The sequence below is a fragment of the Arthrobacter roseus genome, assembly GCF_016907875.1.
In the GTDB taxonomy this organism is placed as follows: domain Bacteria; phylum Actinomycetota; class Actinomycetes; order Actinomycetales; family Micrococcaceae; genus Arthrobacter_J; species Arthrobacter_J roseus.
The window spans coordinates 790711-846546 of sequence record NZ_JAFBCU010000001.1; the positions used below are offsets into that span (position 1 = coordinate 790711).

58 protein-coding genes and 3 tRNA genes (2 of these 61 cut by a window edge) are annotated in these 55836 nt (G+C 61.6%); 42 read left to right on the forward strand and 19 right to left on the reverse strand.

Going from position 1 to position 55836, the window contains the following annotated elements; translation table 11 throughout:
- Positions 1-1016, reverse strand: the 5' portion of a protein-coding gene (locus JOE65_RS04140; RefSeq protein ID WP_205162047.1) for a dihydrolipoyl dehydrogenase family protein. The gene continues 394 nt to the left of window position 1, outside the view; only the first 1016 of its 1410 coding nucleotides appear in the window; its start codon is at positions 1014-1016; its stop codon lies beyond the left edge, outside the window.
- Positions 1017-1083: 67 nt separating this feature from the next.
- On the opposite strand from JOE65_RS04140, the gene JOE65_RS04145 reads away from it, so the two are divergent.
- Together JOE65_RS04145 and JOE65_RS04150 are read left to right on the forward strand one after the other, a co-directional pair.
- Entirely contained in the window at positions 1084-1623 is a 540-nt protein-coding gene (locus tag JOE65_RS04145) for a SixA phosphatase family protein (protein WP_205162048.1), read from the forward strand.
- Between the two features lie 11 nt (positions 1624-1634).
- Complete coding sequence (locus JOE65_RS04150; protein WP_205162049.1) at positions 1635-1823, forward strand: hypothetical protein; 189 nt, start codon at positions 1635-1637, stop codon at positions 1821-1823.
- A gap of 78 nt (positions 1824-1901) precedes the next feature.
- Here the strand turns inward: JOE65_RS04150 and JOE65_RS04155 are convergent.
- Positions 1902-1974, reverse strand: a tRNA-Arg gene (locus tag JOE65_RS04155).
- A 346-nt stretch (positions 1975-2320) separates the two neighbouring features.
- Here JOE65_RS04155 and JOE65_RS04160 point away from each other — a divergent pair.
- A complete protein-coding gene (locus JOE65_RS04160; RefSeq protein ID WP_239536862.1) occupies positions 2321-4117 on the forward strand; it encodes a phosphoenolpyruvate carboxykinase (GTP) in 1797 nt (598 codons plus the stop codon).
- A gap of 105 nt (positions 4118-4222) precedes the next feature.
- On the opposite strand, the gene JOE65_RS04165 is transcribed toward JOE65_RS04160, so the two are convergent.
- From JOE65_RS04165 to JOE65_RS04180, 4 genes are all read right to left on the reverse strand, one after another.
- Positions 4223-5386 carry a globin domain-containing protein gene (locus JOE65_RS04165; RefSeq protein WP_205162051.1) on the reverse strand — a complete coding sequence of 388 codons (1164 nt, stop codon included), beginning with the start codon at positions 5384-5386 and terminating at the stop codon, positions 4223-4225.
- Between the two features lie 89 nt (positions 5387-5475).
- Entirely contained in the window at positions 5476-5925 is a 450-nt protein-coding gene (locus JOE65_RS04170) for an RrF2 family transcriptional regulator (protein WP_205162052.1), read from the reverse strand.
- Between the two features lie 20 nt (positions 5926-5945).
- Positions 5946-6386: a hypothetical protein gene (locus JOE65_RS04175; RefSeq protein WP_205162053.1), complete on the reverse strand. Its 441-nt coding sequence runs from the start codon at positions 6384-6386 to the stop codon at positions 5946-5948.
- On the reverse strand, positions 6383-7822 hold the full coding sequence (locus JOE65_RS04180) for a phosphomannomutase/phosphoglucomutase (RefSeq protein ID WP_338021543.1): 1440 nt from the start codon (positions 7820-7822) through the stop codon (positions 6383-6385). Before JOE65_RS04180 ends, JOE65_RS04175 begins: the two co-directional genes overlap by 4 nt.
- A gap of 109 nt (positions 7823-7931) precedes the next feature.
- On the opposite strand from JOE65_RS04180, the gene JOE65_RS04185 reads away from it, so the two are divergent.
- On the forward strand, positions 7932-10052 hold the full coding sequence (locus JOE65_RS04185; RefSeq protein WP_205162055.1) for a RecQ family ATP-dependent DNA helicase: 2121 nt from the start codon (positions 7932-7934) through the stop codon (positions 10050-10052).
- Here JOE65_RS04185 and JOE65_RS04190 read toward each other — a convergent pair.
- Together JOE65_RS04190 and JOE65_RS04195 are read right to left on the reverse strand one after the other, a co-directional pair.
- The gene (locus JOE65_RS04190) at positions 10049-11077 is read right to left on the reverse strand and encodes an aldo/keto reductase (protein ID WP_205162056.1); all 1029 of its coding nucleotides are present in this window, start codon (positions 11075-11077) and stop codon (positions 10049-10051) included. The genes JOE65_RS04185 and JOE65_RS04190 overlap by 4 nt on opposite strands.
- 27 nt (positions 11078-11104) lie before the next feature.
- Positions 11105-11590, reverse strand: coding sequence for a DUF2975 domain-containing protein (locus JOE65_RS04195; protein ID WP_205162057.1), 486 nt, complete (start codon positions 11588-11590; stop codon positions 11105-11107).
- 105 nt (positions 11591-11695) lie between these two features.
- Here JOE65_RS04195 and JOE65_RS04200 point away from each other — a divergent pair, with 105 nt between their 5' ends.
- Positions 11696-12280 carry a hypothetical protein gene (locus tag JOE65_RS04200; RefSeq protein WP_205162058.1) on the forward strand — a complete coding sequence of 195 codons (585 nt, stop codon included), beginning with the start codon at positions 11696-11698 and terminating at the stop codon, positions 12278-12280.
- Positions 12281-12361: 81 nt separating this feature from the next.
- On the opposite strand, the gene JOE65_RS04205 is transcribed toward JOE65_RS04200, so the two are convergent.
- Both JOE65_RS04205 and JOE65_RS04210 read right to left on the reverse strand, forming a co-directional pair.
- Positions 12362-12449 (reverse strand) — tRNA-Ser (locus tag JOE65_RS04205).
- 79 nt (positions 12450-12528) lie between these two features.
- Complete coding sequence (locus JOE65_RS04210) at positions 12529-14601, reverse strand: prolyl oligopeptidase family serine peptidase (protein WP_205162059.1); 2073 nt, start codon at positions 14599-14601, stop codon at positions 12529-12531.
- A gap of 76 nt (positions 14602-14677) precedes the next feature.
- Here JOE65_RS04210 and JOE65_RS04215 point away from each other — a divergent pair, with 76 nt between their 5' ends.
- Positions 14678-16666, forward strand: a complete 1989-nt coding sequence (locus tag JOE65_RS04215) for an FAD/NAD(P)-binding protein (protein WP_205162060.1) — start codon at positions 14678-14680, stop codon at positions 16664-16666.
- Between the two features lie 18 nt (positions 16667-16684).
- Here JOE65_RS04215 and JOE65_RS04220 read toward each other — a convergent pair whose 3' ends face one another.
- From JOE65_RS04220 to JOE65_RS04230, 3 genes are all read right to left on the reverse strand, one after another.
- Entirely contained in the window at positions 16685-21181 is a 4497-nt protein-coding gene (locus tag JOE65_RS04220; protein WP_205162061.1) for an ExeM/NucH family extracellular endonuclease, read from the reverse strand.
- Positions 21182-21437: 256 nt separating this feature from the next.
- A complete protein-coding gene (locus JOE65_RS04225; RefSeq protein WP_205162062.1) occupies positions 21438-21917 on the reverse strand; it encodes a septum formation family protein in 480 nt (159 codons plus the stop codon).
- Positions 21918-22127: 210 nt separating this feature from the next.
- A tRNA-Ser gene (locus JOE65_RS04230) sits at positions 22128-22215 on the reverse strand.
- Between the two features lie 62 nt (positions 22216-22277).
- On the opposite strand from JOE65_RS04230, the gene JOE65_RS04235 reads away from it, so the two are divergent.
- The 4 genes from JOE65_RS04235 to JOE65_RS04250 all read left to right on the forward strand — a co-directional run bounded on the left by JOE65_RS04235 (position 22278) and on the right by JOE65_RS04250 (position 27423).
- The gene (locus tag JOE65_RS04235; RefSeq protein WP_205162063.1) at positions 22278-23249 is read left to right on the forward strand and encodes an NAD(P)H-quinone oxidoreductase; all 972 of its coding nucleotides are present in this window, start codon (positions 22278-22280) and stop codon (positions 23247-23249) included.
- Between the two features lie 96 nt (positions 23250-23345).
- Complete coding sequence (locus JOE65_RS04240; RefSeq protein WP_205162064.1) at positions 23346-23969, forward strand: helix-turn-helix transcriptional regulator; 624 nt, start codon at positions 23346-23348, stop codon at positions 23967-23969.
- Complete coding sequence (locus JOE65_RS04245; RefSeq protein ID WP_205162065.1) at positions 23966-24688, forward strand: ABC transporter ATP-binding protein; 723 nt, start codon at positions 23966-23968, stop codon at positions 24686-24688. The genes JOE65_RS04240 and JOE65_RS04245 overlap by 4 nt, the downstream gene beginning before the upstream one ends.
- Before the next feature lie 2 nt (positions 24689-24690).
- Positions 24691-27423, forward strand: coding sequence for an ABC transporter permease (locus tag JOE65_RS04250; RefSeq protein WP_205162066.1), 2733 nt, complete (start codon positions 24691-24693; stop codon positions 27421-27423).
- 16 nt (positions 27424-27439) lie between these two features.
- Here JOE65_RS04250 and JOE65_RS04255 read toward each other — a convergent pair whose 3' ends face one another.
- Both JOE65_RS04255 and JOE65_RS15060 read right to left on the reverse strand, forming a co-directional pair.
- Positions 27440-28177 (reverse strand): ABC transporter permease, encoded by a 738-nt coding sequence (locus JOE65_RS04255; RefSeq protein WP_205162067.1) that lies wholly within the window; start codon positions 28175-28177, stop codon positions 27440-27442.
- Entirely contained in the window at positions 28174-28701 is a 528-nt protein-coding gene (locus tag JOE65_RS15060) for an ATP-binding cassette domain-containing protein (RefSeq protein WP_476693097.1), read from the reverse strand. Before JOE65_RS15060 ends, JOE65_RS04255 begins: the two co-directional genes overlap by 4 nt.
- Between JOE65_RS15060 and JOE65_RS04265 the strand changes: the two genes are divergently transcribed.
- The 5 genes from JOE65_RS04265 (at position 28672) to JOE65_RS04285 (ending at position 31756) form a co-directional block, all read left to right on the forward strand.
- Positions 28672-29271, forward strand: coding sequence for a response regulator transcription factor (locus JOE65_RS04265; RefSeq protein ID WP_476693098.1), 600 nt, complete (start codon positions 28672-28674; stop codon positions 29269-29271). The genes JOE65_RS15060 and JOE65_RS04265 overlap by 30 nt on opposite strands.
- Positions 29272-29313: 42 nt before the next feature.
- Positions 29314-29580, forward strand: coding sequence for a hypothetical protein (locus JOE65_RS04270; RefSeq protein ID WP_205162069.1), 267 nt, complete (start codon positions 29314-29316; stop codon positions 29578-29580).
- Positions 29577-30350 (forward strand): hypothetical protein, encoded by a 774-nt coding sequence (locus tag JOE65_RS04275; protein WP_239536615.1) that lies wholly within the window; start codon positions 29577-29579, stop codon positions 30348-30350. The genes JOE65_RS04270 and JOE65_RS04275 overlap by 4 nt, the downstream gene beginning before the upstream one ends.
- 32 nt (positions 30351-30382) lie before the next feature.
- Positions 30383-30832, forward strand: coding sequence for a hypothetical protein (locus JOE65_RS04280; protein WP_205162070.1), 450 nt, complete (start codon positions 30383-30385; stop codon positions 30830-30832).
- An 84-nt stretch (positions 30833-30916) separates the two neighbouring features.
- A complete protein-coding gene (locus JOE65_RS04285; protein ID WP_205162071.1) occupies positions 30917-31756 on the forward strand; it encodes an aldo/keto reductase in 840 nt (279 codons plus the stop codon).
- Between the two features lie 110 nt (positions 31757-31866).
- Here JOE65_RS04285 and fliW read toward each other — a convergent pair whose 3' ends face one another.
- From fliW to JOE65_RS04305, 4 genes are read right to left on the reverse strand one after another with little or no spacing between them, the layout of a single operon-like run.
- Positions 31867-32253, reverse strand: a complete 387-nt coding sequence (gene fliW, locus JOE65_RS04290; RefSeq protein WP_205162072.1) for a flagellar assembly protein FliW — start codon at positions 32251-32253, stop codon at positions 31867-31869.
- Positions 32250-33134, reverse strand: coding sequence for a flagellin N-terminal helical domain-containing protein (locus JOE65_RS04295; protein WP_205162073.1), 885 nt, complete (start codon positions 33132-33134; stop codon positions 32250-32252). Before JOE65_RS04295 ends, fliW begins: the two co-directional genes overlap by 4 nt.
- 3 nt (positions 33135-33137) lie before the next feature.
- Positions 33138-34547, reverse strand: a complete 1410-nt coding sequence (gene flgK / locus JOE65_RS04300) for a flagellar hook-associated protein FlgK (RefSeq protein WP_205162074.1) — start codon at positions 34545-34547, stop codon at positions 33138-33140.
- 10 nt (positions 34548-34557) lie between these two features.
- Positions 34558-35043, reverse strand: a complete 486-nt coding sequence (locus JOE65_RS04305; protein WP_205162075.1) for a flagellar protein FlgN — start codon at positions 35041-35043, stop codon at positions 34558-34560.
- 217 nt (positions 35044-35260) lie between these two features.
- Here JOE65_RS04305 and JOE65_RS04310 point away from each other — a divergent pair, with 217 nt between their 5' ends.
- From JOE65_RS04310 to JOE65_RS04440, 27 genes are all read left to right on the forward strand, one after another.
- On the forward strand, positions 35261-36076 hold the full coding sequence (locus JOE65_RS04310; protein ID WP_205162076.1) for a sigma-70 family RNA polymerase sigma factor: 816 nt from the start codon (positions 35261-35263) through the stop codon (positions 36074-36076).
- Between the two features lie 286 nt (positions 36077-36362).
- On the forward strand, positions 36363-37268 hold the full coding sequence (locus tag JOE65_RS04315; protein ID WP_205162077.1) for a flagellin N-terminal helical domain-containing protein: 906 nt from the start codon (positions 36363-36365) through the stop codon (positions 37266-37268).
- 136 nt (positions 37269-37404) lie between these two features.
- Entirely contained in the window at positions 37405-38793 is a 1389-nt protein-coding gene (fliD, locus tag JOE65_RS04320; RefSeq protein ID WP_205162078.1) for a flagellar filament capping protein FliD, read from the forward strand.
- A 2-nt stretch (positions 38794-38795) separates the two neighbouring features.
- The gene (gene fliS / locus JOE65_RS04325) at positions 38796-39224 is read left to right on the forward strand and encodes a flagellar export chaperone FliS (protein WP_205162079.1); all 429 of its coding nucleotides are present in this window, start codon (positions 38796-38798) and stop codon (positions 39222-39224) included.
- Positions 39217-39528, forward strand: a complete 312-nt coding sequence (locus JOE65_RS04330) for a hypothetical protein (protein ID WP_205162080.1) — start codon at positions 39217-39219, stop codon at positions 39526-39528. The genes fliS and JOE65_RS04330 overlap by 8 nt, the downstream gene beginning before the upstream one ends.
- 134 nt (positions 39529-39662) lie before the next feature.
- Positions 39663-40007 (forward strand): flagellar basal body protein, encoded by a 345-nt coding sequence (locus JOE65_RS04335; RefSeq protein ID WP_205162081.1) that lies wholly within the window; start codon positions 39663-39665, stop codon positions 40005-40007.
- Positions 40007-40399, forward strand: a complete 393-nt coding sequence (locus JOE65_RS04340) for a flagellar basal body rod protein FlgC (protein WP_205162082.1) — start codon at positions 40007-40009, stop codon at positions 40397-40399. The genes JOE65_RS04335 and JOE65_RS04340 overlap by 1 nt, the downstream gene beginning before the upstream one ends.
- 5 nt (positions 40400-40404) lie before the next feature.
- Positions 40405-40728 (forward strand): flagellar hook-basal body complex protein FliE, encoded by a 324-nt coding sequence (gene fliE, locus JOE65_RS04345; RefSeq protein ID WP_205164013.1) that lies wholly within the window; start codon positions 40405-40407, stop codon positions 40726-40728.
- Complete coding sequence (gene fliF / locus JOE65_RS04350; protein WP_205162083.1) at positions 40728-42353, forward strand: flagellar basal-body MS-ring/collar protein FliF; 1626 nt, start codon at positions 40728-40730, stop codon at positions 42351-42353. Before fliE ends, fliF begins: the two co-directional genes overlap by 1 nt.
- Positions 42350-43417, forward strand: a complete 1068-nt coding sequence (gene fliG, locus JOE65_RS04355) for a flagellar motor switch protein FliG (protein WP_239536616.1) — start codon at positions 42350-42352, stop codon at positions 43415-43417. Before fliF ends, fliG begins: the two co-directional genes overlap by 4 nt.
- A complete protein-coding gene (locus JOE65_RS04360) occupies positions 43407-44012 on the forward strand; it encodes a FliH/SctL family protein (protein WP_205162084.1) in 606 nt (201 codons plus the stop codon). Before fliG ends, JOE65_RS04360 begins: the two co-directional genes overlap by 11 nt.
- The gene (locus JOE65_RS04365; RefSeq protein WP_205162085.1) at positions 44009-45343 is read left to right on the forward strand and encodes a FliI/YscN family ATPase; all 1335 of its coding nucleotides are present in this window, start codon (positions 44009-44011) and stop codon (positions 45341-45343) included. Before JOE65_RS04360 ends, JOE65_RS04365 begins: the two co-directional genes overlap by 4 nt.
- Positions 45340-45774: a flagellar export protein FliJ gene (locus JOE65_RS04370; protein WP_205162086.1), complete on the forward strand. Its 435-nt coding sequence runs from the start codon at positions 45340-45342 to the stop codon at positions 45772-45774. Before JOE65_RS04365 ends, JOE65_RS04370 begins: the two co-directional genes overlap by 4 nt.
- On the forward strand, positions 45771-46496 hold the full coding sequence (locus tag JOE65_RS04375) for a C40 family peptidase (protein ID WP_205162087.1): 726 nt from the start codon (positions 45771-45773) through the stop codon (positions 46494-46496). Before JOE65_RS04370 ends, JOE65_RS04375 begins: the two co-directional genes overlap by 4 nt.
- Positions 46493-47980 carry a flagellar hook-length control protein FliK gene (locus tag JOE65_RS15435; protein ID WP_205162088.1) on the forward strand — a complete coding sequence of 496 codons (1488 nt, stop codon included), beginning with the start codon at positions 46493-46495 and terminating at the stop codon, positions 47978-47980. Before JOE65_RS04375 ends, JOE65_RS15435 begins: the two co-directional genes overlap by 4 nt.
- Positions 47981-48012: 32 nt before the next feature.
- Entirely contained in the window at positions 48013-48450 is a 438-nt protein-coding gene (locus JOE65_RS04385) for a flagellar hook assembly protein FlgD (RefSeq protein ID WP_205162089.1), read from the forward strand.
- Between the two features lie 48 nt (positions 48451-48498).
- Positions 48499-49671, forward strand: coding sequence for a flagellar hook protein FlgE (locus tag JOE65_RS04390; protein ID WP_205162090.1), 1173 nt, complete (start codon positions 48499-48501; stop codon positions 49669-49671).
- 194 nt (positions 49672-49865) lie between these two features.
- Positions 49866-50162, forward strand: a complete 297-nt coding sequence (locus JOE65_RS04395; protein ID WP_205162091.1) for a flagellar FlbD family protein — start codon at positions 49866-49868, stop codon at positions 50160-50162.
- On the forward strand, positions 50162-50968 hold the full coding sequence (locus JOE65_RS04400; RefSeq protein WP_205162092.1) for a motility protein A: 807 nt from the start codon (positions 50162-50164) through the stop codon (positions 50966-50968). The genes JOE65_RS04395 and JOE65_RS04400 overlap by 1 nt, the downstream gene beginning before the upstream one ends.
- Positions 50965-51831: an OmpA/MotB family protein gene (locus JOE65_RS04405; protein WP_205162093.1), complete on the forward strand. Its 867-nt coding sequence runs from the start codon at positions 50965-50967 to the stop codon at positions 51829-51831. Before JOE65_RS04400 ends, JOE65_RS04405 begins: the two co-directional genes overlap by 4 nt.
- Positions 51832-51863: 32 nt before the next feature.
- Positions 51864-52763, forward strand: a complete 900-nt coding sequence (locus JOE65_RS04410; protein WP_338021544.1) for a flagellar motor switch protein FliM — start codon at positions 51864-51866, stop codon at positions 52761-52763.
- Positions 52760-53458: a flagellar motor switch protein FliN gene (gene fliN / locus JOE65_RS04415; RefSeq protein ID WP_205162094.1), complete on the forward strand. Its 699-nt coding sequence runs from the start codon at positions 52760-52762 to the stop codon at positions 53456-53458. Before JOE65_RS04410 ends, fliN begins: the two co-directional genes overlap by 4 nt.
- Positions 53459-53953: a FliO/MopB family protein gene (locus JOE65_RS04420; RefSeq protein WP_205162095.1), complete on the forward strand. Its 495-nt coding sequence runs from the start codon at positions 53459-53461 to the stop codon at positions 53951-53953. It begins immediately after the preceding gene.
- Entirely contained in the window at positions 53950-54801 is an 852-nt protein-coding gene (fliP, locus tag JOE65_RS04425; RefSeq protein ID WP_205162096.1) for a flagellar type III secretion system pore protein FliP, read from the forward strand. The genes JOE65_RS04420 and fliP overlap by 4 nt, the downstream gene beginning before the upstream one ends.
- On the forward strand, positions 54801-55076 hold the full coding sequence (gene fliQ, locus JOE65_RS04430; protein ID WP_205162097.1) for a flagellar biosynthesis protein FliQ: 276 nt from the start codon (positions 54801-54803) through the stop codon (positions 55074-55076). The genes fliP and fliQ overlap by 1 nt, the downstream gene beginning before the upstream one ends.
- Before the next feature lies 1 nt (position 55077).
- Positions 55078-55827: a flagellar biosynthetic protein FliR gene (locus JOE65_RS04435; RefSeq protein ID WP_205162098.1), complete on the forward strand. Its 750-nt coding sequence runs from the start codon at positions 55078-55080 to the stop codon at positions 55825-55827.
- A protein-coding gene (locus JOE65_RS04440; protein ID WP_205162099.1) for an EscU/YscU/HrcU family type III secretion system export apparatus switch protein crosses the window boundary here: on the forward strand, positions 55827-55836 show its beginning. Its footprint extends 1091 nt past the window's final position; 10 of the gene's 1101 nt are visible here — the first part of the coding sequence; it begins with the start codon at positions 55827-55829; its stop codon lies beyond the right edge, outside the window. Before JOE65_RS04435 ends, JOE65_RS04440 begins: the two co-directional genes overlap by 1 nt.

Here is a 55836-nt window from a genome sequence, read left to right on the forward strand (position 1 = left end):
CTGTCTCCCACCTTTCCGTTGACTCGTCCGGCGATGGCGTCTGCTGTGGCGCGCGCTTCGTACTTCCCCTGATGGGTCAGTAGGACCTTGCCGGCTGCGTCCCCAACCGCGTAGAGCCAGTCATTCACGCGCCCGGTGTCATCGGGATCGAGGTTCTTGATGTCCAGCCCCAGCTCTTCCAGACCGAGGTCTGCCAGCGCAGGATGCCGGCCGGTAGAGACGAGGAGCTTCTCGACTTTCAGGGTGGAGCCGTCCGGCATGGTCAGCTCGACGCCGTCGTCGGTCGCTGAAACGCCGGAGGCTTCCGTCTGTAGCAGAAGATCGACTCCGTCCTGCTCCAATGCTTTGGCCACGAGCCGGCGGGCAGGTTCCGGGTAGGTTTCCAGCAGATCTCCGCGAACCAACATGGTCACCTGAGAGCCCAGCCGCGCGAACGCCTGCGCCAACTCAGTACCCGCAACCCCTCCGCCGATCACGGCAAGACTCTGGGGAACCTCCTGCGCGCTGGTGGCCTCCCGCGTACCCCAGTACTCCACGGAATCCAGCCCCTTGATAGGTGGCTGGGTAGGGGTAGAACCGGTTGCAAGTACGACGGCGACCCGTGCCGTGAGCGTGGATGTCCCGCCGTCGTCGTGCCTGACTTCTACCGTGCGGGGCGCACTCAAACGCGCTTTTCCGCGCATGAGCTGGATTCCGGCGTCGGCCACCCACTTCTCCTGCGAAGAATCATCCCAGTTGGAAGTGAAAGAATTGCGGCGCTCCAGGACAGCGTTAGCGTCTAGCCCTCCGGCGACCGCTTCCCTCGATCCTGCAACCGACCGAGCCGCTTTCAGGGCAGTGCCCGGGCGAAGCAGTGCTTTCGACGGCATGCACGCCCAATAGGAGCACTCGCCGCCGATGAGCGCGGACTCCACGAGGGTGGCGCTCAAGCCGGCCTCGACCACGCGCCCGGCAACATTTTCACCGACAGCACCGGCACCGATCACAATGACATCTGTTGCTTCGTTTTCAGTCATGGTCCGAGCCTGACACTCGACAGCTCGTGTGACAAGTGTTGAGGCTGACGTTCACTAGACTCAAAGGATGAGCAATCACCACGTCAAACGCCTCATGCTGCTGCGGCATGCCACAGCTTCCTGGCCACTCGACGTCGGCGAGCACAACCGTCCACTCACGGGGCAGGGCCATCGGGAAGCGCCCTGGGCGGGTCACTGGATGGTGGATCATCACGCCGAACCCGACTTCATTCTCTGCTCTTCGGCTCTACGGGCGCGGCAAACGTGCACGTGGGTGTGCCAGGAGTTGCAGGACAAAGCTCCCACAGCAAAATTGGAGCGAGGTCTCTACTTGGCGTCCAGTGTCGACATGCTCACGCTGATCAACCATGTCCCGGAAACTGTCACGAGCCTCCTGGTTATCGGCCACATGCCCGGCATCCAGGAGTTGGCCATGCGGTTGGCCTCTAAATCATCAGACGAAGAGTCCGTCATGGAACTCGCCACAGAGTACAAACCGGCCGGGCTGACCGTGCTGACGCATTCGGGTACGTGGGCGGAACTCGACGGGCGGGATGCCGACGTCACACATTTCGTGTCCGCCCAAGAGCGCGATCCTGCCGCTTGAGGAGGGGACCAGTGGAACCGGTGCCGCAACCGCGACACCGGCCCCGCCGTGCTGGCATGAGCCAGTCCGCGGACGGAACGGGGTCCGGAGCGCCAGGCTCCACGGGCAAGTACGGGGGTGTGATCGACGAACAGAACGATCATCCTCATCCGCGACTCCCGCGGCTGGGCGCCGCCAAAATCGATCCAATGCGTGAATAGATAATAAGCCACGCATCGCGGATCTGGGAGCATAGTTTAAACAAGAAACCCCGTCACCGAGTGGTGACGGGGTCAATGTGCGCCCGACAGGATTCGAACCTACAACCTTCTGATCCGTAGTCAGATGCTCTATCCGTTGAGCTACGGGCGCATTATGAAGTCTGGCGAACCAAGCTTCTTGTGGCCGATTGGCCGTAGATAACACTAGCCGGTTTGAGATGTCATTGCTAATTCGCATCAGGCTGTTCTGAAAAAATCTAGACCGGTCTAGGTGACCTTAATCACACCGCACGGATCAGAAACTCCTGAAACTCCACGGAAAGACGCGATTCACCTGCTTTAACGTGTCGTGCAGTTGTGACCCTACCGGCAAACGGAAGGTGAACGGGCCATAGCATCGAAATCACACCTGTCACCCTACGAAGGGAAATTCCATGGCCAATCAGCCGAGCCAGCTAATCCGCGATGATGCTGCACAGTCTGCCGTCGAAACGCGGATGGAAGCACCTACGACGCATGCTGCGCTGTTGTCTTGGGTGAAAGAGGTTGCTGAGCTGGTTAAGCCTGATCGTATCTATTGGGTGGACGGGTCCGTGGAAGAGAATACGCTGCTGACCGACGAGCTCGTCGAAGCAGGCACGCTGACCCGGTTGGACCCGAAGAAGTTCCCCAATTCGTTCGCAGCATTTTCAGACCCCAAGGATGTTGCCCGGGTAGAAGAGCAGACGTTCATCTGCTCAGAGGAAGAGCGGGACTCCGGTTTCACCAACAACTGGATGGAACCGGCCCAGATGAAAGAGAAGCTCACTGGCCTATTTGACGGCGCCATGCGTGGTCGAACCATGTACGTCATTCCGTTTGTGATGGGCCACCTGGACGCAGAGGATCCCAAGTTCGGCGTTGAGATCACAGACAGCGGCTACGTGGTGGCCTCCATGCGCATCATGGCCAATATTGGCGCCGACGTCCTCCGGAAAATGGAAGAGAACAACGCGTTCTTCGTTCCAGCGCTGCATTCTGTAGGTGCACCGCTTGAAGAAGGACAGAAGGATATCGCGTGGCCCTGTAACGAGGAAAAGTGGATTGTTCACTTCCCCGAGGAACGTTCCATCTGGTCCTACGGGTCCGGTTACGGCGGTAACGCTCTACTGGGCAAGAAGTGCTTTGCTCTGCGCATCGCTTCTGCCATGGCCCGGGACGAGGGATGGCTCGCTGAGCACATGCTCATCCTGAAGCTCACGTCGCCGGAGAATAAGGACTACTACGTTTCGGCAGCATTCCCTTCTGCCTGTGGCAAGACCAACCTCGCCCTGCTTGATCCCACCGTCGAGGGATGGAAGGCCGAGATGCTCGGCGACGACATCACCTGGATGCGGTTCGGCAAAGAAGGCGAACTACGCGCTACCAACCCAGAAGCTGGCCTGTTTGGCGTAGCTCCCGGAACCGGTTGGAGCACCAACCCCAACGCCATGCGTGGCATCGAAAAGGGCAACTCCATCTTCACCAACGTGGCGCTGACGGACGACGGCGGCGTGTGGTGGGAGGGAATGACTGACGAAGCTCCTGCCCACCTGACAGATTGGCGGGGTAACGATTGGACCCCTGAGTCCGGACGCTCCGCGGCCCATCCCAACTCGCGTTTCTGCACGCCGATCGATCAGATCGACATGCTGGCCGAGGAATACTTTTCACCCGAAGGCGTCGAACTGTCCGCGATTCTGTTCGGCGGACGCCGCAAGACCACCATCCCCCTGGTAACGCAGGCCCGCGACTGGACCAGCGGCATCTTCATGGGTTCCACGCTTTCCTCCGAGACCACCGCCGCAGCATCCGGCGCTGTCGGCGTGGTGCGTCGCGACCCCATGGCCATGCTGCCGTTCATCGGATACGACGCCGGCGACTACCTGAAGCACTGGATCACGCTCAGCTCCAAGGCCAATCAGGAGCGTCTGCCAAAGATCTTCCTGGTGAACTGGTTCCGCCGCAATGCCGACAACAGTTTCGCCTGGCCCGGGTTCAGCGAGAATTCACGCGTCCTGAAGTGGGTTGTTCAGCGCATCGAAGGCACCGCAGACGCCGTCGAAACACCCATTGGTCTGGTGCCAACCGGCGATTCCATCGACCTGTCGGGTCTGGATATGACGCCAGAGCAGGTAGATCATGCTGTTCGGGTGGACCCCGATGAGTGGAAGGACGAGCTGCAGGGCATGGAGCAGTGGTACGAGCGATTTGGTGATTCCCTCCCGGCGGAGCTCACCGCTCAGCTTGCCCAGTTGAAGCAGCGCCTGGGCTAGGCCCTCACAGGCAAATACGTGGCGCAGGTGCAGATACGTGGTTTCGAAACCACGCACCTGCACCTGCGCCACGTATTTAGTGGGCGGAGGCCAGGGCGGGAACGGCTACGAGAAGAGCCACATGTCCGGTCCAAAGACCTCGTACTGAATCCTGTCTGCGGGGATCCCCGCCTTCAGAGCCTGAGAGCGCATGCTCTTCATGAACGGCAGCGGGCCGCAGAGGTGCAAGGACGCATCCTGCGGAATATCAAGCCCCTCAAGGGTCATGAATCCCTTGTGGAATCCCTCCAACTCCTGCTCGTACCAGACGTGAAGATCCGCATTGGGCAGCTCGCTGACATGCGAGGTCATCTCCTGGCCGAGCGCCCACATGTCCGGTGTGGACTCGGCATGCAGAACGAGGACCTCTCGCTCGGAGTGGTTAGTGGCCAGCTCGTGCAGCAGAGATGCCGCGGGCGTGCAGCCTATGCCTGCTGATGCCAGAATGATCGGCCCATCGTTATCACCCAGGGTCACCTCGCCGTAGGGGTTGGAAAGTTCGACGACGGTCCCCACCTGCAGCTGATGGACGATGGGGGATACTTCGCCGCCGTCGTCCAGCTTCGTGGTGATAGTCCGGGAGGTTGTGCTGGCGGCGTTGTGGCTCAGCGAGTACTGCCGAACCTGCAGGAGGCCGTCCTTGACGGGCACCCGAAGACTCACGTATTGGCCGGCGCGACCAGGCGTCGCTGGAGTGTCATCGGCCGGTTCCAGCACTAGGGTGACAGCACCGGAGCCTGCGGGACGCTTTTCGGTAATCCGCCACTGAGCCCACGGTTTGTCATTCGCCTGAGCGGCGTAGAGCCCCTTCTCGATTTTGATGAGCGCGTGGGCCATGAGCCAGTAGACCTCCGTCCAAGCGTCGGCAATCTCGGTGGTCAAGGTGTCGCCCAGGTCTTCAGCGATGGCATCGAAGAGGTGCTTGTAGACAATCGGATACTGGTCCGGGACGATCCCCAACGACGTATGCTTGTTTGCGATACGGACCAGCACTGCTTCGGGATACGAGTCAGGGTTTTCTGCCAGCCAGGCTGCGAAGGCGACGATGCTTCCGGCAAGGGCTGATTGCTGCTTTCCGTTGCGCTGGTTGGAGCGGCTGAAGAGGCCGTTCATGAGTTCGGGATGGGCTTCAAAGAGGCGACGGTAGAAGTGCGGGGTGATGCCATCCATGCGTTCGGATATGACGGGAAGGGTTGCTTTGATGACCGGCAGAGACTGAGACGAGAGCATTGCGTGAGGCGCCTTTCGTTTTAGTTGCATTTAACGTGCAACATTTATAACTTAAGTTCTACACGACGTAGAAAACGGGTGCAACTCGGCTAAAGACCCGGTCGAAGGCCAATCGATTCAAAGACCGGCTTCATCTGCTCCTCATGGGGTAGGTCCGCTAGCACAATGCTGTCCAGGGAGGCATAGAAGGCTTCTCGGGCACTGTTGAGCGCGTGACGAAGTCGACAGTTATTGCTGAGCGGACACGCTACTTCTAGCGACTCACAATCCGCCATATCGATGCGTGTATCGAGCTCGCGAAGGAGCCACCCAACGCTGATATTCCTACCCACAGGGCTGAGCTGCACGCCCCCATTGCGACCGCGGTACACGTTGACCACGCCGAGGTCTCGAAGCCTCAGAACGGCCTTGCTGACGTGGTTATACGGGGTGTGCACGCCCGCGGAAATTTCCCGAGTGGTGAATTGCGCACCCGGGGGAGTGGAGGCAATCAACATCACCATTCGCAGACAAAGATCGGCGAATGAGTTGATGCGCATGCATCTAGCTTACGGCGTCGTCACTGCCCCCACACGGTAATGTCCGCAGACTCCCAGATCGGGTCCTTGTAGGACCACTGGCCACCTTCTTCGCCGTAGGGCTGGATCGCGGCGATGGCGACGGACGTGGAATGCTCGGCAACCACGTAAATGGCATCAGAGTTCTCGTCCGGCAGATGAATATCCGAGACAACCGCTGCGGCCCTGTTTTCATTGCGCTGCTGCTTGAGCGCCTCGTAAAGATCCTCGATCATAGAATCGGCGTCGAGATCTTTGCCGTCGTCCTCCGGCGAAACGGCAACCATGCGCACTTCACCGGTGTTATCGACAATCAGAGCCGTGGGCAGGAACGCACCGTGTGTCTCCAGCTGGTCCTGTGCCATGCCCAGCGCGGTCCCCAACAGCTTGTTGAGATCCTCCTGCACCATGGCATCCTGCGTTGCGTCTTCTTCAGTGCTCATGCGTTCTCCTTGGCGGTCTCGCGTACAAGTTCAAGGACGCGATCGCGAATTTTCTCCATGGTGGCCTCGGTCTCGGCTTCGGCGTTCAACCGCAGGAACGGCTCCGTGTTGGAAGCCCGCAGATTGAACCACCATGCTCCGCTGTCTGCGGTGAAGGTGACACCGTCCAGCTCGTCCACGCTCACGCCGTCGACCGTGAATTCAGTGCGGACGCGCTCGATAGCTGCGGGAACATCCTCCACCCGGGAATTGACCTCGCCTGAGGCAAAGTACGGCTCGTACTCGCGGGCCAGATCTGACAGCGGCAGATCCTGCTCAGCCAACGCGGCAAGGACGTGCATAGCGGCAAGCATGCCGGTGTCAGCGTTGTAGAAGTCACGGAAGTAGTAGTGCGCGGAGTGCTCCCCGCCAAACACTGCGCCTTCACTGGCCATCAAGTCCTTGATGAATGAATGGCCCACGCGGGTGCGCACCGGGCGGCCGCCGTCGTGCTTCACTAACTCAGGCACTGCGCGTGAGGTGATCAGGTTGTGGATGATCGCGGGCGTTTCTTCCGGGGCGTGGTTGGTCGAACCAGCCTGTGCACGCCGGATCTCCCGCCGAGCAACCATGGCCGTGATGGCGGACGGGCTGACGGGCTGGCCCTTTTCATCGATGACGAAGCAGCGGTCTGCATCGCCGTCGAACGCCACCCCGATGTCGGCGCCATGCTCGACGACGGCAGCCTGCAGGTCACGTAGATTCTCCGGCTCCAGCGGGTTCGCAGGATGATTTGGGAACGAGCCATCGAGTTCAAAGAACAGCGGCACGATCTCGAGCGGCAGTGCCGGGAGGATCTTGTCGCCCAGGACGGCCGGCGTTGTCATGCCCGCCATACCGTTACCGGCGTCGACCACAACCTTCAGTGGGCGGGATCCTGTGAGGTCAACAAGGGATCGCAGGTACTGCGCGTAGTCGCGCAGTACGTCGCGGACGCTGATCGAGCCGGTTTTGTCGACTGACGGGATGACGCCCTCGGCCAGATAGTGCTCTGCCCGCGCCTGGATTTCTTTGAGCCCAGTTTCTGAAGAAATGGGGATGGCGCCGGCCTTGGCCATTTTGATCCCGTTGTACTGCGCTGGATTGTGGCTGGCCGTGAAGGTGACGCCAGCCATGTTAAAGGAACCGCAGGCGTAGTAGAGCTCGTCGGTAGAGATCAGATCCAACAGCACTACGTCTGCGCCGCGTGCGGTCACGCCAGCTGCGAAGGCCTTGCTGAACTCGGGTGAAGACGGACGCATATCGCCGCCCACCAAAACGGTCTGCCCCGATAGATCGAGGACGTCCACGAACGCGGCGCCCGTGGCCTCAACGGTTTCGCGCGTGATGGTTTCGCCGACGACGCCGCGAACGTCGTAGGCCTTGAAGGACTCGGAGAGATCGACTGTGCTGTTCACGCAGTCGAGTCTAGCCGGACGGCACGATGACACGCTGGTCCACCAGAGTTTTCCACAACGGGCTCTTTCGGCGCCGGGAATGTCGGAGCCGGCTGGAATACTGTGGGGCATGGCTGACACGGAAACCACAACTCTTCATACCGAGGCAACTGCCATCCTGCGCGCGCTCGTGGGGCGGGAAGATGCGCAGTTTCACGAGGGGCAGTTTGAGGCAATCCAGGCACTGGTGGAAGGTGGACGCCGTGCGCTGGTGGTGCAACGGACCGGTTGGGGAAAGTCTGCCGTCTACTTTGTCGCTAGCCTGTTGCTGCGTGCCCGAGGGGCTGGGCCAACACTCATAGTGTCGCCACTCTTGGCGCTCATGCGGGACCAGGTCTCTGCCGCAGAGCGGGCCGGCGTCAGAGCCAGCGCCATTAACTCCGCAAACCAGCTCCAGTGGCAGGAAATCTCTGCGGCACTGGAAGAAGACACCGTGGACGTTCTGCTGGTCTCACCAGAGAGGCTCAACAACCCGGGCTTCCGCGATCAGCACCTGCCGGAACTGATGCGCCGCTCAGGGCTACTCGTCATTGACGAAGCACATTGCATATCGGACTGGGGCCACGATTTCCGTCCGGACTACCGCAGAATCAGAGACCTCGTAACGCAGCTGCCACCCAAGGTGCCTGTTTTGGCCACCACAGCCACCGCCAACTCCCGCGTTGTCGATGACGTCGAGGAACAGCTGGGGGCTGGCGGAGAGGACGTCTTCACCATCCGTGGCCCTCTGGCCAGAAAGTCTCTGCGGCTTGGTGTGCTGCGTCTGCCCAGCCCCAAGAGCCGCCTGGCCTGGCTGCTCACACACATGAATGATCTTCCCGGCAGCGGAATCATCTACACTCTGACGGTGTCTGCCGCGGAGGATACTGCCAGGCTCCTGCGGGAGGCAGGTCACACGGTCCGCGCCTATACCGGCAGAACCGATCCCGCAGACCGTGAACAGCTGGAAGCAGCGCTGAAAGCGAACGAGGTCAAGGCGCTCGTGGCCACCTCAGCTCTCGGCATGGGGTTCGACAAACCGGACCTCGGTTTTGTGGTGCACCTGGGGGCGCCGTCGTCGCCCGTGGCGTATTACCAGCAGGTGGGCCGCGCAGGTCGTGGCACCCCCAACGCAGACGTACTGCTGCTGCCAGGGACAGAAGACAAAGACATTTGGGAGTATTTTGCGACGGCGTCCATGCCCGCTGCGGCGCCGGCCGAGGCCGTCCTGGAGGCCCTGTCCAACGGACAGACACTGTCCTCACCAGCGCTGGAATCCCTGGTCAACCTCAAGCGCTCGCCGATGGAATTGCTCCTGAAAGTTCTTGCCGTGGATGGTGCGGTGCAACGGGTGCAGGGTGGATGGCAAGGCACTGGTAAACCCTGGTCCTACGACCGCGATCGCTACGAACGCATTGCCCGGGCTCGCGTCGCTGAGCAGAACCTGATGCTGGATTACGAGACCACGTCCATGTGCCGCATGGAGTTTCTCGCCAGAACACTAGATGACCAGGATGCCAGCCCCTGCGGACGCTGCGACAACTGTGCGGGCCCTTGGTACTCGGACGTCGTTGCCCGCGATGCCTCAGAAAGCGCCAGCCAGTCCCTTGGTCGTGCCGGAGTGGAGATTGAACCGCGTGGCATGTGGCCCTCGGGCATGGACAAGCTCGGCGTCGCCGTCAAGGGAAAGATCAAACCTGATGTGTCCATGTCCGCCGGGCGCGCCCTTGCACGCCTGACCGATCTCGGCTGGGGCGGCCGGCTCCGCGAAGTTTTCGCAGCCGGCGCAGTCGATGCCGCAGTGGATCCAGCACTGATGAAGGGCTGCGTTCAGGTCTTGGTCCAATGGGGGTGGGAGGAGCGGCCAGTGGCCGTGGTGTCCGTCCCGTCCAGAGGCAGGCCCTTAATGGTCGAATCGCTGGCGCGCGGGCTCTCAGAGATCGGCAGGATCCCCTATCTTGGTGCCCTCAGGCTTGTCGACAGCGGTCCAACCGGCGCCCCCGGTGGAAACAGTGCTTTTCGCCTAGCTTCTGTGTGGGACAGATTCCAAGTTCCTCCCGAGGGCGCAACCTGGTTCAGCGAAAACCCGGGACCGGTCCTCTTGGTCGATGACCAAGCGGACAGCCGGTGGACACTGACCGTGGCCGCGAAGTCGCTGCGTGAAGCCGGGGGGACCTCCGTCCTACCGTTTACGCTCGCGCTGAAGGCCTAGTTGATCGCTCTGTCGCGCTGATCCAGGGCAGGTGGCCCATAGGGATACTCGGTTTGTCCGGGAGCGCTGATCGTTGAGAGCCGCTCGAGCTGCTCCTGCGTGAGGATCAGAGCCGCTGCGCCCAGATTTGCTTCCAACTGGTCAACGGTGCGGGCGCCCAGAATCACCGATGTCACTGCAGGCTGCTGGGAAAGCCAGGCAAGCGCCACTTGCGAAACGGTGGCCTCCAGCTCAGTGGCAATGGACCCCAGCTCGTCCAGAACCTGCCACGTGCGGGCGTCGCTGTTCCGGCTCTGCCACGAGGACTGACCCGCGGCGGAACGCCCGGCGAACCGCGAGTCCTCGCCGGGTTCGGCGTCGCGCGTGTACTTCCCAGTCAGCCAGCCGCCTGCCAAGGGGGACCATGGCAGCAGGCCGATGCCGGCATCGAGCGCTGCCGGAACAATTTCGCTTTCCGTTTCCCTGACCAACAAGCTGTATTGCGGCTGCAAGGTGACCGGTGCGGGCCAGCCGTTGAGCCTGCACTCATACACCGCCTTAGTCAGCTGCCAGCCGGTGAAATTCGAGAACCCGTAGTACGAAATTTTGCCTTGTGCGACGGCGTCGGACAGGTAGCCCAGTGTCTCGGTCAATGGTGTGAGCGGATCCCAGGAATGGCACTGATACAGATCAATATGCTCCACGTTCAGTCGTGCCAACGACTCATCAAGGGAACGCTGCAGGAACCGCCGGGACAACCCTCTGCTGTTCACGTCCGCGCGAGCACCCGTGCCAAACCGAGCTTTCGTGGCAAGGACAATCTCATCAGCCACATCCTGACGTGACGCCAGCCAGCGGCCAACGATCTCCTCGGAAAGACCCGTGGTGTAGATGTCGGCGGTGTCGATGAAGTTCCCGCCCGCCGCCACATAGGCGTCCATCATGGCGAACGACGTTTGCTCATCCGCATCACCGCCGAAAGTCATGGTGCCGAGGGCATACTGTGAAACAGCCGTGCCACTGTGGCCCAGAAGACGCATTTCCATGCTGGCCTCCACGTGTTGTAGGGAACTTCAGCCTAGACTCAACGGCGCTTGCATTGCTGGCGTTGCTGGAATCGGCTTGTTATAGGCCATGAAGCCCAAGAGACATGCTGCAGTGAGCGCAGTGATGAGCTCGCCGCCGATCAATGCCAAGATGACGCTCGGGGCCGTGTAGGTCAGGATGCTCAGCGCAACAAAGGCGAAGGCGGCGAGCGCCGTGAACGCGATGAGGAAACCGGCTGCCCAGCGCAGCCACGTGAAAGCGTCCGCATCAATCATCCGGGTGTGGCTGGACAGGGCAACGAGTCGCCACCCCGCGACGAGCACGGCCTGCAGACAGAGGATGGAGACAACGCTCCAGATGATCGAGGGAACGGCCAAGGGTTCAAACTCGGGGAACGTGGCCACCGTGTTGTCCACGGTGGCGGGGACAACCCACACCTGTACATACAGGGAGAGCAGCAACAGAACGAGAATTGCTGCACGAAGCGCTAACGAGGTTCTTCGGTGCATCATCGCCTCCTACGGCTGACCAGCGTGATCTTGACGAGTACATCATGTAATGGGTGGCAATTCTAGAGTCCGCTACTCTGCAAACCGCAGACGAATTAGACTGGGACTGTGGACACTCTGATTGGTATATTTGTCGGTATTTCAGTTGCTGCGCTTCTTGCGGTGATGCTGATCCTTTTTGGGATCCGGATGAGGCGGAAGCTGATGGCTGCCGGAGAAAACATCACTGTGGAAACCGCGCACCAAGCGGCAACGGGCCTGGATGAAGCCGCCCACCGCGGTATCTATGCCAGCCTTGCGCAGGGAAACCAGGTTCAAGCCGTCGCCCGCTACCGGCAGGCAAAGAAAGCCGGACCCATCGAGGGTGTGCGAGCGGTCGCTGCCCTGGAACGATTCCCCCAGGAATTCCAGGGGCCGCGCCAGCCTGGTCTGGCTGCGACGTCGTCCGTTACGGAAACCCCGTCCGAGCCCGTGGAGGTCCAAGCTGCCGAGATGGAGCCCGCTGACGAAGACGACGCCGCTATCCTGGACATGGACACGTTGCCCAGCCAGGTCCGTGACCAGCTCGATGCGGCCGTACGAGACAGTGATGTCCAGTCTGCAGCCCAGATTCTTAGCCAGCAGTTTGCGCTCTCAGAGACCACCGCAGACACTATTGCGCGTGCCGTCGTCGAGGACCGTCGCGACCACTAGCCCCAACCGTAGCCGGCCGAAGGCAGCCGTAGACACGAAAGAGCCCCGCCGACCGATAGGTCAGCGGGGCTCTTCTTCGCGCGGAGACGGGGGGATTTGAACCCCCGGTAGGCTTGTGACCCACACTTCATTAGCAGTGAAGCCCATTCGGCCGCTCTGGCACGTCTCCTAGCTTGCTGGTACCGATCTTCCGGTAACTAGCTGCTCAAGACTATCCGAGGAGACCGCCGAAGATCAAAACGCGCTGCTTATGTGGTCGGCGTCAAGAATTTCCACAGGAATTCATGGGACATCGCGTGCATGCGTGCCGCCTGGCGGTTGTCCGATGCGCCCGCATGACCGCCCTCGAGTGCCTCGTGAAACCACACGTTGTCGACGCCGAACCGCTTCATTCTGGCGGCCATTTTGCGCGCCTGAACCGGGCCCACCCGGTCATCACTGGTTGCCGTCCAGATCAACGATGCAGGATAGTCCTTCCCTTCTTTGAGCAGGTGGTAAGGGCTGAACGTCTGCACGTAGTCCCACTCCTCCGGTTTGTCCGGGTCCCCGTATTCGGCAATCCACGAATACCCTGCGGAGAGCTTTGAATACCGTTGCATGTCCAGCAGCGGGACACCGCAGGACACTGCGCCGAAAAGGTGAGGATACGTGGTGATCATGTTGCCGGTCAGCAGCCCGCCGTTGGATCGCCCGGTGCAGCCGAGCCGGTCCCGCTGAGTCACTCCGCGTTCCACCAGATCCATCGCGATCGCGGCGAAGTCCTCGTAGGCCCGGTGGCGCTTCTCATGCAGGGCCGCGCGGTGCCAGGACGGGCCGTATTCGCCGCCGCCACGGATGTTCGCCAGTACAAAGACGCCGTGGCGGGTTTCGCCGTCGTCGTCCGTGAAGGACCGCTCCAGCCATCCCCGGCCAATGACCCCGCTGTACGTCGGCGTCAGCGCCTGTTGGAACCCGCCGTAACCGGAGAGAAGTGTGGGGTTGCCGCCGTCGTACTTCATTGCCTTCGGCGCCACCTGGAAATACGGAACCTTCGTTCCATCCGCGGACGTCGCGAAATGTTGGCTGACCTCATAGCTGCTTTCGTCAAAGTACGACGGCGACGCCTTGACCTGGGCGGGCGAGCCACCGATGGTGCCGCGGCTGAGGGTCGAGGGCGTGAGGAACCCGGTGGCGATAAGCCAATAGTCATTTCCTGACTCGCTATCCTCATCATCCACCGCGTAAGCGTCCACCGAGTGCAGCGGTGGGCAGGCATCGAGCTCGGCGGTGCTCCAGTTCTCCGCCGGGTTGAGAACCCGGATCTCAGAGGCGACGTCGCGCAGCAGGTTCAGCAGGAGGTAGTCGCGGGTCCAGCTCCACGACTGCAGGGAGGTGTGATCATCCGGCTCGAAAATTGTTCGCAGTGCGCGCTCACCGGCCATGAACGCGTCAATGTCGGCGACGAGCAGGGATCCTGGCAAGTACGTTGCGCCCTCGTGTTCCCACGGTTGTTGCGGGCGGAACGTTGCCCACTGGCGGTGCAGCTCAACAGTGACATGCGTGGGTACCTCGATCGGCTGCCACTGGCCGGCGATGCGCAGGAACGTGATCCGGTTGTAGAAGTCAATGATGTCCACGGCAAGATCCCGCTCAAAACCCGGTGTCAGATCGCGGGCGGCAACAGCCATCATGTGGTCCTCAGAAATCTCGAAGAACGGCTCGGCGTCCTTGAGCTGCTGGCCCCGACGAAGAATTCGGGAGAACCGCGGGTAGGAAGAGGACGTCATGGATCCCTCACCAAAATCAGTGCCCACGTATAACGTGTCCGGTCCGGCCCAACTGATCCGGTTCTTCGCGCTCGGAATGTCGAAGCCGCCCTCAACGAACCGACGTTCAACGACGTCGTACTCTCGACAGCGGTTTGCGTCACCGCCGTCCGGAGACAGACTGATCAGGGCGTGCCGGTGGGGTTCGCCGTCGGTCGGGCGGAGGAAAGCCGCGCCAGCCCAGACCCATTCTGTGCCCTCGACGCGGGCAAGTTCGTCGATATCGAGCAGGACCTCCCACTGCGGATCCTCAGCGCGATAACTGTCCCACGTGGTCCGTCGCCATACTCCACGGGGATGCTCGGCGTCGCGCCAGAAGTTGTAATAGTGGCTGCCGCGCTTGGCGGCCATGGGGATCCGGTCCGTTGAGTCCAGCACCTCAAGGATGCGAGCCTCATGCTGATCGAATGTGGGGGAGAGGAGCATGTCCTCGGTGATGGTGTTCTCCTGCCGCACCCAATCCAGCTGCCGCTCGCCGTAGATGTCTTCTAGCCACTGAAACTCGTCGTTTTCCATGTAGTTATCCTAGGCAATGAGAGTGATGGATTTCACGCGGAACGGTGGTGAGTCGGTGAGCCTATACGCTGGAACCATGGATCGGAGGCGAAATTTGCGGGTGGCACTAGTGGGTGCGGGGCCGCGTGGCACCTCCGTCCTGGAACGTCTGATGACACTCTGGGAAGGCCTCCCTGACGCCGAAAGACCGTCACTGACCATCCACATCATCGACCCGTACAAGCCCGGAGCCGGCCATGTGTGGCGCCCTGAACAGTCGCGCTTTTTCCTCATGAACACACCGGCACTGTTTCCCACCGTCGTCCCCGTGGGGCGGACGGCGAGCCATCTAACGCCTGGCCCCATCACAGTGTCCTTTGATGACTGGCGGAAGCTGATGCTCCGCGAACCCGAGGGAAACCTGTCCGACGGCGACCACGGAGAGCTCGCGTCCCTCAGCTCCAGCGCGTTTCCCAGCAGGGCCATCTACGGCCGCTACCTGGAGTGGGTTTACCACCGTCTGATAGAACGGTGCGGTGTTGGTTTTTCGGTGGAGTACCACGAAACGGAAGCCCGCCACGTGGAACCTATTGGACCTGGTTACCGTGTGCACCTCTCCAATGAAGGCGTCCTGGATGTGGACGACGTCGTCTTGGCCCTGGGTCACTTGCCCTCCCGGCTCAACCCGGAACAGGAAAAATTAGGCGACGGCGCCGCCCGCGCCGGATTACAGTACTGGCCGCCGAACGTGCCAGCCGACGTCGACTGGAGGCGCTTGCCCGCCCGCAAGAACGTGTTGGTGCGCGGCCTTGGACTGAACTTTTTCGACATCATGATCCAACTGACCGAGGGACGCGGTGGTCGATTCGTGGCTTCCGGCCAACCCGCGGGGCGGGCATTGACGTACGAGCCGTCGGGGAACGAACCGGTGGTGATTGCGGCATCGAGGCGTGGGACACCGTATCGGGCCAAATCTGATCTCAGCACTTACATTCCGCACAGCGTCACCCTGCGCTATTGCACCTTTGAGCGGGCTGGTCAGTTCTTGGCCAGCGGCATCCATCCCGGGTTTGATCGCGACATCTGGCCGCTGCTGCACCGGGACGCGCTATGGGCCTACTACAGCACGCTGGCCCGAGTTCGTGAACTTCCTGCGGGTTTTCTGTCGTCGTTGGAAACTGCGCTCGACGTCGTCGAAGTCAGCTGGCAGCGGCGGGTAGAAGACGTGCTGACTGAGTTTGTCCCGAGCGATGACCACCTGGATCTGGAAGCGCTGGCGTACCCGTTCAAAGGCAGAAACTTTACGTCTCCGGATGAGTTCAACCAAGCCGTCCTCAAGTATCTGGAAGATGACGCCGCTGGTTCAGCCGCCGGCGAGGACGATCCTTTGAAGATGGCCATTGGCGCCATGAACGCCGGCAGATCCGTCATCAAGTCGACCGTGGCGGACGGCGGTCTGGCTGAAGCGTCGTGGCTCGCTGAGCTGTGCGGCTGGTTTGAGCCTCTCGTCGAGGGGGTCGCGAGTGGACCGCCGGCTCTGCGGATTGAACAGCTTGCCGCGCTGGTGCGTGCCGGCGTCGTTCAGTTTGTCGGTCCGGCTCCACGGTTCGAGGTGGATCTGGACGATGAGCAGTTCGTTGCGGAGTCTCCCTGGGTTGCAGGCAGCCAGCATTCCGCACGCTACGTTGTGGACGCGATGATGCCAGCCAACCGGGTGGAGCAGAACATTTCCGAGCTCTTGAGGCGCCTGCAGGAAGACGGGTTGGTGCGCCCGCGGATCATGATGTCCGACGTCGACGGCGTCCCCGTTGTCACTGCCGGTCTGGATGTGACGCCGCCGCCGTACCGGCCCATCAAAGGCACCGGTGAACCAGCCCGACACCTGTATGTGATCGGCCTGCAGCTCTCCTCCGCTCAGTGGGGAACAGCTATCGCGGCTGAAGCGGGCGCTCCCGCTCATGCCGGATCGCGGACACTGCGAGACGCCGATGACATTGCCGCCGCTATCCTCGGTCTTAACCCCGCGAGGTCACCCCTTGCCGGCCAGGTCACCCCTCACAGGGGTGATCTAGCGGCGAAAGGGTGACCTCGCGGACGGCGGTGGCTACCGCTGCTGGCTGAGACAGATCTTGTACTGCACCATACCTATGGCGTAGCCGACCCAACCCCAGAAGTCCCACCAGGCGGTTGGCCGCAGCGGTTTCACACATTCCACGACGTTGCCGGGCTCAACCGTGACCGGCAGCGTGACCGTGGTGTCGGTCGGCTCGGCAACGAGCACGATCGCACCACTGCCGCTGGCGTTACCCGGAACCGTGACCGCAACGGTGGCATCGCCCTCGGTGACAGGAACTGCGCCCAAGGACGTTGCCGTACCAGCGTCATTGACAAAGCTGACGGCCAGCTCGGTGTTCGCCGGGCTGCCGAGCGAAGTCAGGTTCAGGTTGGCGACATCGAACGTCACCTCTTGGCCTGCGGTCACCGTTGACGGCGCGCCCTTGACCACAACACCTTGACGGGCGAAATCAGGGGAGAGCGGGCTGTTGGACTGGATGTAAGAAATCCAGGCGTCCCGGTCCACCAGCCCTGAATCGCGGGTATCAGTTCCTTCGGCGAAGACGGAGAAATTATCGCCGCCCTGCGCCAGGAAGCTGAACGTCCCCACCCGGTAGCCGCGGTTCATTTCAAGCGGCTCACCGTTGATGATCACGGACTGGACTCGTTCTCCCCTGGGTAGCTCCGGGTTGTAGGAGTATGTGACGTTATCGGAGAGTCCGAGCGCCAGGAACGCACGCGAACTTCCCTCAGGCTGCCATTGCTGTTCGAGCATGGTTTCGATCTGCGCACCCGTGAGCGTGGTGGTCCACAGGTTATTCAGAAACGGCAGTACCGCGTTGGCTTCGGCGTAGGTGATGATCCCGTCTTCGCCGTAGTACAACTCGTTGCGCAGACCACCGGGGTTGACGACGCCGATCTCTGCGCCGCCGCGTTCGGCTGATCCCAGCGATGACAACAGGGAATCCGCGACGACGTTACCCAGCGTGGACTCGGAGGTGCGGTCATCGCGCTCACCGTTGACGAACGCGGTGGTGATGTCCGCCGTGACGGAACCAACCTTCTGGTTGCCCACTTCGGCAGCCTTGGCCAGAGCCGCATCCACAATGGTTTTGACTTCGGCGACGGCCGGGTACTGCTGCACCAAAGTTGCGGGGTCCGCAGTGGTGCGGGCAACGTTGCGGGCAGTGTAGGACTCAACTTCGTCGGTGGACTCGTTGTATTCGAGGGTGATCTGTCCGATGTGCTCACCGTAGGATCCGGTTTGCACTATGGGGCGCGTCTCACCATCTACACCGGGGACTGGGGCGTCCCAGGCGTAGCGTTGGTGCGTGTGCCCGGTGTAGATGGCATCGACCAGTGGCGTGGTGTTGTTGACGATCTCGGCGAATGCTCCGCCCTCGGCCACCTTGTCCTCGATAGTGGTGGCGTCAGCTACGCCGGAGGCTCCTTCGTGGTATTCGGCGATGATGACGTCGGCGGTGCCGGCGGTGTCCAGTTCCTGAGCAACCCGGTTCACTGCTTCAACGGGGTTGCCGAACTCCAGATTGGCAATGCCACCTGGGGTCACCAGCGTGGGAGTTTGCTCGGTGACGACGCCGATGACAGCGACGTCGACTCCGGCGATATCCAGCAACTCATATTCCGGCAGTACCGGGTCCGTGGTTCCCTTCGCGTAAACGTTTGCGCCCAGGTAGGAGAAGTCAGAACTGGGCTGAACGCGGTCGCGCAGGTCTGCCCAGCCGCCGTCGAACTCGTGGTTGCCCACTGCCGAGGCCCGAAGGTCAAGAGCGTTCAGTACGTCGATGGTTGGTTTGTCCTGCTGGACTGATGAGGCGAACAGTGACGCCCCGATGTTGTCTCCCGCCGAGAGGAACAGCGATTGTCCGTCGGGGGCATCATCCTTGAGCATCTCTACGGTCCCGGCGAAGTTCACCGTGTTCGAGTCAATCCTTCCGTGGAAGTCGTTGATGTTCAGGAGGTTGAGTTTGGTGGTGTCCGCCCCCGTGGTGGAGGAGTTGAATCCAACAAGCACGGGGTCGTGGTCGCTGGCACGGAAGACGTCCGGTTCGTAGAAGTTCACCGCGTTGACATTGAAGCGGCTGTATTCCAGTGCCACGGACTCCACCGAGTTGATGTTCCAGACATCGGTGTCGGTCACGCCCGAATCAGCTGCGGCCGAAGCGAAGATGTGGTCAAGTGAGCCCACCTGGCCGGAGAATACGTAGGAATGCTTTCCTGACTTGGCTCCCTGGTTGATGTAGCCCGCTGCTTCGAGGGCCTTGATCGGGTCCTCGGCGGAGTACGAGTTGAAGTCACCGGTCAGGAACACTTTTTCTGTTCCGGCATCAGCCTTCAGCTGGTCCGCGAAGGCTACGAGAGCCTCGGCCTGAGCTGTGCGGGCTGCGTTCCATGCACCCTGCCCGTCGCCCTGATCGGTGTTCGGGCCGCTGTCCGGTGCGGAGCCCTTGGACTTGAAGTGGTTGACGATCGCGATGAACGCTTCGGCATCCGGAGCGCCCACGGCTTTGAACGTCTGTGCATGCGGCTTCCGCGCATTTGAGAATGCCGTGTTGTCATCGAGGATTACGGATTCGCCCACCAGCTCAACATCGGCTGTCCGGTAAATGAATGCGGTGCGGATGACGTCTTCGTTCGCCAGGGCCGGAAGGTCCTCAGGTGAGCGGACGTAGTCCCATGTGCCCGGAGCGTCAGCGTTGAGTGCTTCGGTAAGGGCGGCCAGTGCTGCGTCGCGGTCCTTGCCAAACTTGGCCGAGTTCTCAATTTCTTCGAGTGAGACAACGTCTGCGCCCAATGAGTTGATGGCTGCGACGATCTTGTCCTGCTGTCGTTGGAGATTTTCCGCGTTGGCGGCACCTCGGGCAAGGCATCCGCTCCGAACTGAAATCGGGTTCCCGTCGCGGTCCGTGTAGTACGAGCAGCCGCTGAGCTGGTCACCGGTGGTGGTGAAGTAGTTCAGCACGTTGAACGACGCGATCTGCAGTTCACCGCCCACAGATTCCGGTGCAGCGGGACGCTGCGCTTCGAAGGCTGCGGGCTGAACGGTTGCGGCGTTGTCCGCGGAGAGGTGGTTCAGCGGCTGAAACTTCCAGTCCCCGTGGCTGAAGCTGAGGACCACATCCGTGGTGAAGGTGACGGCGCCGTTGACCCGGACATGTTCGTCCTTGGTCAGGTACGGCAGCGGCTGGTCCTGGTTCTCGGCCTTCAAGAAGTCTGTGCTGGCGCCGTCGTCGAGCCCTACCTGGCGGGCTTTGTTGCTGGTAGCCACGGCCTCGTTCTCTGGCGTGCCGGGAGCGGCGACGTCGGTGGGCTGGCGCAGTGGCTTCGTTCCGGCAGCCAGGGTGAGTTCGCCATACTGGTTCAGTGAGTAGTTGTCGCTAACCGTGAAGTCGCCGGTTGGTGCCCAGAGCATTCCCTCGAACGTCTCACGAATCTGGTCCGTACTCGGCCAGCCAACGGTCAGAGCTTTCACGGCCACGGCGGGTTCCTCCAGGACTTTCAGACCCTCGGCCTGCACCGTGATCTGCGTCTGATCATAGAATTCACCGGCGATACCCGTGACCTGGACGTGGTCTCCGATCGAGACGCTGCCCACAGTGGTCGGCGAGTAGACAAAGACGGCGTTGGAAGCCTCGTGTGACTCCGGTTCACCACCGGTTCCGGGTGTTTGGATGTAGTAACCATCGAGTCCGCCCGTGGCATAGGATGCGGTGACGACACCGGTGGTCGTGACCGCCTTGCCAGCCAGCGGTGAGGCATCCTCTGTTCCCTGGATGGTTGCGATACTGACGGGGTCAGACGGCACAGGAGGATCTGTTGGCGTGGGCGTGGGCGTTGGCGTCGGTGTTGGTTCCCCAGTCCCGTCGTCGGCCGTTTCGCCTGCGGCATTGGTGGGAGTGACGGATTCGCTGAGTGTGAAATCGGCGGAATTGTCATTGGTGTCTGCACCGGCGTCGCGGTTCATCGACAGCGGGTTCGTGGTTCCGCCGGGGCCCTCAGCAGGAGCGGTTTCGAACGTGTTGGAGGATCCGTAACCCAACAGATCCGTGACATTCGCGGCGTCGGTGACCGAGCCGGTGGGCAGCTGTGAGAGTGCCTGGCTTCCATCGGAGAGAACCAGTGCCCCTTGGGTTCCGCTGGTGTTCAGGTTTCCGACGACGTCGGCTTCCGGAAGTGCTGCGCCGGTCTCACCATTGCTGCTGCCGGAAACCAGGAAATAGCCGTTGGCCGGGATGCTGCCGGACAACTCGGCAACGCCAGAAGGCGCGTCGACTCCCGTGGCAGAACGGTACTGCAGCGACCATCCATCCAAAGACACGGCAGCGTCTGAGGTATTGAAAAGTTCCACGAATTTGGTATTGAAGGGGGCATTGGCGCTTCCGCCGTTGACGTAGGCCTCATTGATGACAACGGCGGAGCCCACGGCTGCCTGGTCCGCCTGTGCTGGTAGTGCTGCGAGCGGTGTGGCGATCAGCGCCGCTCCCAAAGCGGCCCCCACCCCGCTTCTCCATGACTGGTGCGTCATTTCCGTTTCTCCTTGACCTGGCCGTATCCGGCCGCGAGTGATGCGCGACGCCGAGTGGACGTCCCTGCTGTGGCGGTTGAACGAACGGTATGTCCCGTCACTGACATTTTGGTTCCATGCGAGCCAAGCAGGCATGGGTAAACATCAGGGTTACCACAGGTAAATAGCTGGACCGGCGCCCCAAATTATTTTGCCTAAATGAGCGCGGGAATGAGCCCGAAACCTTGACTCTGCAACGCTTCGGGAGTCTAATGTGCTATCGGTCGGCGCTTTTGAAGGTTCCGGTGGAGGGCTTGTTACCCGGCACTGTCACGAGGCAAAGAACTGTCCGGTTATCTGCTTCGGACCAGTCGGCGGCCTGTGGATAAAAGAACTGTAGCGGCAGCTCGGAGTCACTGTAAGAAATTCCCACGAACTTCTCGAAGGCTGGCCGGCAGAATGCGTCCGCTTGGGTCTCTGCCTTCTCAACACCGGGGTATTCGCCGTCGAGCATCTTCGTGCTGGCAAAGACTTCAAATTCGTGTGGTTTCTCGCAGGGCATGAGCGTGACTTCCGTGCCGCCGTCGTCCGTGAAGCAGTCGCCGTCGCGCAGTTCCGGGACTGAGGCATCCACTGTCTCGGCGACACTGCCGTCTTCGTTCCGCTCGGGACCGGAGTTCAGCAGTCCGCAGCCGCCCAAGAGTAGGCTGACGGTCAGCAGCGAACCGAGCCCTGCAGCACGCGCCCACGTAGTCATGATTCCCCTAGCATCCAGCTAGCTTACCGAAGCAGGCTCCTCGCCCAACGCGTCCCCTTCCGACACGTCCGCAGAAATTGTTGGAATGGGGCGGAAATGGGCGGCATTCCAACAATAAGTGCGGACGCGTTGGGGGTTCGGCCGCGGGGACCGGGGCCGGTCGATTAAAGCAGTGTGCTCCGGACCGAAATCCGGAGCACACTGTTTACGCGGAAGGTAAGAGATTCGAACTCTTGGTACGGGGTTACCGCACACTGGTTTTCAAGACCAGCTCCATCGGCCGCTCGGACAACCTTCCTCCCTGATAGTTTGTCACGGAGAATCAGTTGCTCACAAATCTATGCGTGCCTGGAGGGAATCATGAGAGCGGTAGTGATCACGGACGATGGCGGTCCTGAGGTTCTGGAGGTCCGTGACGTTGCGGAGCCTGTACCTGCGGAGGGCGAGGTACTCATTGATGTAGCGGCGGCCGGGCTGAATCGGGCGGATGTGCAGCAGCGGCGGGGTGTGTATCCACCGCCTCCCGGCGCATCGGAGTATCTGGGCCTTGAGGTGTCTGGCCGCATTGCGGATCCAGGGAATTCCACCTTCGCGGTGGGCGATGAAGTGGTGGCGCTGCTCTCAGGCGGTGGTTACGCGGAGCGCGTGGCGGTGCCAGCAGGGCAGGTTCTTCCAGTGCCCGACGGCGTGTCTCTGATAGATGCGGCATCGCTGCCCGAAGTTGCGGCGACCGTGTATTCGAATCTGTTCATGGCGGCCCGGCTCCTCGAGGGGGAGACGGTGCTGATTCACGGGGGTGCTGGTGGAATCGGGACGATGGCGATTCAGTTGGCTCGCGCGCTGGGTGTGCGCGTCGTGGCGACGGCGGGTTCGGCGTCGAAGGTTCAGCTGGTGCGTTCCCTCGGTGCCGAGGGGATCAACTATCGCGATGAGGATTTCGTAGAGAGTGTACGCGACCTGACCGATGGTCGTGGGCCAGACGTGATTCTCGACGTCGTTGGCGCCAAGTACCTGGAACGGAACGTCACGGCGCTCGCGACCAATGGGCGGCTGGTGATTATCGGTCTGCAGGGCGGTGCGAAGGCCGAGCTGAACCTGGGCGCACTCATGGGCAAGAGGGCTGCGGTGATGGGCACCACGCTGCGTTCCCGTCCTGTGGAGGAGAAGTCCGCGATTATGGCCGCCGTCGGGAAGACTGTCTGGCCATTGATTGAATCCGGCGAGGTGAAAACCCAGGTGGACCGGGTGTTTGCACTCGCAGACGCAGCGGCAGCGCACGAGTACTTCGACTCGGGCGAGCACACCGGCAAAGTGTTGCTGACACTGCGCTAGCGACACGCGCCGCGAACAGTGCGCGCCCGCACCCCCCAAACACATACTCGGTATGCAATACTTTCTCTAACAAATACTCAGTATATAGGGGGATTCGTGTCCATTCGTCACAGCCTGTTGGCGCTTCTACAGGAGCAGCCGCGGTATGGCTATCAGCTACGCGCCGAGTTCGAGCAGCGGACTGGCTCCACGTGGCCACTGAACATCGGGCAGGTTTACACCACCCTGGACCGGCTTGAACGCGACTCGATGGTCATCCGCGACGGCGACGACGGCGAAGGACACGTCATGTACCGGCTCACGGACACCGGCGGCGAGGAAGTCGGAAACTGGTTCTCCCACCCTGTTGCTATGGCAAACCCGCCCCGCAACGAACTCGCCATCAAACTGGCGCTCGCGGTCACCCTGCCGAGTGTGGACGTAGGTGGCGTTATTCAGGCGCAGCGGGTCTCGTCGATGCGTTCGCTGCAGGACTACACGAAAGCCAAACGCGACACGTCAACGCACAACCGCCCGGAGGACACTGCCTGGCTGCTGGTACTTGACTCGCTCATCTTCAGCACAGAAGCCGAGATCCGCTGGCTCGACCACTGCGAATCACGGATGCTCCAGCTCAGCATCACCCGTGAGGCGCGTTCTGGTAGCACAGCACTCAGCGCCGAACACGCCGACAACGTTCAGCAGCACCCGACGTCGCACACCATCGGGGGAGGAAAATGAGTCAGGTACTTCAGCTGGCAGGAGTGAACCGCACCTATGGGGAAGGAGCGACGTCGATTGCTGCCCTCCGCAACGTCAACCTCACCATCGAGGCGGGCGAGTTCGTTGCCGTCATGGGGCCCTCCGGTTCTGGAAAGTCGTCCCTCCTGGCGCTTGCCGGTGGGCTGGATACGCCGACGTCGGGCGAAATCTTCGTTGAAGGCACGCCCCTGAGCACGCTGAGGCTGAACGAGCTGGCCAGGCTCCGGCGTCGGGCCATTGGTTACGTGTTCCAGGACTTCAACCTGGTGCCAACATTGACCGCTGCGGAGAACGTTTCTCTGCCGCGTGAGCTCGACGGCGTTCCCCTGCGGAAAGCGCAGCGGCAGGCGAAGGAAGCACTGCGCATTGTGGGAATCGAGGCGCTCGCCGATCGGTTCATGGACGAGATGTCCGGCGGTCAGCAGCAGCGCGTGGCCATTGCGCGGGCGATTGTGGGGGACCGGCACCTGATCCTCGCCGACGAACCAACGGGGGCCCTGGATTCAGCAACGGGGGACGACGTCATGAGCGTTTTGCGCCACCGGGCCGACGCCGGTTCCGCGGTGATGCTGGTAACGCACGAGGCCCGTCACGCGGCGTGGGCAGACCGGGTGGTCTACATCCGGGATGGCCGGTTCGCGGACGAGGCCCGGGCTTCGCAGGATCCGTCAGTTCTCCTCGCACAAAGCGGACTGTAAGCGTGCCGGTCGACGTCACGGCCCACCGCGGCTCACGACGACAGTCCTTTCGCCTGGCCTTGCGGCTCGCTGGCCGCGATGCCCGTAAACATCGGGGGCGCAGCGCGCTGATCCTGTCCCTGATTGCCCTGCCCGTTGCCGCGATGACCGTGATCGTCCTGCTGCTCGCGAGTACTCAGGCCACGGTGCAGGAACGCATCGATGCGGAGCTGGGGACTGCACAGGCGTACCTGACACCTCTAAACACAGACGGCAGCGGGTTGATTCAATACCCCACTATGACGAGCCCGATCAGTACGCCGGGAGACCCTGATCCACACTTTGTTGCCAAGTCTCCCGCAGCCGTAGTCCCTCCCGGCTACACCACCGTTGAGGAAAGTAACACACAGATCCTCATACCCATGCAGCGCCCGGAAACTCGGGCATCGGTGGTCGGCAGCGACCTGTTCAATCCTGGCTTCGAATCAAGGTTTTCTCTCATCGAGGGCACAAAGACTCCAGGGGCAGACGGGATCTACGTCAGCCCTTCGCTGCAGGGTCGCCTTGGTATTGATGTTGGCGACAGGCTCACCCTGGAGGCTGGCGACTATCGAGTCGCGGGGATCATCTGGGAAGGTGCCACAAAGAATATGGCTGACACCATTTATGTGTCGTCGGCAAACCATCCCGTCGTCACCGAGGCCGAATACGAACTGAAGCGTCTGTATCTCTTCGGAGATGAACCCTTGACGTGGCCGCAGATTCAGGAGCTAAACGCTCAGGGCGTAGCGGCCCTGTCCAGAGCGGTCCTCCTCGACCCACCCCCGGCCCCGGAGCTGCTTGGTCCCGATGAATACGGGGAGCGTCAGATGATCACCTTCATTCTCGGCGTCAGCATGGTCGGGATTCTGGTCCTTGCCGAGGTGGGGCTCCTTGCCGGGGCTGCATTTGCCGTCGGTGCCAAGAACCAGCGTCGGATGCTAGCACTGCTGGCCGCGGCCGGAGGGGAGAAATCGACGGTACGGTCTGTCGTGACGGCCTCGGGTGTGGTCCTGGGTGCCCTCGGTGCCATAGCTGGGGTGGTTGTAGGAACCGGGGTTGCGGCCGCCGTCGTGTACTGGAGCTTGTCGCAGCATTCAATGATGTTTGCAGGCTTCCACCTGCTGGTCTGGCCCTTGATTATTTTTGCGCTGCTGGGATTCACGGCGTCAGTGATCGCAGCAGCCGTCCCGGGATTCGCTATGGCGAAACAAGACGCCTTCAACTCACTGAAGTCTGCCCAGACCACCTCAAAGCCGCAGAGCAGAATTCCGGTGGTTGGGCTAGTGCTCATAGGGCTTTCGCTGCTGCTGGGTGGTGCCGGAGTAGCGGTCATCCTTGGTTTGGACGATCCAGAGCAGTACGGACCCAAGGGCGTGGTGTTCGTTCCCCTCATGGCTGGTGGCACCCTGCTGTTTCTGCTGGGCCTGCTCTTGTGCACGGGACGTATCGTCGACCTCATGGGCAGGTTCGCCGGAATGCTGCCATTGGCGCCCCGGATGGCCGTGCGGGACGCGTCACGAAACCGAGGCCGATCTGTGCCGTCGATTGCAGCCGTCCTCGCGGCCACAGCGCTTGCTTCCATTGTCATGGTGGGCTCCGCAACATTCGCCCAGGAAGAGGCGGGAAAGCGGCACGTCAGTCTTAACGACCAACAGGGAGCCGTCTCACTCCGGACCCCCAACTCCGACAGCGAAGCTTGGCAAACAACCGACCCCGAGGTCACTATCTCCGCGGTGGAATCGGTAGTCGGCCCGGTTGAGTCCTCCACCATCATCAGCGGCGTTCACGACACCTGCAGCCCGGCGCAGGGCTGTGTCCACCGGGAATTTATTTCGCCCTCAGAAAACACCTGCAGGGCCAAAGCCGAACGAAACGCCGGTGATATCTGGTCCTGCACAGACCCCGACACCAACGTTGGTTCAGCCTTCCCACTGCTCACCGTCGGCGGAGCGGAAGCTCTGAAGAGCATGTTGGGTCACGAGCCCACACCCGAAGTGCTGCAGGCACTGAAGGACGGCAAGATGGTGGTTTTAGACCAATCGTGGATAAAGGACGGTCACGTCAGGATTCGCTCCCGAACCTATGAGTTTGAAGGCGGCGAGGTGCGCAACGAAGCGTATCTTGAGCTGCCCGCCGTGGCCGCCGAGCCAGCGGCCAGATTATCTGTTGGAGGAGTGATCTCGCCCCAAACGGCTGAGGAACAAGGTTTCACGGTCAAGGAACTCAGCCTGATCATGGACCTTCCGTCACATCCAACGAAAGCAGAGGTCGAGGCCATCAATGTGAAACTCGAATCCGGCAGCTGGTTCACAACGCAGTACCCGGGCCCTCCCACCGAGAAGATCCTCTGGGCCATCGCGGGGATCGCCTGCCTCGTGGCCCTGACCGCCGCCTCCATCACTGCGGGCCTCGCGCTCGCCGACGGAAGGGCGGACCACATGACTCTCGCAGGTGTTGGCGCGGCGCCACGCCTGCGCAAGGCAATTGCCGCTTGGCAGTCAGGATTGACCGCCGTCGTCGGGGTCGGTCTTGGGCTGGCGGCGGGACTCCTGCCCGCCGTCGCGCTGTTCGGTTCCGCAAGGGAATACGTCCTGGTGGTGCCCTGGCCGCAACTCGGGGTGCTGCTCATTCTGGTCCCGGTAGTGGGGGCTGCGTCCGCGTGGCTGTTCACCCGCACTCGCATTCCGATGGCCAGGCGTGCGCTGCTCCAATAAAAAGGAACTGGGGCACCTACCGCTTGTCCCACGTGAAGTTCTTCATGGCGTAGTGCAGTGGAAGGTAGGTCCACAGGCCGATCAGCGAGATGAAGGGCAGCAGTCCTACTTCTCCACCCCAGCCTGCCTGGAACAACTGGTACATCGCACCGCCGGGGGTGAGCGCCTGCAAGGTCTGCAGCGCTGGATCCGTCGCGAACAGTGGCCATACGAAGGTACCCATCACGAGCATAAAATAGGGGAGCGTCGTGAACTGCGCCGCGCTGGCTGATGGTGTGTAAATGCTCGTCAGAATTCCGAAGGCCGTCGACGAAACAATGATGAGCACTACGCCGACGACCACCGGCCATGGGTTCGGGGGAAGACCGAATCCGGTGGCAAAGACAACGATGAACACAACCAGCAGCTGCGCCAGTGTCAGAGCGGCTACGGGCGCCGTCATCCCCGCAAGGATGATGGAGTCGCTTGACTCGCCGCTGCGCAAACGTTTGAGGAACAACTCCTGCCGCCGCGTAGCGAACGTGGTGACTACCGTGACATAGACGGCGAGCATCACCACCATCAGCGTGGTCAGCCCGAGCGTGAACGCAGGAGCTTCCTTGCCTGGCCCCGCGAAGGCGACGAAACCGGCAAAAAGGAACGGCATAACGACCGCACCTGCCAATACCGTCTTGTTGCGGACAATAATCTTCAGCTCCTGCCCAGCGATGGCAGTGATGCGCGACGACGCCGAGGGCGCGGTGATGGTACTCATGAGTTGTTCTCCTTCTGATTGGTGTGCCCCGAACCCCCAGCGCTGACCCGGCGGAACACTTCGGCAAGTGAGGCCTCCGACGCCGACAAGCGTTCGAGCCGGATGGAGCCAGCCTCAGCCCAGGTCAACGCCCGGCTGAGGTCTCGTTGCAAATGATCGGTGGCAATGGTGACCCGGGTTTCAGTCGGCATCGGCAGGAAGGACGCATCCACCCCCGACGCCGTCAGCCCCTCGACGTGGACAGCCGGATCGAGCACAAAACGAATGCTGGCCGGCTCAGCGCCGAGTACCTCAGGCAGCGAACCGGAAACGGCAATGTTCCCTTCGTGCATGATGGCAATGCGGTCAGCCAGCGTCTCCGCCTCTTCCAAGTAATGCGTCGTCAGGACAACTGTTGTACCGGCGTCGTGCATGGCCCGCACCACAGCCCACGTGCGCTCGCGGGATTCGGGGTCCAAACCCGTCGTGGGTTCGTCGAGAAAGAGGATCTCCGGCTGGTTGATCGTGGCCAGAATCAGGTCCAGCCGGCGTCGTTGCCCGCCGGAGAGCTGCTTGACCTGGAACCAGACATGGAGGTGGTGGCGAGTGCCGGAAACGGGGACGACGCCGTCGCGCTGGCCATCGAACACCAACCGGAGGTTTGTATCCTGGATCTGGAGATGCCACCCACCGACGGCATCTATGCGGCGGAGCAGGTTCTCCGGTCGGTAGCCACCCGCGTGATTCTGGTAACTCGTCATGCGCGTCCCGGTGTGCTCCGGCGTGCATTGGCCAACCGGGTGTCCGGCTTCGTGCCGAAATCGACTCCGGCGGACAAACTGGCCCGTGTCATTCGAGATGTTGCTGCCGGCCGGCGGTATGTTGACCCGGATATAGCAGCTAGCGCCCTTGCCAGTGAAAGTTGCCCCTTGACGCCTCGTGAACTCGATGTTTTGCGTGAATGCCGTAAGGGTGGCACCATTCCCGTGATCGCGAAGTCGCTCCGGTTGGCGCCGGGGACGGTGCGCAATTACATCTCCTCAGCCATGTCCAAGCTCGACGCCGGAACGCGGCAGGATGCTGCGACGGCCGCGTGGGATCAGGGCTGGATTTGAAACGGCCTTGAGCCATAGCCTTGCGACTGGTTGGCTAGAGTCATGAGTAACTCATCAGATTCCAAGGACCTGCCCGACGACGACCATCTCCTTGAGGACATCGGCGCCGCCGGTACCTCCGATGCCCAGAGCATGCCCGGGGATGAGGACCCAGCTGGAACGCCGGCAGAGTTCACCGGCGACCACTACACGGCCGGGCAGCTCAATGCGGGACAGCATGTCGGCGGCGCTACCCCGGGCGGTGGCGCCGAGCCCAGCCGTGGCCAGGATCTCGAGGAACAACAGAAGGACCACGGGCCCAGCGAATGACGCCCCAAGGGAACAGCGCAGAGAGCAATGCCGGAGACGGCGGCAGCGTCGCTGGCGGCCACCCCAGCAGCGCCCACGGTGTGACAAGTTCGGTCAAGGTTCGTCAGCTGACGAGCGCGGACTTGCTGGCTCAGAGACTCGACAAGCCCATGGGCATCCTCGGTATCCTGTTTCTCCTGGTCATCCTGGGGCAGCTGTTGGCATCGGAGCCGGGCCTGACCGCGGTTTTGAACGTCGTCGGATGGATATTCTGGGCCATTTTCGTTGCCGAGTTCCTTTTGAGGGCCTACATTGCGCGTTTTCAGGCAGCTTTCTGGAAACGGAACTGGTGGCAGGTGATCTTCTTGCTGGTTCCGTTCCTGCGGTTTTTTCGGGCGCTGCAAGCGTTGCGGTTTGCTCGCGTCGCCAGATTTGCCAGATTCGGTAGCGTCCTCTCGGCGGGCGTTCGAGGGTCGCGTTCGGCCGGACGTCTTCTGACCAGCCGGATTGGGTGGGTCGCGGCACTGACCGGTGTCGTCATGCTGGTGGCCAGCCAACTGTTGTACGTGGCCGGTTCCTATGAGAGTTATGGCGACGCGTTGCTCGAATCGGCGATGTCCACCATCACTGGCGCCCCACTGAGCGCTGGCGATGGGTTTGCCAAGATCCTGCAAATAATTCTGGCCCTCTATTCGGTTGCCGTGTTCGCCACGCTAGCCGGTGCGCTCGGTGCCTTTTTCCTTCGAGCCGAGACAGCTGAACTCTCCGAGCGTGAGAACATAAAGGAATGAGCGATCAGCAACGCGCCGCCCTATAGGTCTCCATGGCACTTTTCAGCGCGCTCCGACAGGAGCGGAGGGACGACGCCGAGCTTGGCAAGGGCGTGTGGCGCCGTGTGCATGGCAGATTCCGCCGCGGGTTGGATCGGTATCACCAGATTCTTGAGGGCGCGGAGGACGACGCCCTGTACAACGAGCTCGCGACCGTCGCCAATGAACTCGCGGACCTGCTGCCGCGAGTGCGCAAAGCCTGCGTTGAGAGCCAGTCGAGCTTTCCGAGCACCGGCCTAGACGTACCCGGATCCCTGATCGACGTGCATCGCGCACTGTCCAAGGCAGGAAACTCGTTGGCCGCAACTGCCGAGTCAGCGGCCATGTCTCGTCTTGACGCCGAACGCTGGGGTGTGAACTCTGCAGGTCTGGAGAACGTCCGACGTCGGGCGGAGATCGTCGCCGAGGACGTTGCTCGCGCAGAAGCGGTCCTTGGCCTCTGATCTTCTTGTCCTTGGCAGAGCAGGAAATTATTTTACCTGGAGCACAGTTGGCAACAAATGAAGATCCTCCATGAAAGGCGAAAAATGACCGAATCACCGGTACTGACGTTCAATGACGGAAACACCATCCCCCAACTGGGCTACGGGGTGTGGCAGGTGGAAGACAACGTGGCGGAAGACGTCGTCGGCAAGGCATTCGCCGCTGGCTACCGTCATATCGATACTGCGCAGGCTTATCAGAACGAATCCGGCGTTGGCCGTGCCATCGCGTCCTCGGGCGTGGGCCATGAGGACATGTTCATCACCACCAAGATCTGGAACTCCAATCAGGGCTACGAGGCCACGTTGAGCTCCTTCGAGGAGTCCATGCAGAAGCTCGGTCTGGAGAAGCTGGACCTGCTGCTCATTCACTGGCTACAGCCCAAGCAGAGCAAATACGTCGATACGTGGAAAGCTCTCGTGGAGCTGCAGAAGCAGGGACGCGTGAAGACCATCGGCGTTTCCAACTTCACCAAGGAAGCGATCACTGAGCTGATTGATGCCACTGGCGTTACTCCGGCTATCAACCAGGTGGAGACGCACCCCCACTTCAATCAGGCTGACCTGCGTGCTTTCGAGAAGGAACACGGCATCCTGCACGAGTCATGGTCCCCATTGGGCCAGGGCAAGGAACTCCTTGAGGATCCGGCGCTGCAGCAGATAGCGCAGAAGCACGGCGTCACCGTTGCTCAGGTGGTCATTGCCTGGCATCTGGCCGTGGGCAATGTTGTCATCCCGAAGTCCGTCACTCAGTCACGCATCGTAGAGAACTTCGCGGCGCTGGACGTAAAGCTTCAGGACGACGACGTCGCCACCATCAGTGGGCTGGACAAGGGCGCCGAGGGCCGGATTGGCCCGGACCCTGCGGAGTCTGACTTCCAGTAACCCTCCTTTTAGCTGCGGCGAGGTCACCCCGTAGCCGCGAGGTCACCCCTGACAAAGGGAGATCTCGGCAACGCGGGGTGACCTCGCGGTGGTTAAGGCTCGGCTGAGACCTAGGCTGATCGGCCCGTCAGCTGTGCATGGAGCGGCCAGTCTTGGCCTTCGAGAATCACCTGGCTGCAGGCTCCCGTTGAGCGGTTGACGACTATGGGCGCCATCAGGTTGACCGAGGTGCCGTCGCCACCTGGATTGGCGACAACCAGCACCAGGGCATCTTCTGACGCGTGAAGTTCCAGTGCGGATGCCTCGGCGGTGGAGATCTCTGGCTCATAATCTGGTACATACACGGCGGCGTCCAGAACGTAGAGCCGTCGACTGGGGGCTTCGCTGGACTGCAGCGTGTAGAGCCCCTGCGCTCCGGAAATACCAATGAGCTGAAAAGCGGTCAGTGGCGCCAGTCCGGGCGGTGGCGTGATGAAAGTCAGTTCCATGATGCTCATCTCAAGAAGTCCATCAGGGTGGGCTGGAGAACGCGTGCGCTGACAGCCAGTGCATTCTGGTACGCGATTTCCTGGAGCTTCATATCCATCACCACTTCGCTGAGGTCCAGGTCTTCAATACCGGAACGCTGCGTTTCCAACTCCACAGACTTACTCACATTGGCCTCCCTGGCCCGAAGAAGTTCGGCATGGCGGGCACCGACCGCCGCGTGCTGACCCAGAACGGCTTCGGTCCGGGAATCTATGGCAGCCAGGTGGCTGCTCGTGCCGGTTCCGGCGCGCAGGTCGGTGACCATGGTGTTGACCAGCGCAAATACGGAGTCTGGCCCCTGGCCGAACACCGCGGCGCCGTCGGCGTCTACCCGAACGGTGGAATTGGCTGTCATGCGGCGTTCGACGCCGCTTCCAGAGACACCAGCGTAGGCAAAGGACCCGTCGAATGCCTTACCAGTGTCTGAGTTTCCCGCGAAGACCGCGCGTCCTTGATGAGTGGTATTGGCCTGTTTGAGGAGTTCAGCTCCAAGGCTTTCCAGCTCTGCGGCGAGGCCTTCACGGCCTGCAGGCGAGAGCGTCGAGTCATTAGCGCCACGCAGCGCAAGGTCCTTGACCCGATTGAGCAGGTCTGTGGTGGTGGACATGGCGGCGTCGACGGTGGTCAGCCAGGCATCGCCGTTGTTGATGTTGCGGCTGTGCTGTTCGTTCGCGCGCAGTTCCGCACGGACACTCAACGCGGCCTTGGTGCCTGATGGATCCTCTGAGGGACGACCGATCGCATTGCCAGTCACCGCTCGTTCCCGTAGCCGTGCCAACTCGGAGAGACCAGTCTGCAGGTTCTGCTGCGTTGTCCTGGTCATGGTCTGGCTGGTGACCCTGCTGATCATTGCCTATCTCCCTACTATTCCCGTGCGGTTTATCAGCGTATCGAGCATTGCGTCGATCGCCGTCATGACCCGCGCGGCGCCCTGATAGGCGTGCTGGTACGCCAGTAGTTGCACATTCTCTTCGTCCAGATCCACGGTGGCATTGGACAGTTGCGCGGTCGCCGCTGCGTTTGCGCTGATGTCAGCGATGGTGGCCTGCTGAATCTCGGTTTTGGTACGGACGGCGGTGGACGTGACAAAGGCGGCCCATACGTCATCGGGCGATCCAGGTTGGCGCCCGATCTGCGAGATGGCGTCCGCCAGGTTGCCGTTGATGCCACCAGCGGAGGCCAACGACGTTGCGACGCCGCTTCCATCTGCCGGAACAACTTTAAGGCTCGACGCCGGACTGCCCGGATTGAAGCTGAAGAAGTCTAGTCCGGTGGTTCCGTCGGCCGTGCTGCCCGTGCGGTGAAGGGCGTTGACCTGGTTGGCTAGCTCAGTGGCCAGGCGGTCATAGTTCGCTGCTGCGTCTGCCAATTCCCCGCCGCTACCTGCGGGTGCAAGCATGGACAGCGCCCCGGCGAGTTCGCCGCCGTCGAGCGTTGCGGCGTCCCCGGGACGGTGCTGCCACTCAAGGCGTACGACGTTGGCTGCCGAAGCATCGAGGCTGGTGGCACCGGCAAGGGAGATGGGGCGGTGCGTTCCGCCCGCGACAATTGCGTTGCCGCCGATGGTGACGTCGATCGTGCCGTCATCGTTGCTTCTGGTCCTGCTGCCTGTCAGCGCGGCGATGGTGGTGGTAAGCAGTGAACGCTGATCGATGAGCTCATTGGCGGATCCACCAGCGGCCAGCTGCGACCGGATCTTGACGTTGAGGTCTGCGACAGCCGAAGCGGCGCCGTTCAACTCCGTGACCATTGACTCAGCCTGGGAGCGCAGGGAAGACCACTGACCCTCGACATCCCGGCGGCCTTGACTGATCCCTGATGCAAGGGCATTGGCCTCGGCGAGCAGAACTTTCTGTACGGCCGGCTCCGTTGGTTCGTTGGCGGCATCCTGCCAAGCGGCCCAAAAGTCCTGGAACCGGGCGGAAAGTCCGTTCTCGCCGGGTTCGCGGAAGGATGCTTCCATCGTTGCCAAGGTGTTGGCGCGGACCGTTGAGTAGCCGGCGGCCGCCGCCGTCGTGCGCACCCGGTTGTCCAGGTGAATATCACCCAACCGCTGCACGCCGTCGGTAAAGACTCCCTGTCCGGGACGGGAGCCGGTGGTGAAAATCCCATTGTTCAGTGGCGCCGCCGCTGACGTGGAGATGCGCTGACGTGTATAGCCCTCGGTGTTGGCGTTGATGATGTTCTGGCCAACCACGTTCAGGCCCTGGCGGGCCGCTACGAGGCCGGTGTACGCGGCGTTCAAGCCGCTGAAAGTGCTCATGTTCTACTTCTCACAGGTCCTTATCCAGCATGTGCCATGCGTCGGAAGCGGCGTTGGATGTTCCGCGTGAACCATAGGTACCGGCATCGGATTCCAGCGTTGCCAGGGTCTCCTGAGTGGAGCGCGATGCCGCCCGCAGATACTGTTCGTTGGTCTCGCGAAGCTCGCGGATCTTGGTGGTGGATTCCGTCATCGCTTTGAGATGTGCCGCGAAGATGCTGCTCCACGGTCCAGGAGGGGCATCGCCGGCCAGCTGGCGGAGTGTAGCTTCCTCCGGCGTTCCCCACTCTGCCGCCACGGATCCCACTTCGACGGTTCGGGCAAGCCCGGCCGCGCGCAGGCGTTCAAGAACCTGCTCCACTTCGCGGGTAGCGTGCTGAAGCCAACGCGTTTTACCCGAGGTCAGGATGAGTTGCTCTTCTTCAAGCTTGAAAATCAGGAGCTCGAGTAGCTCCCGCTCTTTCCACAGCAGGGCTGATAGCTCTTCTGCACCCATGCCATTACCTCCGGTTGTCATAGGCCCCCAACGAAGCCCATCATGTATTTATTCCTATCGGCATTGTGTATCTCAATGTTAGTGATATTGTTCTTCCAGTTGGTGACAATTTTTCACCGGCTCGCGCTGGGGAGCTGCGGTTATATGGTCGGATATTGTCGCCTTAAAAGAGTTTCCCTGCGTGTTACTTATATGAGCAGCGGTTGGGGAACTCGCAATGAATCATGTCGAACGTAATGCGCTCGTCGTCGAAAACCTACCTTTGGTAGGTTACCTCGTATCAGAACTGTGCGCTAAGGCGACACACCTCTCACGGGATGATCTGGCGTCTGTTGGCGCCTTGGCTCTTATATCTTCTGCGGAATCCTTTGATTCCACCCTTGGCGTTCCGTTTGGGGCCTACGCCAGGCGTCGCATAGCCGGCGCTTTCGCGGATGAGCTTCGCGCCAACGACTGGGCGCCGCGCTCAGCCCGTAAGCGCATCAAGGAAACACTTGCTGTCCAGGAGACTCTCACCGGCGCTCTCAAGCGAAACCCGAGCACCCGCGAAATTGCTGCTGCTATGGGCGTTGACAAGGCGACGGCGGATGCCGCCCTCACGGATGCAGCGCGGACCGTGGCGCCCCTTGACGATGCAATGTCCGAGGTGCTCGCCTCCCGCACGGAGTCGCCGGAAGCAGAGCTGCTGGTCACCGAACGAATCGGGTTTGTGCGCTCTGCCGTAGACGTTCTGCCGGAGAAGATGCGCTACATCATCGAGGAGATCTACTTCGAGGATCGCAGCGTGAAAGACCTGGCCGAGGAGTTGGGTGCCACCCACTCAGCGGTATCGCAGCAGCGCTCGGAGGCTATCCGCCTCCTGCGTGACGGCATGAAAATTCACTACACGGACGACGACGCCTCCACGTACGTGCCCCAGTCCAGAATCTCGACCAATCGTCGGACGGCGTACCTTGCCAGTCTTGCCGAGGAAACCTGCGGTGGGATTGCTCGGGCAGTCCGTCTGCTGGACCCCGTGAAACTAGCGGTTTAGGAGTACCCCAACAGCTACAGATTGCGGATCCCCACCGTTTGGGGGTCCGTTTTCTGTTTAACGCTGCTCTTCTGACGCAGAAACGTGGCGGAGGTGCAGCTGCGTGGTGCGGAAACCACGTGTCTGCCCCTCCGCCACGCGTTTGCCGGGCAAAATCCGGGACCGTGAAAATTCTCCAAGAAACTTTTTGGCTACTCCTAACTTCTTTCTTCGTGGGGTCGATAGCTTGTGGTGTCGGCCCATGGATGGGCTGGAGAATTTTGACCCACTCACGGAGGAATACATCATGGGTTTCGCAATCAATACCAATGTTTCGGCTATGAATGCTTACCGCAATCTGTCGATGACGCAGAATGATATGTCCAAGTCGTTGGAGAAGCTTTCCAGTGGTCTGCGGATTAACCGTGCAGCAGATGACGCTGCTGGTCTGGCTCTGGCTGAAGGTCTGAAGTCGCAGGTTGGCGGTCTGACTGTTGCAGCCCGTAACGCCCAGGACGGTGTGGGTGTTATCCAGACAGCTGAAGGTGCGTTGACTGAGGTTCACTCGATCCTGCAGCGTGTTCGTGATCTGGCTGTTCAGGCCGGTAACGACTCCAACAATGCGGAGTCACGTGGCGCGATCACGAAGGAAGCGTCCGCACTCGTGGAAGAGCTGGGCCGTATCGCCGGATCCACGAACTTCAATGGCAACAACCTCCTGGATGCTTCCGCCGGTGCTGCCGCGGATGGCAAGATGTCCTTCCAGATCGGCTCGGGTTCAAGTGACCAGATCATAGTGGACTTGAGCGGCGCGGACATCGCCACGCTGGCTTCCGACCTCGTGGGAACTCCCGGCACTTCAGGTGCCGACGGCATTGCCGGCAACGCCGACGATGTTGCGGGAGTACCAGGGCTGGACTTCACCTCTGCTTCCGGTGCCGCCGCCGCAATCGATACGATCGACGCGGCCATCACGGACGTGTCCAGCGCCCGTTCGGGCCTTGGTGCGGTGCAGAACCGGTTTGAGCACACGATCAAGCACGTCAATGTCTCGATCGAGAACCTTTCAGCTGCCGAGTCCCGTATCCGCGACACCGATATGGCCAAGGAGATGGCGGACTTCACCCGCTCACAGATCCTTTCCCAGGCTGGTACCGCGATGCTCTCTCAGGCTAACCAGATGAACCAGGGCGTTCTGCAGCTACTCCGCTAATCCGGAATCAGTAAGCGTTTGACCGTTCTGTGATGGACCGCTGGTGGCGGGGAACATTGACTTGGACCTCACTACCCCCGCCATCAGCCCATCACCGGACCACCAGAAACTTTGAGAACAACAGGAGGGAACTGCTATGGGCTTTGCAATTGACGGCCTCATCAGTGGCCTGGACACTGCGAACATCATCAATCAGTTGATGCAGCTTGAGGCACGCCCTCAGACCCTCCTGAAGAACAAGGTCAGCTCGAGCCAGTCGATGATTTCGGCTCTGCAGCAACTGAACACAAAAATGGCTTCCCTTGCCGAACTCGCGGTCAAGACCAGCACAACCAACACCGTCGGACAGTACGCGGCCACGTCGAGTTCCGAGGCAGTGAAGGTTACCGCAACGAGTGGGGCCGGCCCCGGATCACTCGACATCACTGTGGACCAGCTCGCCCAGGCCCAGGTGACGGTTTCGAAGCAGATGACGGCTTGGCCCGCAGCCACCCCGGCGCTGAGTATCGTCACGGGTGGGCAGACCCACGAGTTCGCGACCGACGGCGCCACCCTGGATGAGGTGGTCAGCAAGGTCAACGCAGCCGACATGGGCGTAACAGCCGTGAAGGTCGCTTCCGGCACGGATGTCGACGGCGTCCCGCAGTACCGCCTGCAGTTCGGTTCAGCGGCGACTGGCGCTGAAGCAGCGTTCACCGTCCATCAGGGCACCGCCGCAGAGGTGGCCGCAGGAACCGCTACCGATTTCCTCTCCGCAGCCAATGGGGGAGTGAGTATTCGCCAGGCTCAGGACGCAAAAGTCACCCTGTGGGCAGGCACCGCCGCCGCGAACCAAACGACGTCCGCAACCAACACGTTCACGGAACTGCTGCCCGGTGTCAGTGTGACAGCTTCGGCAATCAGCACGGCCCCGGTCACGGTCGCCGTGACCCGCGATGTCGAGGCCACCACCGCTGTCGCAGAAGCCCTCGTGGCCAGCCTGGACGAAATGTTCAGCTTCATCGAAAAGAACTCCAGTGTCTCCTCGTCCGTTACCGGTGGGTCATCCGCAGCCAAGGGCGGCCTCTTCACCGGTGACGGTGGCGTCCGCGACATCGAGCAGCGGCTTCTGGCGGCAGCCACCAACCCGGTGAACGGCAAGTCGCCGTCGGACATAGGGATCATCATCACCCGTAGTGGAACCGTGGAATTCGATGCACCGAAGTTTGCGGCTGCGTTGGCCGCCAATCCCGCTGCCACCGAAGCCGCTGTCCAGGAAATCTCCCGGCGCGTGACAGATGTTGCCACGAACGTCTCAGATAAGCGCGACGGCGGACTGACCCTGCGTATTCAAGGGCAGGAATCCGAAGTAGGCCGGCTGAACGATCAGGTGATGGCGTGGGACCGCAGGCTCGAACTGCGGCGTTCCACGTTGGATGCCCAGTGGACCAATCTTGAACTACAGTTATCGCAACTTCAGTCGCAGGGGTCATGGCTCTCTTCGCAGCTGGGCAATCTGCCATCCATGAATGGAAGTGGGAGTTGACCATGACGTATGGAGCTAACGCCGGACGGAACCGTTACGGACAGGACGCCGTTCTTTCGGCCACACCTGTTCAGCTGTTGACCATGCTCTACGACCGGCTGATGCTGGATCTGGGACGTGCAGAAGTTGCTCAACTCCAGGCCCAGTGGAACGACGCATCGAATCACCTTACTCATGCCCAGTCGATTGTTGTGGAACTAACGACCTCCTTGAAGGCCGATATCTGGGAAGGGTCTGAGGGTTTGCGGGGCCTCTACAGCTACGTGCTCACTGCGCTCATGGCGGCGAATATTCAGCGCGAGGTGGCCCGGACCCGCGAGTGCATCGAGCTTCTGGAGCCGTTGCGTCAGGCCTGGCACCAGGCCGCCGAGCAGCTGCCGGCACAGAACGCGCAGCACACAGTAGCGGGCGGGATGCTCGGAATTGCTTGACAACGCTATCCGCTGGAGGACCGTACTGGCCCAGCTAGAAGAGCAGGTCCAGTGCGCCCTCCTGCAGACAACAACATCCGACGACGGCGCTCGGGTACCTGCTTGGTGGCAGCCGCCGTCGGACCTGGGCCCGGTGCCTGAGGAGTTGCGCGAGCGCGCCCTCCAACTTGCGGTGGCCCAGCAGCACGCGATGGACCGGGTGAAATCCGCGATGCGGAGCAGCCGGCGTCAGTCGGCGTTCGTGGCGTCCGTTCCGCGTCCTGGAAACGGTGTGCGTTCGGCGTACCTCGACACCGAGAGCTGAAGCTCTACCTCAGAAAGATTTTGCAGAAACCCTAACGTCGTCTGAGCATGAGCCGATAGGCACAGGTGAGCATGGATCGCTCGTCATCAGGCCACGGACCGGCCGCCCCATCGGAATTTCAGAGGGATGTTGTCGTGTTCGAATCCGTGACTACGGTCGCTATGGACAGTGCGCTCAGCGCGTTGTCGTTGAGGCAGAGGACCATTGCCAACAACATAGCCAACGTCAATACCCCCGGTTTCCACGCAGGGCGGGTGGCGTTCGAAGAGACGCTCAGCAAGTCTGTTGAGGCTGGCAGCTCAGAAAAGACTGCGGCGAGCACAGCAAATTCACTGGAACCGACCAGGCTCAATGGCAGCAACGTCAACATGGACACCGAGACTCTCTCGAACATCGATACGGTGCTTCGGTATCAGTTCGCTGCTCGCTCCATCGAGGGAACATTCACGAGCGTCCGCACAGCGATGAGGACCAACTGATGACTTTTGACGCAATCGGCATTGCCGGAACCGGGCTCACCACCCACCGCAAGTGGATGGACGCCATCTCGGACAACATTGCGAACGCGAACACGGTCACGAGTACCGACGGCGCGGCATTCCAGGAGCGGTTTGTCACTGTCCAAGAGGGTGCGGGCACCACTGGCGTTTATGTTGCCGGGGCTGAATTCGGCGATGCCGAGGGTCGCTTGGTTCATCAGCCTGACCATCCGCTCGCTGACGAAGAGGGGTACGTACGCTACCCAGACATCGACATGGGTGCCCAAATGGGTTACCTGATCATGGCCCAGCGTGGGTATGAGTCCAGTGCCGCCGTCGTCGACCGCGCCAAAGCCACCTATGAAGCCGCCCTTCAGATCGGACGCTCCTAATGCCAATGCCCATCGCCGCTGTCGGTATGGTCAACAATGTTGCGCCTACCGGTTACCTGCCGGCCACCAACGCCGCTGGGGGCGTCAATGCGCCGGATCCGACCGGGAGTAGTTCCTTCGCGGCCGTGCTCGGCGGTGCTGTCGATAACGTTCAGTCGCTCAAAGCGGCGTCGAACGAACTGGCCGTCAAAGCCGTCACCGGCGACCTCAGTGACATTCACAGCGCAACGTTGGCTTCCACCCGTGCCCAGGTGACGTTGGAATTGGTTGCGGCAGTCCGCAACAAGGGCGTTGACGCGTTCAATGAGATCATGCGGATGCAAGCCTGATGGCACGGTCCATGCCGGGCTTTCTCAACAAGCCGCTTGATGGCTTGCGGAGTTTCACCGCAGGGCAGCGCACGGTTGCACTCATTGGTGTTGCCATCCTCGTTCTAGGCGCTGTTGCGTTCGGTACGTGGGCCACGAAGCCGTCCTACACGCCACTGTTTTCTGGTCTGAGTGCGGCCGATGCCAACACTATTGTTGAGCAGTTGCGCACCGACGGCGTCGATTATGAGCTTTCCAACGGCGGCGCCACCATTCTGGTCCCTGAGGAGCAGGTCTACGATCAGCGACTCAAGTCCGCTGCAGCCGGGCTTCCGTCCGCGTCGACGGGTGGCTACTCGTTGCTGGATGACATGGGTATGACCTCCTCGGAGTTTCAGCAGTCCGTCACATACAAGCGTGCTCTGGAAGGCGAACTAGCCGCCACCATCGGCGCGCTCGATGGCGTGAGCAAGGCCTCAGTCCGTCTCGCCATCCCCGAAGACACGGTTTTCGTCGATGAGAAGAAAGACCCGACGGCGTCGGTTTTCGTCGAAACGGAGAGCGGCGCCTCCCTCAATGATGATCAGGTCCAGGCCATTGTCCACCTGACATCCGCGTCGATCGATGGCATGGTTCCCACGAATGTAGCTGTCATTGACTCTGACGGGACGGTTCTGTCCGCCGTCGGTGCAGGAGTCACCGGTTCAGCCGATAAGCAGTCCTCGAAGTACGAGGAAGGTGTTCGCAGTTCGGTCCAGACGATGCTTGACCGGGTTGTGGGGCCGGGCAACGCCACCGTTGTGGTTGCTGCCGACATGAACGATGAATCTGCCGAGCGCGTCGAGGAAACGTTCACAACGCCCGACGGCGATCCTGTCCTGAGCGAGACCACCAACTCCGAGGAATACGAGGGTGCAGGCGGTGCCGGTGCCGGTGTTCTGGGCCCGGATAACATCGGGGTTCCCGATGAGGGCAAGGGTGACGGGACGTTCAACTCGGAGGAAGCAACCCGAAACAACGCCATCAACAAGGTCACCGAGTCGCGCATCATTCCGGCGGGAGCCATTGAGCGCCAGACGGTCTCCGTCGCTATTGATGCTGCCGCCGCCGCAAACCTGAGCGTTGCCGACGTCACACAGCTGGTCACGTCCGCGGCAGGAATTGACACGGATCGAGGCGATGAGGTCACCGTTGAGGTGCTGGCATTCAACGATGCCGGTGCTGCGGAGGCTGCTGAAGCACTGGCCGCCGCGGATGCTGCAGCCAAGGCGAAACGACAGGCCGAATTGCTGCAGACCATCGTCATTGCGGCCGGCGTTGTCCTGGTTATTCTCATCATTCTCATCGTTTACGCGCTGCGTTCACGCAGGCAGCGCCGTGAGGCGATCGACCTCGGAGAACTCCAGGAGATTCGTCCGGAACTGCAGGGATCCGCAGCCATGGCGTTGCCCGTTCCGACGCTGGCGCCCCAGCTGGAGCCGTCAACGGACACCACCGCGATCGACGTCGTGCCGATCATTCCGCGCACACCAGTAGCAACAGATATTGACCGTCAGCGCGCTGAAATTGATGCCATGGCACAGCAGGACCCCTCGAAGATGGCCGATTACCTGCGCGGCATGATGGATGACAGGCAACCGGTATGACCGACGTAGCAACGGCACCGGAGAACACCATGATCCCAGCGCGCGTATCCACGGCCGTCTCGAAGATGACCGGGACGCAGAAGGTCGCGATGGTGCTCATGCAGATGAATCGTGAACAGGCTGCCGCCGTCATGAAGCAGTTCAGCGAGGTGGAGACCCAGGACATCGTCGCCGAAATTGTTCGCCTGCGCACCGTTGAGGCCGACGTGGCCGAGGGCGCTGTCCGCGAGTTCTACGAGCTGACCATGAGCGGTCATCGTGGCGCCCGCGGAGGCCGCGACTTTGCCCGCGGTCTGCTCGAGGAATCCCTCGGCATTGAGGCCGCGGCCGGCATGATGGAGCGCTTGGCCTCATCGATGGCAGGAAAAGCATTCGAGTTTCTTGACGACGTCGACGCCGGTCAGATCCAGACACTGCTCGGTGGCGAAATGCCTCAGACCATCGCGCTGATTTTGGCGCACCTGAAGCCGGAGCTGGCCTCACCCGTGATGGCCGGCTTGGAGCCGCGGCTGCGAACCGACGTCGCGCAGTGCATCGCGACTATGGGCTCAGCAACACCTGAAGCAGTCGGAATTGTCGCTGCGACCTTGCGTACCCGGGCCGGTGCCGTCGTCGATCCGCAGCACGCGGCAGCCGCCCTGGGCGGAATCCAGCCCCTGGTGGACATTATCAACCGCGCCGATATTGCCATGGAACGGGCCGTCCTTGAGGGTCTGGAACTGCGCGATCCGGAGCTGGCCGAAGAGGTCAAGGCCCGCATGCTCACCTTCGGAGACATTGTTAAGTTTGAGCGCAAGGACGTGCAGCTGGTGCTGCGCGGCATTGATCCAGGCGTGCTGGCACTTGCCATGAAGGGCGCTTCCGAAGCGGTCGTGGAGCTGATCCGTAGCAACGTATCCGAACGCAACCGCGAAGTGCTCGACGACGAGATCAAGAACTTCGGCCGTGTGCGTATATCGCAGGTCGAAGAGGCCAGAGCTGCCGTTGTCCGGGCTATCCGGGATCTTGAGGCAGAGGGCGTCATCAGCCTGCAGCGCGGGGATGAGGACGAATATGTCAGCTGAAACTGAGTTTGCCCGGGCAGCTTTTCCGGAACTGCGCGACGGCGGCCGTCGGGAGCACGAGGCGCGTGAGCGCGTCCGCGGTCATGCAGCGGGTCATGCAGCTGGTTTCCGTGAGGCCTCTCGTGCTGCGCAAGTGCAGCAGGAGAGCCAGGAGGCTGAGTTCCGTGCGATGTTGGCCGGTGCTGAACAGCGAACCCAACAGGCGCTGGATGCGCTTGGAATCGCAGTTACGGCCCTCAATCAGCGGGTGGCTCCCGTTCTTGGGGACGTTCAGGATGCTTTCATCGAGTCCGCTTTCGAGCTGGTGGAGGCGATCGTTGGTTACGAATTGCAGGACCCGCGCTCAGCTGCCCGCGCCGCCGTCGATCGCGTACTGGCTATCGCGGAACCAACTGAGCTGCACCGGATCCGGATGCACCCGGGTACCCTGGCAGCGCTGAACGAGCAGACGAGGCAGGAGTCCGGCGTTGTGTTCGCCGCGGACCCGCAGCTGACCCCTGGCGATGCCGTGGCGGATCTCGCTGATGGTTATGTTGACGCAAGGATCAGTACATCGCTGGCCCGTGCCCGGACTGCCCTGTTGGGGGAGCGATGACGACCACCGCGGCACGGAATATTCACCGCCGCGGATTCTCCGCTGCCGCAACAGCTGCACGCCCGGAGAAGCTGGGCCAGGTGTCGGCCATTGTCGGTCTCGGACTTGAAGTCAGTGGACTGAACTGCGCTGTCGGAGACATTGTCCGTGTGGGCGACGCTCCGGGCGTGGAGGCTGAAGTGGTTGCCACCTCGTTGAAAGGTGCGCGCTGTATGCCGCTCGGACGGCTCTCCGGAATCAACGCCGGAACGCCGGTGCGCGCAACTGGAATGCCGATGCTCGTGCCCACTGGTTCCGGTCTCTTTGGACGAGTACTGGACGGTATGGGTAGGCCCATCGACGGCAAAGGGCCCCTGAACAGCGATGGCATGGTGGAGTTGGAGAACGATAGCCCGTCCGCTATGCACCGGACTCGGATTGATACACCGCTGCAGCTCGGTGTGCGCGTTATGGACACGCTGACAACGGTGGGGTGCGGTCAGCGCATGGGTCTTTTTGCGGGCTCCGGTGTAGGTAAGTCGTCGCTGTTGTCCATGATCGCCCGTGGAACCGACGCCACCGTTTCTGTGATCGCACTGGTGGGTGAGCGCGGACGAGAAGTGCGTGAGTTCCTTGAGGACGACCTCGGACCCGAAGGTCTGGCCCGTTCCATCGTCGTCGTCTCTACCTCCGATGAACCAGCGCTGATGCGTCTGCGGGCGGCGTTTGTTGCAACGCGCATCGCCGAATCATTCCGCGACGCAGGCACGGACGTCATGCTGATGATGGACTCTCTCACACGGGTCGCCATGGCCCAACGCGAAATCGGACTCTCCGTTGGGGAACCACCCGCCACGCGCGGCTACCCGCCGTCGACCTTCTCGGTATTGGCACGCCTGCTCGAACGCGCGGGAACGGGCGAACGGGGTTCCGTCACCGGCATCTACACGGTGCTGGTAGACGGCGATGATCACAACGAACCCATTGCCGACTCTGCCCGCTCGATTCTGGACGGACACGTGGTCCTGGACCGGAAGCTCGCCATTGCCGGCCACTTTCCGTCCGTGGATGCGCTGGGTTCGATCTCCCGCGTCGCGTCCCGAGTGAACCCGCCCGAACATACGCAGGCCGCAAATATACTCCGGCGGACCATGGCTGCCCGCAAGGCTGCGCAGGACCTGCTCGACGTCGGTGCTTACCAGCGCGGCAGCAATCCGCTGGTGGATGCGGCCGTTGACCATGAAGCAGCGATCAACGCGTTCCTGCAGCAGTACATGGACCAGCAGGTTCCAGCAGCCCAGTCTTGGCAGCAGCTGAATCAGCTAGCAGCCCTGTTGAAAGGATCATCATGAGCACCGCCTTTCCACTAGCAGGACTACTGCGCTACCGCCGTTTGCGTGAGGAGCAGGCCGCCGGAAGCCTCGCCGGCGCACGGCAGCGGGTTCAGGATGTCCAGGACCGTCAAACGGATGAACGTCAACGACTTCAGGGCAGCCCGGTGACCATCGATTCGCCAGCTAGCATGCAGGCAGTCGCCGCAGCACGGGCCGCTTCCCGGGCACTGCTGACGGAGCTCGAAGCCGCCGATGCGAGAAGCCGCGAAGACGCACAGCAGGCGCAACTGGACTACAACTCGGCCCGAGCCCAGACCCTTGGTCTGGAAAAACTTGCCGACAGGCATGCGGACTCCGCAACAGCTGAGGAACTCCGAGGCGAACAACTCATTCTTGACGAACTCACGTCCTCCTCTTGGAAGGACCGAAACGGGGGAGCACGACCATGACCATGACCGATACCGTAGGGCGGGTTCAGCAGATCCAGTCCACTCTGACGCAGCTTTCAAATCCGGCTGCCGCACGGGTAGCCCAGGCCGCGCCGACGACGACAGCCGGCCCCACCGGCGCCCCACCGGCGTCGTTCGCTGACGCTCTGGCATCAGCGGCCTCACCTGGGGCCGACGGAGCCGCTGGCGCCGCGGGATTGGCCTCAGCACTGACAGGTGCTCTTGGATCCGGCGCCGTCTCCGGTCCCGCACCTGTTGGACCGGACGGAGTCAACGGAAACAGCGTCGTCGAGACGGCCAAGAAGTATATTGGCGTTCCCTACGTGTGGGGCGGCGAGGATCCCACAGGAATGGACTGCTCCGGTTTTGTGCAGTGGGTCTTCAAGGACCTTGGAGTGGACGTACCGCGTGTTGTGGGCGACCAGATGAACGTGGGCTCAGAGGTCAACGGACTCGCCAATGCGCGGCCCGGTGACCTGCTCGTGACCCTCGGCGGCAACCACATCTCCTTCTACCTGGGCAACGGCAAAGCCATCGACGCCCCGCAGCCGGGGAAGAACATCGCCATCCGTGACCTGTGGGAGACGGACGGCAACATCGACACCATCCGCCGCATTGTTCCGGCCGGTGGAGGTTCGACGACGGGAGCGGGTGCTGCGGCAATGTCGCCTGAGGCGCTCGCTGCAGCGCAGGCCGCTTTCCTCTCCGGAGGGCGAGGGTGAACGCCGTAACGAACACCATCGTTAGCGGTGGGGCTGCCGCTCTGATGGTGGTTGCCCAGGCATCGACGGCCAACGCAGCGACCGCTGAGGGCTTCAGTAAGGCGATGCGTGCGGCCGAAGTCCTGCATGGTATCCAGCTTGGAAACGGGAAACCGTCCTCGGCAACGCCGGCTCCAACTCCGGGCCCAACTCTCACTTCTTCACCCAATGAAACATCCCTGCCACTTTGGGACACACTGCTCCCATTGGGACAAGCCTCCCCGAATGGGTCCGCGACAGTGGACGGTGCCGGGCCAACGGAAGGTTCGCCGGCTACTGGTGGAACCCCTGTGGGCAACCCGTCAATTCCTGTGGCGGAAAACCTCCTTCTCATCCAGCAGTTGACGTCGCGGGCGATGCCGGTTCCGGCACTTGCCACGGCCGACGGCGCTGCGACTGACGGGCGCGGAACTGCTCCTGCTTCGGCTGCTGCTCCTGTTTCGACTTCCGCAGCGGGCGCCATCGTGACCGGCCCAGCGACTGCGGGCTCAGCGATTGCGAGCACAACCGCAGACGAATCAACGTTGGTTGCTGCTCAAGCGCTTGCGCCGAGTACGACGGCGGTTCCCGCACGCAACGCGAGCGTCCCTGCTGGGATTCCCGCAACACCAACCGAAGGATCCGCGGCAATGACTCTCGGGGCGCTTGCTGGTGCACCCCGCGCCGTGATCACCCCAGCCAGCCACCATCGTGGAGCCTCTGTACCGCAGGCGGCCGCGCAGCCGGCCGCCGTCGTGACTACCACCGCGAACGCAAGCGCCACCGCGAACGCGCCCTTAACCGTGCCAGCACCGCCGGTCAGTTTGCTGCCCGGAGTGCCGGCGGTTGCAGCCAGCGCGACAGCACGCCAAACTGCTGACGTCAACGCCGCCAACACCGCAAACGTGGCAAACACCGCCAAGAATGCCAACGTGGGCACTTCGCAGGAGCATCCGGTCGCAGCGCTTTCCGGACCGCAGGCGGCGGGTGCAGCGCCGTCGTCGTCGGTCTCCGCACCGGCTCCCGCTGCTCCGGCGCCACCAACTCCGCAACCGTTGGCAACCCAGGTCAGCAGGCCGATGCTGCAGCTGGCAGCCCAAGGCAACGGAGAGCACACGGTGACGTTGAATGTGTCGCCGGACAACCTGGGGCAGGTCACAGTGCGTGCGCATGTGGGTGCCGATGGCATCCGTGTTGATTTGTTCGCCGCGACGGACAGCGGCCGCGAGGCACTGAAGTCCATCCTGGGTGATCTCCGTCGTGATCTTGCGTCGACGGGTGGCAACTCGAGTCTGAACTTATCCGGTGACGGACAACCGGGCACTTCCGGTGGCCGTGGTTCTGCTGACAGACCGCAGCAGGCGGCATCGGACCAGCACATCGGAACCATGGAACCGGAACCGGAGCCAGAACCGGATGCCCCGCGTCAGACCAACGGCACAACAACCCTCGACCTGATGGCCTGAGCGCCACGTAACGAAGAGAAAAGAGAACGAATATGCCCATCGATGCAGTCTCCAGCGTTACGACGAGCTTTCAGAGCACGGACGCGGCCCGGAGTCCCAAGCAGGCCATGGACGGTGATATGTTCATGCATTTGCTGGTCACTCAGCTTCAAAATCAGGATCCAAGTTCACCCATGGATACCAACGAGATGATGGCTCAGACCACTCAGCTCGCCATGATGGAAAAACTCAACGAGATGTCGTCCCTGACGGAGGAGAACTTCTTCCTTCAGATGCGTACCTCGGCAGCGGCGCTCATTGGCCGCGACGTCACGTACACGGGGGCCGACGGCGAGCCTGCGACCGGCACCGTATCTTCTGTGTCCTACGCCAAGCCTGTTCCACAGGTGACCATTTCCGGAAAGGAAGTGGCCCTGGACTTGATTTCCGGAGTCACTGCCCCAACCGTTCCCGCACCACAGACCAGCTGACACCTCATCACCTTCTAACTCTTCGGAACCTTCTGAAAGGCGCACATCATGCTCCGCTCGCTCTACTCCGGAATTTCCGGTCTCCGCTCACACCAGACCATGCTCGATGTCACCGGTAACAATATTGCCAACGTGAACACCACGGGCTTTAAATCCTCCTCCACCCAGTTTCAGGACACACTCTCGCAGTTGACCCAGGGTGCCGGTGCTCCCGGCGCGGCCAACGGCGGTACGAACCCGGCGCAGATCGGTCTTGGCGTTCAGGTTTCAGGGATTGCCACCAACTTTGCGCAGGGTTCGGCGCAGGCTACCGGCCGCGCCACGGACATGATGATTTCCGGGGAGGGCTTCTTCGTGACCCGCTCCGGCAACGAGACTCTGTATTCGCGGGCGGGTGCTTTTGACCTCGATGCTGCCGGACGCCTGGTGAGCCCGGATGGTTCGATTGTTCAGGGCTGGTCAGCGGTCAACGGTCAGCTTGCTGGCGGTACACCCGGAGACATCACCCTGCCCAAGGGAACGATCGCCGGTGCTACCGCGACCACGACGTCCACGGTCACCGGGAACCTTCCCTCCGACGCCGCAGTCGGGACCAAGGTTGTGCAGGACAAGGAGGTCTTCAACGCTGCTGGTGAAGCCCGCAACATGGTCCTGACATTCACCCGCACTGCCGGTGGCTGGAATGTTGCCGGGAACGACGGCGCCGGCGGCACGGGCACAGGTACCCTGACCTTCGATGCGGCCGGCAAACAGACGGGTACGGGGGCGCTTGCTCTCGGCGGCGTCAACGTGAACCTATCCACCATCACCGGCTACGCCAACCTGTCCACTGTGGAAATCAGTGCCCAGAACGGTCGCGCCGCCGGAACGCTGGATTCCTTCACGCTCTCGGAGGACGGCACGCTGATCGGTTCCTTCAGCAACGGGGTCAAGGAACCGGTGGCTCGCATTGCACTGGCAAACTTCACGAACCCGGGTGGCCTTGAGAAGGCGGGCGGCAACGGCTACCGCCCGACGGCGAACTCCGGCGATGCCGAAATCGGCGCTCCAGGTACCGGTGGCATGGGCAGCCTGATCGGTGGTGCGCTCGAAATGTCGAACGTGGACCTGTCGCAGGAGTTCACAAACCTGATTGTCGCTCAGCGAGGTTTTCAGGCGAACGCCCGTATCATCACGACCTCCGATGAGGTGCTGCAGGAGCTCACCAACCTCAAGCGGTGAGCGGGTAGCGCCGCGTTCAACGCGTCGATGTGTAGCTGATGTGGCCCGGAGAATGTCAGGGTCACATCAGCTACACGCGTTTTGCGGTAAAGGACGGCCCTGCAATACGGGCAAGTGCCTTACGGCAGGACGGCGGAAGCCGACAGTGATGGGTGAGGGACCACCCGGTGCCCCGCTAGTCCAGGAAGTGTCCCATGATCGTTCTCACCCGGCTCAACGACAGCCAATTCGCGGTCAACCCAGATCTCATTGAGCGGATCCTCGCGAACCCGGACACGACTCTGGTCATGGTGGATGGCGCAAAGTACATCGTCACTGAATCCATGGGTGAAGTTATCGACCTCATCACCCGCTACCGCGCTGAAATCATTCGGATGGCGCGCGGGGTGCCGCCTGTGCAGGCCGTTGGAACGCCGCCTCTGGGCCTGGTCCCTGCCCTCGCGGAGGGAAAACCCGCCACTACCATTCCCCTTCGTCCAAGGAATGTCTGATGGATCCGGCAACAATTATTGGTCTCGTCATTGCGTTTGGTTCGCTGTACGCGATGATCACTCTCGAGGGCGCGCACGTTCAGGCGATTCTGCTGCCTGCGCCCATGGTCCTGGTGTTCGGTGCCACCATTGCGGTCGGTGTTGCTGGCGGCACGCTGAAGGACTTCGTCCAGGCGCTCAAGGCGTTGCCCCGGGGATTCAAAGGAAAGACGACGCCGCCGCAGGAGATTATCGACCGCGTGGTAATTCTGGCAGAGAAGGCCCGCAGCGAAGGTCTGCTGTCTCTGGAGCAGGAAGCGAGCGAGGCCACGGACCCGTTCACCAAAAAAGCGCTGCAGAACATCGCTGACGGGATCGATGGCGAGGAGCTGCGTGAACTGCTCGAAGATGAGATTTCGGCCAAGACCGTTTCTGAACGTAACGCAGCTAAGTTCTTCACCACGCTGGGCGGCTATGCACCCACGGTGGGCATTATCGGTACCGTTGTTTCGCTGACCCACGTGCTGGAGAACCTGTCCAGTCCGGACACCCTGGGCCCCATGATCGCCACAGCGTTCGTTGCCACCCTGTGGGGCCTGCTCTCGGCAAACTTCATCTGGTTGCCCATTGGCAGCAGACTCAAACGACTTGCCGATATTGAGCTCTCGCGCATGACTCTGCTGATGGAGGGGTTGCTCGCGGTTCAGGCCGGAAGCCAGCCACGGCTGCTCGGCGAGAGACTGCAGGCCATGATTCCGGATGAGAAGACCAAGCAGGACAAGGGCCAGAAGGCTTCGAAAGCCGACAAGAAGCTGACAGCGGCATGAGCCCACGCCGTAAGAGCGGCCTTCCGCAGGAAGAGCACGAAGAGCACGTTGATGAGCGCTGGATGGCCTCCTACATGGACATGGTCACCGTGCTCATGTGTATGTTCATTGTGCTGTTCGCCATGTCCACGGTGGATGCCAACAAATTCGAGCAACTGCGTAACTCACTGGCGACGGGCTTCGGATCTGTGGAGATGGCTGCTGTCGACACCGCTGAAGGCACCGTTGTCCCCGCAGAGCACGTAAATGATGAGGGCGAGGGATTCGCGAATGCAGCCGCGGCACCGGCAGTACCAGTTTCGGCTCCGGAGCCGACAACGGAACCAGCAGGAAACACCGACATGGATCGGGCAGTAGCCGAAGTGGAAGATCTACGGAAACTCCAGGCTCGCATTGACGCGAATCTGCAGAAAGATCACCTGGCCAAGAGCGTTCGGTACACCATTGATGAGCGTGGTCTGACGATTCGCTTGATCAGTTCCGAGGCATACTTTCTGCCGGACAGAGCCCAACTGTCGGAGAAAACCGGTCAGATCCTGGATGCGATCGGCCCGGTGCTTGCCACCACCAAACATCAGATTTCCGTCGAGGGACATACGGCGAAGCTGCCGGAGACCTACCGGTACCCCCTTGACTGGGAGCTGTCCACGGAACGCTCGGTCAACGTGGTGCGGCACGTCGTCGAAAAGGGGCGAGTGCCCGCCAACCGGGTTGCCGCCGTCGGATTCGGTCAGTCCCGTCCGCTTGCGAACGGCGACAGCGAGGCCGAGCTGAAACTGAATCGCCGCGTCGACATTGTCGCGTTGTCGGACCAGCCAGAGAACGTGCGGAAATTGATTCCTGAGGTTACCAAGAATCCCTAACGCAGCGCCTGGCCCTGCCGATAGTCAGTGTTGTGACGGTCCAGGAACATTTTGTGGGTGGTGTGCACCCTTCAGCAGTCGAAGTCTATGACTTTCGACGTCCAACTACACTTGCGCGGGAGCACTCGAGGGTGCTCGATCTTGCGTTCGAAACGTTTGCACGACAGTGGGGTACGCAGCTCACCGCCAAGGTCCGCGTCATCTGCCAGGTGACATCGGAGCAGGTCATCATGCAGACCTACGACGAATACGCGGCCACCCTGCCAGCCACCACCGCTATGGTGTTGTGCGCTATCGAAGATAATGAAGCGAAGGCCGTCATCCAGTTCTCGGCATCGGCCGCACTGGATCTCGTGGAGCACATGCTCGGAGGCCGTTCGAACACCGTGGTGATTGACCGGAAGTTCACCGAAATTGAGCAGGCACTGGTTCTCCGCCTCATGGACGACGCACTCGAGGGCCTACAGTACTCCCTGGGATCCATCTTCAAGAGCACGCTGAGCGTTCATTCCATCCAGTACAACTCGCAGTTCGCGCAGGCTGCAGCCACGTCGGATTTGATGATCGTGGCACTGTTTGAAATCAAGATTGGTGAACGCATGGGCCCGGCCACCGTCGCCATCCCAGCTGATGTCCTCCTGTCCCAACTGGGAGAGGCAAATCCGATGGCTCTCACCGATAACGCTCGGGAGCTTGTCGAGGATCAGCTGGCCAACACCCCCATTGATGTATCCCTGCAGGTTTCACCCATAGCAGTGAAGCCCGGATTCATCTTGAAGCTCGCCGTCGGCGACGTCCTGCCGCTGCCACACGCGCAGAACCGGCCATTCGATGTCGCTGTAGGCGGCCAAATCATGGCGCAAGCGGCCGCCGGGGCCAACGGGTCCCGCCTTGCCTGCGTCATCGTCAGCACTGAGGAGAACCAACGATGAAGACCACTCTTTCCCTGCCCACTGCCGCGGCCGATGCCCTGGTGGAATTGCTTCCCACCTCCACCGTCTTGACGCCGCGCGAAGCTGCCGTCAACACGGCGCCGCGCGCCGAACTGGCACGCGCTGTCATGGGCGGCTTCATCGGCGCCAGCTCGGCCGACGTCGCTATCGTCCTGTTGGAGGGAATCCTGCCGGATGCCTCCACGGGCACGGAGCTGGTATCGCCTGCAGACGTCTTGCGCCCGGCAATTGAGGCGGCGACGGCGGTGCTCGGTGCTGGTGTGCTTTCAGACGTGCGCGTCGGTGACGCCAGTTCACTCTTTGACGATTCCGCAGCAGAAATCTACGAACTCCTCAGCGGGCAGTCCGTGCAGGGCTGGTTTGCCATCCGCATTCGCGACAACCGTGCGGTGTCAGGCCTCCTGTCCGACGGCGCGCCCATGGCCGGCAAACTCGGTCGCATCAACAACGTCGAAATGGCGTTGACCGTCGAGATTGGCCGCACCCGAATGGCGGTCCGCGACGTACTGAACCTCGAGCCAGGCGGCGTCATTGAACTCGACCGCTCCGCTGGGGCACCCGCTGACGTCCTGCTCAACGGCCGGCTCATTGCCCACGGCGAAGTGGTGGTCGTGGACCAGGATTATGCGGTGCGGATTACCAAAATCCTCGACGTGGTCGAAGGCAGTCACTAAATGGATGCTTGGATCCTTGGGCTGCGCGTCCTGCTCTCACTGGCCGCCGTCGTCGGCCTGCTGTGGTTCATCCAGAAGAAGGTCAGCCGCCACAACACTTCCCGTCCAGGCGCGGAGCTCATCTCTGTGGTGACCCGCCAGGCCATCAGCACCAAGGCCTCCGTGGTGGTCCTGGACACCGATGGCAAACGTTTCATGCTCGGTGTCACGGAACAGTCCGTGAACATCCTCCACACTTTTGACGCAGAACCTGAAAGCGCGACGGCGATAGCCCCCGCAGCCCCAGAGGCCGCCGGGGCATCGTTTGACCAGCACCTACGCCGTCAACAACTAGCTACAGCACAGGCAGTCAACACGGCACCCACCGCGACCCGAGCCTCCCTGCACCGTGGAAGCTCAACGAATCGGGGCGAACGCGCCCTGGATGGTTCCATCCTCTCGCCGTCTACGTGGAAGCAGACCGCTGCCGCGTTCCGGCGGAGCACGGGAGAATGACCAGCGACATCCGCCGCGCTCACGCGAGACGACTCAGCGTGAGGCCTGTGGTCCCGGTCCTGCTTGGGCTCGCCCTCGCGGTTGTCGTCATGCTGCTCTCCGCACAGGCTGGCCACGCAGTTCCCGTGGACCCCAGCCCTCCGGCGCCTCCCACTCCACCGGAAGGGCCCGACGGCGACAACGGACTCTCGGTTGAGATCAACGGAGTCAACGGCGCACCCAGCACAGCGATCCTGACCCTGGTCGGTATCACCCTGCTCTCCGTTGCCCCGGCGCTGCTGCTGATGATGACGTCGTTCACGAAGATCTTCGTGGTCCTCGCCATGACACGCAACGCTCTCTCGCTGCCGTCGATCCCTCCCAACCAGGTCCTTGCTGGGCTTGCGCTGTTCCTCTCGATCTTCATCATGGCCCCGGTCCTGACGGAGATCAACAACCTCGCTGTGCAGCCCTACATGGACGGAAACACCACGTTCTCCGAGGCGCTGAGCATCGGGTCCGGCCCGCTCCAGCAGTTCATGCTGGCGCACACCCGCGAAGAAGACATCGCGCTCATGACCCGGGTTGCAGACAACGAAAACCCTGCCAAGCCTGAAGACGTACCCCTGATCACGCTGATTCCCTCGTTCATGATCTCCGAACTTCGGGCCGCCTTCATCATCGGGTTCGTCATCTTCGTCCCGTTCCTGGTGATCGACCTCGTGGTCGCCTCAGCACTGATGTCCATGGGCATGATGATGCTGCCGCCAGTGATGATCTCGTTGCCGTTCAAAATCCTGCTCTTTGTCCTCGTTGACGGGTGGGGCCTGATCATCACGTCCCTGGTCAACAGTTACGGCGGCACCTGATGGATACCAACGCAGTACTCGACATAGGTCTGCAAGGACTCTGGATAGCAGCGAAACTCGCCGCACCCGTACTGGTGACGGCCCTCGTCGTCGGCTTCAGCATTTCCCTCTTCCAGTCCATCACCCAGATCCAGGAAGTCACCCTCTCATTCGTGCCCAAGGCTGTCGCCGTCGCGATCGCGCTGCTGATCTGCGGACACTGGATGATCGCAGAAATGGTGGCGTTCACGCATGAACTCTTCGACAGAATTCCTGCGCTTCTCGGCGGGAGCTAGGATGCCCAGTCAGGAAACGATCGAAGCCGTCATGCTTGCAGGGGTAAGGATGATCGCGTTCATCGTCGTCGCCCCACCCTTCTCCTACAGCGCCATCCCCGGACGAGTGAAGGCGATGCTCGCCATCGGCCTGGCGCTCGCCGTCGCGCCCCGCGTCACGGAAGGCTACGTTTCTCCAAGCACCGGCGAATACATTGTCCAGCTCATCCTCGAGCTGCTGACCGGAGCCGCACTGGGGTTTCTGGTGCTGCTGGTGTTCTCTGCCATCCAGTCCGCCGGCTACCTGATTGACCTCTTTGGCGGCTTCCAGCTCGCGCAGTCCTTCGATCCCGGGATGCTGGTCAATGGCGCCCAGTTCACCAAGCTTTTCCAGATCACAGCGCTCGCGCTCCTTTTCGCATCTGACGGGTATCAGCTGATCATTTCTGGGCTCTCCCGCACCTTCGAGGCCCTGCCCATCGGCGGCGGTATCAACCTCGCGGACCCCGCCGAAGCCATGATTACTGCGCTGACCCAGATGTTCCTCGCCGCCGTCCAGATCGGCGGGCCACTCTTGGTCGTCCTGTTCCTCACCGACGTCGGGCTGGGCCTGCTGACCCGTGTGGCCCCTGCGCTGAATGCGTTTGCCCTCGGGTTTCCGCTGAAGATCTTTGTCACGCTCATGCTCATCAGCGTGGTGTTTCTGGCCCTGCCCCGGATCGTTTCAACCCTGACCGGGCAGGCCCTGCGGCTGATGACGGGAGCCAGCTAATGTCAACGG

What these genes read in the sequence shown, in the direction of transcription:
- JOE65_RS04285 (WP_205162071.1), top strand. Translation starts at nt 30,917, where the DNA reads ATGACCGAATCACCGGTACTGACGTTCAATGACGGAAACACCATCCCC.
- JOE65_RS04420 (WP_205162095.1), top strand. Translation starts at nt 53,459, where the DNA reads ATGGATGCTTGGATCCTTGGGCTGCGCGTCCTGCTCTCACTGGCCGCC.
- JOE65_RS04360 (WP_205162084.1), top strand. Translation starts at nt 43,407, where the DNA reads ATGTCAGCTGAAACTGAGTTTGCCCGGGCAGCTTTTCCGGAACTGCGC.
- JOE65_RS04210 (WP_205162059.1), bottom strand. Translation starts at nt 14,601, where the DNA reads ATGGAAAACGACGAGTTTCAGTGGCTAGAAGACATCTACGGCGAGCGG.
- JOE65_RS04275 (WP_239536615.1), top strand. Translation starts at nt 29,577, where the DNA reads ATGACGCCCCAAGGGAACAGCGCAGAGAGCAATGCCGGAGACGGCGGC.
- fliE (WP_205164013.1), top strand. Translation starts at nt 40,405, where the DNA reads ATGCCCATCGCCGCTGTCGGTATGGTCAACAATGTTGCGCCTACCGGT.
- flgK (WP_205162074.1), bottom strand. Translation starts at nt 34,547, where the DNA reads ATGAGCACTTTCAGCGGCTTGAACGCCGCGTACACCGGCCTCGTAGCG.
- JOE65_RS04160 (WP_239536862.1), top strand. Translation starts at nt 2,321, where the DNA reads ATGGAAGCACCTACGACGCATGCTGCGCTGTTGTCTTGGGTGAAAGAG.
- JOE65_RS04145 (WP_205162048.1), top strand. Translation starts at nt 1,084, where the DNA reads ATGAGCAATCACCACGTCAAACGCCTCATGCTGCTGCGGCATGCCACA.
- fliP (WP_205162096.1), top strand. Translation starts at nt 53,950, where the DNA reads ATGACCAGCGACATCCGCCGCGCTCACGCGAGACGACTCAGCGTGAGG.
- JOE65_RS04295 (WP_205162073.1), bottom strand. Translation starts at nt 33,134, where the DNA reads ATGATCAGCAGGGTCACCAGCCAGACCATGACCAGGACAACGCAGCAG.
- JOE65_RS04235 (WP_205162063.1), top strand. Translation starts at nt 22,278, where the DNA reads ATGAGAGCGGTAGTGATCACGGACGATGGCGGTCCTGAGGTTCTGGAG.
- JOE65_RS04215 (WP_205162060.1), top strand. Translation starts at nt 14,678, where the DNA reads ATGGATCGGAGGCGAAATTTGCGGGTGGCACTAGTGGGTGCGGGGCCG.
- fliN (WP_205162094.1), top strand. Translation starts at nt 52,760, where the DNA reads ATGAAGACCACTCTTTCCCTGCCCACTGCCGCGGCCGATGCCCTGGTG.
- JOE65_RS04170 (WP_205162052.1), bottom strand. Translation starts at nt 5,925, where the DNA reads ATGCGCATCAACTCATTCGCCGATCTTTGTCTGCGAATGGTGATGTTG.
- JOE65_RS04175 (WP_205162053.1), bottom strand. Translation starts at nt 6,386, where the DNA reads ATGAGCACTGAAGAAGACGCAACGCAGGATGCCATGGTGCAGGAGGAT.
- JOE65_RS04435 (WP_205162098.1), top strand. Translation starts at nt 55,078, where the DNA reads ATGCCCAGTCAGGAAACGATCGAAGCCGTCATGCTTGCAGGGGTAAGG.
- JOE65_RS04315 (WP_205162077.1), top strand. Translation starts at nt 36,363, where the DNA reads ATGGGTTTCGCAATCAATACCAATGTTTCGGCTATGAATGCTTACCGC.
- JOE65_RS04390 (WP_205162090.1), top strand. Translation starts at nt 48,499, where the DNA reads ATGCTCCGCTCGCTCTACTCCGGAATTTCCGGTCTCCGCTCACACCAG.
- fliQ (WP_205162097.1), top strand. Translation starts at nt 54,801, where the DNA reads ATGGATACCAACGCAGTACTCGACATAGGTCTGCAAGGACTCTGGATA.
- JOE65_RS04370 (WP_205162086.1), top strand. Translation starts at nt 45,340, where the DNA reads ATGAGCACCGCCTTTCCACTAGCAGGACTACTGCGCTACCGCCGTTTG.
- JOE65_RS04270 (WP_205162069.1), top strand. Translation starts at nt 29,314, where the DNA reads ATGAGTAACTCATCAGATTCCAAGGACCTGCCCGACGACGACCATCTC.
- JOE65_RS04245 (WP_205162065.1), top strand. Translation starts at nt 23,966, where the DNA reads ATGAGTCAGGTACTTCAGCTGGCAGGAGTGAACCGCACCTATGGGGAA.
- fliD (WP_205162078.1), top strand. Translation starts at nt 37,405, where the DNA reads ATGGGCTTTGCAATTGACGGCCTCATCAGTGGCCTGGACACTGCGAAC.
- fliG (WP_239536616.1), top strand. Translation starts at nt 42,350, where the DNA reads ATGACCGACGTAGCAACGGCACCGGAGAACACCATGATCCCAGCGCGC.
- JOE65_RS04165 (WP_205162051.1), bottom strand. Translation starts at nt 5,386, where the DNA reads ATGCTCTCGTCTCAGTCTCTGCCGGTCATCAAAGCAACCCTTCCCGTC.
- fliF (WP_205162083.1), top strand. Translation starts at nt 40,728, where the DNA reads ATGGCACGGTCCATGCCGGGCTTTCTCAACAAGCCGCTTGATGGCTTG.
- JOE65_RS04190 (WP_205162056.1), bottom strand. Translation starts at nt 11,077, where the DNA reads ATGGAAATGCGTCTTCTGGGCCACAGTGGCACGGCTGTTTCACAGTAT.
- fliW (WP_205162072.1), bottom strand. Translation starts at nt 32,253, where the DNA reads ATGAGCATCATGGAACTGACTTTCATCACGCCACCGCCCGGACTGGCG.
- JOE65_RS04225 (WP_205162062.1), bottom strand. Translation starts at nt 21,917, where the DNA reads ATGACTACGTGGGCGCGTGCTGCAGGGCTCGGTTCGCTGCTGACCGTC.
- JOE65_RS04365 (WP_205162085.1), top strand. Translation starts at nt 44,009, where the DNA reads ATGACGACCACCGCGGCACGGAATATTCACCGCCGCGGATTCTCCGCT.
- JOE65_RS04340 (WP_205162082.1), top strand. Translation starts at nt 40,007, where the DNA reads ATGACTTTTGACGCAATCGGCATTGCCGGAACCGGGCTCACCACCCAC.
- fliS (WP_205162079.1), top strand. Translation starts at nt 38,796, where the DNA reads ATGACGTATGGAGCTAACGCCGGACGGAACCGTTACGGACAGGACGCC.
- JOE65_RS04310 (WP_205162076.1), top strand. Translation starts at nt 35,261, where the DNA reads ATGAATCATGTCGAACGTAATGCGCTCGTCGTCGAAAACCTACCTTTG.
- JOE65_RS04280 (WP_205162070.1), top strand. Translation starts at nt 30,383, where the DNA reads ATGGCACTTTTCAGCGCGCTCCGACAGGAGCGGAGGGACGACGCCGAG.
- JOE65_RS04185 (WP_205162055.1), top strand. Translation starts at nt 7,932, where the DNA reads ATGGCTGACACGGAAACCACAACTCTTCATACCGAGGCAACTGCCATC.
- JOE65_RS04375 (WP_205162087.1), top strand. Translation starts at nt 45,771, where the DNA reads ATGACCATGACCGATACCGTAGGGCGGGTTCAGCAGATCCAGTCCACT.
- JOE65_RS04405 (WP_205162093.1), top strand. Translation starts at nt 50,965, where the DNA reads ATGAGCCCACGCCGTAAGAGCGGCCTTCCGCAGGAAGAGCACGAAGAG.
- JOE65_RS04395 (WP_205162091.1), top strand. Translation starts at nt 49,866, where the DNA reads ATGATCGTTCTCACCCGGCTCAACGACAGCCAATTCGCGGTCAACCCA.
- JOE65_RS04195 (WP_205162057.1), bottom strand. Translation starts at nt 11,590, where the DNA reads ATGATGCACCGAAGAACCTCGTTAGCGCTTCGTGCAGCAATTCTCGTT.
- JOE65_RS04400 (WP_205162092.1), top strand. Translation starts at nt 50,162, where the DNA reads ATGGATCCGGCAACAATTATTGGTCTCGTCATTGCGTTTGGTTCGCTG.
- JOE65_RS04255 (WP_205162067.1), bottom strand. Translation starts at nt 28,177, where the DNA reads ATGAGTACCATCACCGCGCCCTCGGCGTCGTCGCGCATCACTGCCATC.
- JOE65_RS04385 (WP_205162089.1), top strand. Translation starts at nt 48,013, where the DNA reads ATGCCCATCGATGCAGTCTCCAGCGTTACGACGAGCTTTCAGAGCACG.
- JOE65_RS04305 (WP_205162075.1), bottom strand. Translation starts at nt 35,043, where the DNA reads ATGGGTGCAGAAGAGCTATCAGCCCTGCTGTGGAAAGAGCGGGAGCTA.
- JOE65_RS04220 (WP_205162061.1), bottom strand. Translation starts at nt 21,181, where the DNA reads ATGACGCACCAGTCATGGAGAAGCGGGGTGGGGGCCGCTTTGGGAGCG.